The sequence below is a fragment of the Pseudomonas sp. Colony2 genome (assembly GCF_019382755.1).
Classification (GTDB): Bacteria; Pseudomonadota; Gammaproteobacteria; order Pseudomonadales; family Pseudomonadaceae; genus Aquipseudomonas.
In genome coordinates, this window is record NZ_CP080030.1 from 1,297,122 (window position 1) to 1,353,982 (window position 56,861).

Annotated in this window: 52 protein-coding genes (1 of these 52 only partly in view); 33 read left to right on the top strand and 19 right to left on the bottom strand. The window is 61.4% G+C overall.

The genetic code is table 11. The features are described from left to right. The 16 genes from JV201_RS05385 to JV201_RS05460 form a co-directional block, all read left to right on the top strand. The coding region (locus JV201_RS05385; RefSeq protein WP_257903292.1) for a methyl-accepting chemotaxis protein at positions 1-1,209 on the top strand (1,209 nt) is incomplete at its 5' end. Next, positions 1,209-1,721 (top strand): chemotaxis protein CheW, encoded by a 513-nt coding sequence (locus JV201_RS05390; protein ID WP_102368206.1) that lies wholly within the window; start codon positions 1,209-1,211, stop codon positions 1,719-1,721. The genes JV201_RS05385 and JV201_RS05390, both read left to right, overlap by 1 nt. Next, on the top strand, positions 1,721-2,983 hold the full coding sequence (locus JV201_RS05395) for a protein-glutamate O-methyltransferase CheR (protein WP_219406601.1): 1,263 nt from the start codon (positions 1,721-1,723) through the stop codon (positions 2,981-2,983). The genes JV201_RS05390 and JV201_RS05395 overlap by 1 nt, the downstream gene beginning before the upstream one ends. Then, entirely contained in the window at positions 2,980-3,666 is a 687-nt protein-coding gene (locus JV201_RS05400; protein WP_102368208.1) for a chemotaxis protein CheW, read from the top strand. Before JV201_RS05395 ends, JV201_RS05400 begins: the two co-directional genes overlap by 4 nt. Further along, positions 3,663-5,966: a hybrid sensor histidine kinase/response regulator gene (locus JV201_RS05405; RefSeq protein ID WP_102368209.1), complete on the top strand. Its 2,304-nt coding sequence runs from the start codon at positions 3,663-3,665 to the stop codon at positions 5,964-5,966. Before JV201_RS05400 ends, JV201_RS05405 begins: the two co-directional genes overlap by 4 nt. Next, the gene (locus JV201_RS05410; RefSeq protein ID WP_003219250.1) at positions 5,963-6,973 is read left to right on the top strand and encodes a chemotaxis response regulator protein-glutamate methylesterase; all 1,011 of its coding nucleotides are present in this window, start codon (positions 5,963-5,965) and stop codon (positions 6,971-6,973) included. The genes JV201_RS05405 and JV201_RS05410 overlap by 4 nt, the downstream gene beginning before the upstream one ends. Before the next feature lie 51 nt (positions 6,974-7,024). Beyond that, the gene (locus JV201_RS05415) at positions 7,025-8,026 is read left to right on the top strand and encodes a diguanylate cyclase (protein WP_219406602.1); all 1,002 of its coding nucleotides are present in this window, start codon (positions 7,025-7,027) and stop codon (positions 8,024-8,026) included. 247 nt (positions 8,027-8,273) lie between these two features. Continuing rightward, positions 8,274-9,369 (top strand): peptide chain release factor 2 gene (gene prfB, locus JV201_RS05420; protein WP_096236834.1). Its coding sequence is split into 2 segments (ribosomal slippage): positions 8,274-8,345 and positions 8,347-9,369, totalling 1,095 coding nucleotides; the frame shifts between segments, so codons are not numbered across the junction. Positions 9,370-9,447: 78 nt separating this feature from the next. Beyond that, entirely contained in the window at positions 9,448-10,950 is a 1,503-nt protein-coding gene (lysS, locus tag JV201_RS05425) for a lysine--tRNA ligase (RefSeq protein ID WP_219406603.1), read from the top strand. Positions 10,951-11,102: 152 nt separating this feature from the next. Continuing rightward, on the top strand, positions 11,103-11,819 hold the full coding sequence (locus JV201_RS05430; protein WP_134325823.1) for a TetR/AcrR family transcriptional regulator: 717 nt from the start codon (positions 11,103-11,105) through the stop codon (positions 11,817-11,819). A 16-nt stretch (positions 11,820-11,835) separates the two neighbouring features. Continuing rightward, positions 11,836-12,384, top strand: coding sequence for a hypothetical protein (locus tag JV201_RS05435; protein WP_008431109.1), 549 nt, complete (start codon positions 11,836-11,838; stop codon positions 12,382-12,384). A 21-nt stretch (positions 12,385-12,405) separates the two neighbouring features. Then, positions 12,406-13,683, top strand: a complete 1,278-nt coding sequence (locus JV201_RS05440) for a flavohemoglobin expression-modulating QEGLA motif protein (protein ID WP_003219237.1) — start codon at positions 12,406-12,408, stop codon at positions 13,681-13,683. A gap of 172 nt (positions 13,684-13,855) precedes the next feature. Further along, positions 13,856-14,761 (top strand): alpha/beta hydrolase, encoded by a 906-nt coding sequence (locus JV201_RS05445; protein WP_102368211.1) that lies wholly within the window; start codon positions 13,856-13,858, stop codon positions 14,759-14,761. Then, complete coding sequence (locus JV201_RS05450) at positions 14,758-15,084, top strand: hypothetical protein (protein ID WP_003219233.1); 327 nt, start codon at positions 14,758-14,760, stop codon at positions 15,082-15,084. The genes JV201_RS05445 and JV201_RS05450 overlap by 4 nt, the downstream gene beginning before the upstream one ends. Positions 15,085-15,196: 112 nt before the next feature. Continuing rightward, positions 15,197-15,442, top strand: coding sequence for a hypothetical protein (locus tag JV201_RS05455; RefSeq protein ID WP_219406604.1), 246 nt, complete (start codon positions 15,197-15,199; stop codon positions 15,440-15,442). Between the two features lie 209 nt (positions 15,443-15,651). Next, the gene (locus JV201_RS05460) at positions 15,652-15,885 is read left to right on the top strand and encodes a hypothetical protein (protein ID WP_003219229.1); all 234 of its coding nucleotides are present in this window, start codon (positions 15,652-15,654) and stop codon (positions 15,883-15,885) included. A 28-nt stretch (positions 15,886-15,913) separates the two neighbouring features. On the opposite strand, the gene JV201_RS05465 is transcribed toward JV201_RS05460, so the two are convergent. The 3 genes from JV201_RS05465 to JV201_RS05475 form a co-directional block, all read right to left on the bottom strand. Beyond that, on the bottom strand, positions 15,914-16,699 hold the full coding sequence (locus tag JV201_RS05465; protein WP_003219227.1) for an OmpA family protein: 786 nt from the start codon (positions 16,697-16,699) through the stop codon (positions 15,914-15,916). A gap of 55 nt (positions 16,700-16,754) precedes the next feature. After that, a complete protein-coding gene (locus JV201_RS05470; protein ID WP_003219226.1) occupies positions 16,755-17,183 on the bottom strand; it encodes a DUF4398 domain-containing protein in 429 nt (142 codons plus the stop codon). A 284-nt stretch (positions 17,184-17,467) separates the two neighbouring features. Further along, positions 17,468-17,812 carry a hypothetical protein gene (locus JV201_RS05475; RefSeq protein ID WP_003219222.1) on the bottom strand — a complete coding sequence of 115 codons (345 nt, stop codon included), beginning with the start codon at positions 17,810-17,812 and terminating at the stop codon, positions 17,468-17,470. A gap of 187 nt (positions 17,813-17,999) precedes the next feature. Here JV201_RS05475 and ppc point away from each other — a divergent pair, with 187 nt between their 5' ends. The 7 genes from ppc (at position 18,000) to JV201_RS05510 (ending at position 25,226) form a co-directional block, all read left to right on the top strand. Next, positions 18,000-20,645: a phosphoenolpyruvate carboxylase gene (gene ppc / locus JV201_RS05480; RefSeq protein WP_219406605.1), complete on the top strand. Its 2,646-nt coding sequence runs from the start codon at positions 18,000-18,002 to the stop codon at positions 20,643-20,645. Positions 20,646-20,913: 268 nt separating this feature from the next. Beyond that, positions 20,914-21,561, top strand: a complete 648-nt coding sequence (adk, locus tag JV201_RS05485; RefSeq protein WP_003219217.1) for an adenylate kinase — start codon at positions 20,914-20,916, stop codon at positions 21,559-21,561. Between the two features lie 89 nt (positions 21,562-21,650). Beyond that, on the top strand, positions 21,651-22,337 hold the full coding sequence (tsaB, locus tag JV201_RS05490; protein WP_003219215.1) for a tRNA (adenosine(37)-N6)-threonylcarbamoyltransferase complex dimerization subunit type 1 TsaB: 687 nt from the start codon (positions 21,651-21,653) through the stop codon (positions 22,335-22,337). A gap of 160 nt (positions 22,338-22,497) precedes the next feature. Next, on the top strand, positions 22,498-22,809 hold the full coding sequence (locus JV201_RS05495; protein ID WP_003219213.1) for a hypothetical protein: 312 nt from the start codon (positions 22,498-22,500) through the stop codon (positions 22,807-22,809). Beyond that, the gene (locus JV201_RS05500) at positions 22,809-23,669 is read left to right on the top strand and encodes a DUF72 domain-containing protein (RefSeq protein ID WP_219406606.1); all 861 of its coding nucleotides are present in this window, start codon (positions 22,809-22,811) and stop codon (positions 23,667-23,669) included. Before JV201_RS05495 ends, JV201_RS05500 begins: the two co-directional genes overlap by 1 nt. Before the next feature lie 27 nt (positions 23,670-23,696). Next, positions 23,697-24,524 carry an oxaloacetate decarboxylase gene (locus JV201_RS05505; protein ID WP_178911505.1) on the top strand — a complete coding sequence of 276 codons (828 nt, stop codon included), beginning with the start codon at positions 23,697-23,699 and terminating at the stop codon, positions 24,522-24,524. A 3-nt stretch (positions 24,525-24,527) separates the two neighbouring features. Then, the gene (locus tag JV201_RS05510; RefSeq protein ID WP_219406607.1) at positions 24,528-25,226 is read left to right on the top strand and encodes an extensin family protein; all 699 of its coding nucleotides are present in this window, start codon (positions 24,528-24,530) and stop codon (positions 25,224-25,226) included. A gap of 3 nt (positions 25,227-25,229) precedes the next feature. On the opposite strand, the gene JV201_RS05515 is transcribed toward JV201_RS05510, so the two are convergent. Next, on the bottom strand, positions 25,230-25,850 hold the full coding sequence (locus tag JV201_RS05515; RefSeq protein ID WP_032898688.1) for a hypothetical protein: 621 nt from the start codon (positions 25,848-25,850) through the stop codon (positions 25,230-25,232). A 96-nt stretch (positions 25,851-25,946) separates the two neighbouring features. Here JV201_RS05515 and JV201_RS05520 point away from each other — a divergent pair, with 96 nt between their 5' ends. Beyond that, positions 25,947-26,729 (top strand): class I SAM-dependent methyltransferase, encoded by a 783-nt coding sequence (locus JV201_RS05520; RefSeq protein ID WP_003219204.1) that lies wholly within the window; start codon positions 25,947-25,949, stop codon positions 26,727-26,729. Positions 26,730-27,548: 819 nt separating this feature from the next. Here JV201_RS05520 and JV201_RS05525 read toward each other — a convergent pair. Beyond that, positions 27,549-28,187: a TetR/AcrR family transcriptional regulator gene (locus JV201_RS05525; protein WP_003219360.1), complete on the bottom strand. Its 639-nt coding sequence runs from the start codon at positions 28,185-28,187 to the stop codon at positions 27,549-27,551. 92 nt (positions 28,188-28,279) lie between these two features. Here JV201_RS05525 and JV201_RS05530 point away from each other — a divergent pair, with 92 nt between their 5' ends. From JV201_RS05530 to JV201_RS05540, 3 genes are all read left to right on the top strand, one after another. After that, positions 28,280-29,380, top strand: coding sequence for an efflux RND transporter periplasmic adaptor subunit (locus JV201_RS05530; protein WP_219406608.1), 1,101 nt, complete (start codon positions 28,280-28,282; stop codon positions 29,378-29,380). Between the two features lie 6 nt (positions 29,381-29,386). Further along, on the top strand, positions 29,387-32,452 hold the full coding sequence (locus JV201_RS05535; protein ID WP_219406609.1) for an efflux RND transporter permease subunit: 3,066 nt from the start codon (positions 29,387-29,389) through the stop codon (positions 32,450-32,452). A gap of 542 nt (positions 32,453-32,994) precedes the next feature. Then, positions 32,995-33,186 (top strand): hypothetical protein, encoded by a 192-nt coding sequence (locus tag JV201_RS05540; RefSeq protein WP_219406610.1) that lies wholly within the window; start codon positions 32,995-32,997, stop codon positions 33,184-33,186. A gap of 48 nt (positions 33,187-33,234) precedes the next feature. Here JV201_RS05540 and JV201_RS05545 read toward each other — a convergent pair whose 3' ends face one another. The 3 genes from JV201_RS05545 to plsB are packed head-to-tail and all read right to left on the bottom strand — an operon-like array spanning position 33,235 to position 36,910. Then, entirely contained in the window at positions 33,235-33,924 is a 690-nt protein-coding gene (locus JV201_RS05545) for a DUF4197 domain-containing protein (RefSeq protein ID WP_003219356.1), read from the bottom strand. Positions 33,925-33,952: 28 nt separating this feature from the next. Further along, the gene (locus tag JV201_RS05550) at positions 33,953-34,354 is read right to left on the bottom strand and encodes a YbaY family lipoprotein (protein WP_003219355.1); all 402 of its coding nucleotides are present in this window, start codon (positions 34,352-34,354) and stop codon (positions 33,953-33,955) included. 51 nt (positions 34,355-34,405) lie between these two features. Then, the gene (gene plsB, locus JV201_RS05555; protein ID WP_102368222.1) at positions 34,406-36,910 is read right to left on the bottom strand and encodes a glycerol-3-phosphate 1-O-acyltransferase PlsB; all 2,505 of its coding nucleotides are present in this window, start codon (positions 36,908-36,910) and stop codon (positions 34,406-34,408) included. A gap of 196 nt (positions 36,911-37,106) precedes the next feature. Here plsB and JV201_RS05560 point away from each other — a divergent pair, with 196 nt between their 5' ends. Then, positions 37,107-37,316 carry a cold-shock protein gene (locus tag JV201_RS05560; protein ID WP_003219353.1) on the top strand — a complete coding sequence of 70 codons (210 nt, stop codon included), beginning with the start codon at positions 37,107-37,109 and terminating at the stop codon, positions 37,314-37,316. A gap of 129 nt (positions 37,317-37,445) precedes the next feature. Here JV201_RS05560 and JV201_RS05565 read toward each other — a convergent pair whose 3' ends face one another. The 4 genes from JV201_RS05565 to JV201_RS05580 all read right to left on the bottom strand — a co-directional run bounded on the left by JV201_RS05565 (position 37,446) and on the right by JV201_RS05580 (position 42,690). Beyond that, on the bottom strand, positions 37,446-37,823 hold the full coding sequence (locus tag JV201_RS05565) for a hypothetical protein (RefSeq protein WP_008430491.1): 378 nt from the start codon (positions 37,821-37,823) through the stop codon (positions 37,446-37,448). A 77-nt stretch (positions 37,824-37,900) separates the two neighbouring features. Then, positions 37,901-38,710 carry a putative RNA methyltransferase gene (locus JV201_RS05570; protein ID WP_177049946.1) on the bottom strand — a complete coding sequence of 270 codons (810 nt, stop codon included), beginning with the start codon at positions 38,708-38,710 and terminating at the stop codon, positions 37,901-37,903. Beyond that, positions 38,710-39,861, bottom strand: a complete 1,152-nt coding sequence (dapE, locus tag JV201_RS05575; protein ID WP_219406611.1) for a succinyl-diaminopimelate desuccinylase — start codon at positions 39,859-39,861, stop codon at positions 38,710-38,712. The genes JV201_RS05570 and dapE overlap by 1 nt, the downstream gene beginning before the upstream one ends. A gap of 237 nt (positions 39,862-40,098) precedes the next feature. Further along, positions 40,099-42,690 carry a glycosyltransferase gene (locus JV201_RS05580; RefSeq protein ID WP_003219347.1) on the bottom strand — a complete coding sequence of 864 codons (2,592 nt, stop codon included), beginning with the start codon at positions 42,688-42,690 and terminating at the stop codon, positions 40,099-40,101. A 219-nt stretch (positions 42,691-42,909) separates the two neighbouring features. On the opposite strand from JV201_RS05580, the gene tcdA reads away from it, so the two are divergent. After that, complete coding sequence (gene tcdA, locus JV201_RS05585) at positions 42,910-43,719, top strand: tRNA cyclic N6-threonylcarbamoyladenosine(37) synthase TcdA (protein ID WP_219406612.1); 810 nt, start codon at positions 42,910-42,912, stop codon at positions 43,717-43,719. Positions 43,720-43,836: 117 nt separating this feature from the next. On the opposite strand, the gene JV201_RS05590 is transcribed toward tcdA, so the two are convergent. From JV201_RS05590 to JV201_RS05605, 4 genes are all read right to left on the bottom strand, one after another. Further along, on the bottom strand, positions 43,837-44,250 hold the full coding sequence (locus JV201_RS05590) for a SufE family protein (protein WP_102605550.1): 414 nt from the start codon (positions 44,248-44,250) through the stop codon (positions 43,837-43,839). Further along, positions 44,247-45,452, bottom strand: a complete 1,206-nt coding sequence (locus JV201_RS05595) for an aminotransferase class V-fold PLP-dependent enzyme (protein ID WP_003219343.1) — start codon at positions 45,450-45,452, stop codon at positions 44,247-44,249. Before JV201_RS05595 ends, JV201_RS05590 begins: the two co-directional genes overlap by 4 nt. A gap of 69 nt (positions 45,453-45,521) precedes the next feature. After that, positions 45,522-46,556: a 2,3,4,5-tetrahydropyridine-2,6-dicarboxylate N-succinyltransferase gene (dapD, locus tag JV201_RS05600; protein WP_003219342.1), complete on the bottom strand. Its 1,035-nt coding sequence runs from the start codon at positions 46,554-46,556 to the stop codon at positions 45,522-45,524. Between the two features lie 33 nt (positions 46,557-46,589). Continuing rightward, positions 46,590-46,952: an ArsC family reductase gene (locus JV201_RS05605; RefSeq protein ID WP_003219341.1), complete on the bottom strand. Its 363-nt coding sequence runs from the start codon at positions 46,950-46,952 to the stop codon at positions 46,590-46,592. 213 nt (positions 46,953-47,165) lie between these two features. On the opposite strand from JV201_RS05605, the gene JV201_RS05610 reads away from it, so the two are divergent. Continuing rightward, on the top strand, positions 47,166-48,809 hold the full coding sequence (locus tag JV201_RS05610; RefSeq protein WP_003219338.1) for a Na+/H+ antiporter: 1,644 nt from the start codon (positions 47,166-47,168) through the stop codon (positions 48,807-48,809). 138 nt (positions 48,810-48,947) lie between these two features. Here the strand turns inward: JV201_RS05610 and dapC are convergent, their stop codons facing one another. The 3 genes from dapC to map form a co-directional block, all read right to left on the bottom strand. Beyond that, entirely contained in the window at positions 48,948-50,147 is a 1,200-nt protein-coding gene (dapC, locus tag JV201_RS05615) for a succinyldiaminopimelate transaminase (protein ID WP_177069008.1), read from the bottom strand. A 46-nt stretch (positions 50,148-50,193) separates the two neighbouring features. Then, complete coding sequence (locus tag JV201_RS05620; protein ID WP_003219334.1) at positions 50,194-52,896, bottom strand: [protein-PII] uridylyltransferase; 2,703 nt, start codon at positions 52,894-52,896, stop codon at positions 50,194-50,196. 61 nt (positions 52,897-52,957) lie between these two features. Beyond that, entirely contained in the window at positions 52,958-53,740 is a 783-nt protein-coding gene (gene map / locus JV201_RS05625; RefSeq protein ID WP_003219332.1) for a type I methionyl aminopeptidase, read from the bottom strand. 385 nt (positions 53,741-54,125) lie between these two features. Between map and rpsB the strand changes: the two genes are divergently transcribed. The 3 genes from rpsB to pyrH all read left to right on the top strand — a co-directional run. Continuing rightward, the gene (gene rpsB, locus JV201_RS05630) at positions 54,126-54,863 is read left to right on the top strand and encodes a 30S ribosomal protein S2 (protein WP_003219330.1); all 738 of its coding nucleotides are present in this window, start codon (positions 54,126-54,128) and stop codon (positions 54,861-54,863) included. Positions 54,864-55,055: 192 nt separating this feature from the next. Further along, entirely contained in the window at positions 55,056-55,919 is an 864-nt protein-coding gene (gene tsf, locus JV201_RS05635) for a translation elongation factor Ts (protein ID WP_008432237.1), read from the top strand. Positions 55,920-56,130: 211 nt separating this feature from the next. Continuing rightward, positions 56,131-56,861, top strand: the 5' portion of a protein-coding gene (pyrH, locus tag JV201_RS05640) for a UMP kinase (RefSeq protein WP_003219327.1). The gene runs 13 nt beyond the window's last position; only the first 731 of its 744 coding nucleotides appear in the window; it begins with the start codon at positions 56,131-56,133; the stop codon falls past the right edge of the window.

Here is a 56,861-nt window from a genome sequence, read left to right on the forward strand (position 1 = left end):
GACGTGGCCGCCGCCCGCAAACTGTTCGACGCCGAGCTGACCCCGACCTGGACCGCAGGCCGCATGAAGCTCAACGACATCATCACCGAAAACAAAAACGTCGCGGACCGCGCCACCAACGCTATCGACGACGCCGTGTCCGCTGCAAAAATCAGCATGGGCGTCTCGCTGATCCTCGCGATCCTCGCCGCCGGCCTCTGCGGCCTGCTGCTGATGCGCGCGATCATGGCGCCGATGAAACGCATCGTCGACATCCTCGAAACCATGCGCACCGGCGACTTGAGCAAACGCCTGAACCTCGAACGCAAGGACGAATTCGGCGCAGTAGAGACCGGCTTCAACGACATGATGACCGAGCTCACCGCCCTGGTGTCCCAGGCACAGCGCTCTTCGGTACAGGTCACTACCTCGGTCACCGAGATTGCCGCGACTTCCAAGCAACAACAGGCCACGGCCACTGAAACCGCCGCGACGACCACCGAGATCGGCGCTACTTCGCGGGAGATCGCTGCTACTTCCAAGGACTTGGTCCGTACCATGACCGAAGTCTCCACCGCCGCCGACCAGGCCTCGGTGGCCGCCGGCTCCGGCCAGCAAGGCCTGGCGCGCATGGAAGAAACCATGCACTCGGTGATGGGCGCAGCTGACCTGGTAAACGCCAAGCTGGCGATCCTCAATGAGAAGGCCGGCAACATCAACCAGGTGGTGGTGACCATCGTCAAGGTCGCCGACCAGACCAACCTGTTGTCCCTCAACGCTGCCATCGAGGCCGAGAAGGCCGGTGAGTACGGTCGCGGGTTTGCCGTGGTGGCCACCGAAGTGCGGCGCCTGGCCGACCAGACCGCCGTGGCCACCTACGACATCGAGCAGATGGTGCGCGAGATCCAGTCGGCGGTGTCGGCCGGGGTGATGGGCATGGACAAGTTCTCTGAAGAAGTGCGCCGTGGCATGTTCGAGGTGCAGCAGGTGGGCGAGCAGTTGTCGCAGATCATCCATCAGGTGCAGGCCCTGGCGCCACGGGTGTTGATGGTCAACGAAGGCATGCAGGCCCAGGCCACCGGCGCCGAGCAGATCAACCATGCGCTGGTGCAGTTGGGCGATGCCAGCAGCCAGACCGTGGAGTCCCTGCGTCAGGCCAGCTTTGCCATCGACGAGCTGAGCCAGGTCGCCGTCGGCCTGCGCAGCGGCGTGTCGCGTTTTAAAGTCTGATGAACGACCTCGCGGCTAAACGCGGTGCCGTTGCGGCAGTGAAGAAAGCACTGTTCCTGGTGTTTCACATCGGTAATGAACGGTATGCCCTCAAGGCCACGGAAGTGGCCGAGGTGCTGCCGCGCCTGCCGCTCAAGCCCATTGCCCATGCGCCTGCGTGGGTCGCCGGGATCTTTGCCCATCGCGGGGCGATGGTGCCGGTGATCGATCTCAGTGCCTTGACCTTCGGTACGCCGGCCCAGGCCCGCACCAGCACGCGCCTGGTGTTGGTCAATTATCAGCCGGATGCACTCACTCCGGCACGCTGGCTGGGGCTGATCCTCGAACAGGCCACCGATACCCTGCGCTGTGACCCGGCGGAGTTCCAGCCCTACGGCCTGGACAACCGCCAGGCACGTTACCTGGGCCCGGTGCGCGAAGACGAGCGTGGCTTGATGCAGTGGATCGGCGTGGCGGACCTGCTGACGGCTGACGTGCAGGCGCTGCTGTTTGCCGCGGGCGAGGAGGGTTGATGAGCAGTGATCAACGCTTCTTCGACTTCCTTAAGGAGCGCATTGGCCTGGACGTTGCCTCGGTGGGCGAAGCGATCATCGAGCGTGCCGTACGCCAGCGCAGCATGGCGCTCAGCGCGCAGACCGCCGATCAATACTGGCAGCAATTGCAGGCCTCCACCGACGAACAGCAAGCGCTGATCGAAGCGGTGATCGTCCCCGAAACCTGGTTTTTCCGTTACCCCGAATCCTTCGCCACCCTGGGCCGGCTGGCGGTCGCCCGCCTGGCCGAAATCAAGCAGATGCGCGCCCTGCGGATCCTCAGCCTGCCGTGTTCCACCGGCGAAGAACCCTATTCGATTGCCATGGCCTTGCTCGACGCCGGGCTGGCACCGCATCAGTTCAAGGTGCAGGGCATGGACGTCAGCCCGCTGTCGGTGGAGCGCGCCCGCCGTGGGGTGTACGGCAAGAATTCGTTTCGCGGCCAGGACCTCGAGTTCCGCGATCGCCACTTCACCGAGCAAACCGACGGCTACCGGATTGCCGACCGGGTACGCGAACAAGTGCGCCTGCAGGTGGGCAACCTGCTGGACCCCACGCTGCTGGCCAACGAGCCCACCTACGATTTTGTGTTCTGCCGCAACCTGCTGATCTACTTCGACCAGCCGACCCAGAAGCAGGTGTTTGAAGTGCTCAAGGGCCTGACCCACGTCGACGGCGTGCTGTTTATCGGGCCTGCCGAAGGCAGCCTGCTGGGGCGCCTGGGCATGCGTTCGATTGGCGTGCCGCAGTCGTTTGCCTTCAGCCGGCATGCGGAGCCCGCGCCTGAACCGGTATTTGTGCCGATGCCCGCGCCGATTCCTCAGCGCAGTGCCGCGCCTATCCCGACCAAGCCCCGGCCGTTCAGCACCGTCAGTGCCCAAGTGGTACCGATCAAGCCGCCGCCCCCGCAGTCGGACGCCGCCGATCTGCTCAGTCAGATTGCGACCCTGGCCAATGAAGGCAAGAGCCTGGAAGCCCGTGCTGCCTGCGAGCGTTATTTGCAGAGCCATCCGCCGGCGGCCCAGGTGTTTTATTGGCTGGGCCTGCTCAGCGATGTGGCCGGCAGCGCCCTGGAAGCCCAGGGTTATTACAGAAAAGCCTTGTACCTGGAACCCCAGCACCCGCAGGCCTTGATGCACCTGGCCGCGTTGCTCGAGTCCCAGGGCGATGTCGCCGGCGCCCGGCGTTTGCAGGCTCGTGCCGCGCGCAGCGAGCGAGCTGACAGTGAGCGTAAATCATGACCCTGGATCCCGAGCTGAACCTGACCCTGGCCGATACCCAGGCCATCGATGACTGCTGGAACCGCATCGGCATCCACGGTGACAAGTCCTGCCCGTTGCTGGCCGAGCACATTCACTGTCGCAATTGCTCGGTGTATTCCGCCGCCGCCACGCGCCTGCTCGACCGTTATGCCTTGCAGCAGGACGATCACCGCCCCGTCGCGACGCCGGAAGTCGAGGGTGATGTCCTCACCCGTTCGCTGCTGATGTTCCGCCTCGGCGAAGAATGGCTGGGCATCGCCACTCGCTGCCTGGTGGAAGTGGCGCCGTTGCAGCCGATCCATTCCTTGCCCCATCAGCGTTCCCGCGCCTTGCTGGGCGTGGCCAACGTGCGTGGCGCACTGGTGGCGTGCCTGTCCCTGGTGGAATTGCTGGGGCTGGACAGCACCGGCAGCGGCCCCAGTGGCGCACGAATCATGCCGCGCATGCTGATCATCGCGGCGCAGGACGGCCCGGTGGTGGTGCCGGTGGACGAAGTGGACGGTATCCATGCCATTGATGAACGGACCTTGAACGCGGCGTCTGCCTCCGGCACCCAGGCCAGCGCCCGCTATACCCAAGGGGTGTTGCAGTGGAAAGGCCGCAGCCTGCGCTGGCTGGACGAGGCGCAATTGTTGTCTGCCGTGACCCGGAGCCTCACATGACCCCCGACCAGATGCGCGATGCCTCGCTGCTGGAGCTGTTCAGCCTGGAAGCCGACGCCCAGACCCAGGTGCTCAGCGCCGGCCTGCTGGCCCTGGAGCGCAACCCGACCCAGGCCGACCAGCTCGAAGCCTGCATGCGCGCCGCCCATTCCCTGAAGGGCGCGGCGCGGATTGTCGGGGTGGACGCGGGGGTCAGCGTGGCCCACGTGATGGAGGATTGCCTGGTCAGCGCCCAGGAAAGCCGCTTGTACCTGCTGCCGGAACATATCGACGCACTGCTGCAAGGCACCGATTTGCTGATGCGCATTGCCACGCCGGGCAACACCGTGGGCCCGGCGGACATCGAGTCCTATGTGGCATTGATGGAGCGGTTGCTCGATCCGTCGCAGAAAGTTGCGCCGCCCGCTGCGCCAAAGCCTGCGCCGCCGCCCACACCCGCGCCAGAACCTGAATTGTCGATGGAAGCGCTGCTGACCCTGCCGCCGGAGCCCGAGCCCGCGCCGCCGGTCAGTGCCGAACTGCCACGCCAAAATAAGCGCATGACCGAAGGCGGAGAGCGGGTGTTGCGGGTGACCGCCGAACGCTTGAACAGCCTGTTGGACCTGTCCAGCAAGTCCCTGGTGGAAACCCAGCGGCTCAAGCCTTACCTCGCCAGCTTGCAACGCCTCAAGCGCATCCAGAGCAACAGCGCCCGCGCCCTGGAAAACCTCGACGGCCACCTCAAGACCGTCGACCTGAGCCTGGAAGCCCAGGAAGCGCTGGCTGATACCCGCCGCCTGTTGAGCGAAGCCCAGGCGCTGCTCGCGGAAAAAACCGCCGAAATCGACGAGTTCGGCTGGCAGGCCGGGCAACGCGCCCAAGTCTTGTACGACACGGCGCTGGCGTGCCGCATGCGGCCGTTTGCCGACGTGCTGGCCGGGCAGGTGCGCATGGTGCGTGACCTGGGCCGCAGCCTTGGTAAACAGGTACGCCTGGAAATCGAAGGCGAGAAAACCCAGGTCGACCGCGATGTGCTGGAAAAACTCGAAGCGCCGCTGACCCATTTACTGCGCAATGCTGTTGACCACGGCATTGAAATGCCCGAGCAACGCCTGCTGGCGGGCAAACCGGCTGAAGGCCTGATCCGCCTGCGGGCGTCTCACCAGGCCGGCTTGCTGGTGCTGGAATTGAGCGACGACGGTAACGGTGTCGACCTGGAGCGCCTGCGCGGCACCATCGTCGACCGGCATTTGTCGCCGGTGGAAACCGCCCTGCGCCTGAGCGAAGAGGAACTGCTCACGTTCCTGTTCCTGCCGGGGTTCAGCCTGCGGGACAAGGTCACCGAGGTCTCGGGGCGCGGGGTCGGCCTGGATGCGGTGCAGCATATGGTGCGCCAGTTGCGCGGCGCGGTGGTGCTGGAGCAGACGGCGGGGCAGGGCAGTCGCTTCCACCTGGAGGTGCCGTTGACCCTGTCGGTAGTGCGCAGCCTGGTGGTGGAAGTTGGCGAAGAGGCCTACGCCTTCCCGCTGGCCCACATCGAGCGCATGTGCGATCTTGCGCCCGACGACATCGTGCAACTGGAAGGCCGCCAGCATTTCTGGCACGAAGGCCGGCATGTCGGCCTGGTCGCCGCCAGCCAGTTGCTGCAGCGCCCGCCGGGGCAGGGCAGTCAGGAAACCCTGAAGGTCGTGGTGATCCGCGAGCGCGATGCGGTCTACGGGATTGCCGTGGAGCGTTTTATCGGCGAACGCACGCTGGTGGTATTACCCCTGGACGACCGGTTGGGCAAGGTCCAGGACATCTCCGCCGGAGCGTTGCTCGATGACGGTTCGGTGGTGCTGATCGTCGACGTCGAAGACATGCTGCGATCGGTGGACAAACTGCTGAATACCGGTCGTCTGGAGCGCATCGCCCGACGCACCCAGCAAACCCTCGAAGCACCGCGCAAGCGTATTCTGGTGGTGGATGACTCGCTGACCGTGCGCGAGCTGCAACGCAAATTGTTACTTAATCGCGGTTATGAAGTGGCCGTGGCAGTCGATGGCATGGATGGCTGGAACGCGCTGCGCTCCGAAGACTTCGACCTGCTGATCACGGACATTGATATGCCTCGCATGGACGGTATTGAATTGGTCACACTCTTGCGCCGTGATACTCGCCTGCAATCCCTGCCGGTGATGGTTGTTTCCTACAAGGATCGGGAAGAAGACCGTCGTCGTGGACTGGACGCCGGCGCCGACTATTATCTAGCCAAGGCCAGCTTCCATGACGACGCGCTGTTGGACGCGGTGGTGGAGCTGATCGGAGGAGCACGGGCATGAGGATTGCGATCGTCAATGACATGCCCATGGCCGTGGAGGCCTTGCGCCGGGCGTTGAGCCTAGAGCCGGCCCACGAAGTGGTGTGGGTTGCGGGCAACGGCCTGGAAGCAGTGCAGCGTTGCGCCGAGTTCACGCCCGACCTGATTCTGATGGACCTGATCATGCCGGTGATGGACGGTGTGGAGGCCACCCGGCAGATCATGGCCGAGACGCCTTGTGCGATCCTGATTGTCACCGTCGACCGCCAGGCCAACGTCAGCCGTGTATTCGAAGCCATGGGCCATGGCGCCCTGGACGTGGTTGACACCCCTGCACTGGGCGTGGGCAATCCGAAGGACGCCGCGGCACCGCTGTTGCGCAAGATCCTCAATATCGGCTGGCTGATTGGCCAGCGTGGCAGCCGCGTGCGGGCCGAGCCTGCGCCCCAGCGGGCCACGGGCAAACGCCAGAGCCTGGTGGCCATCGGTTCGTCCGCAGGCGGCCCGGCTGCCCTGGAATCCCTGCTCAAGGGCTTGCCCCGGGACTTCTCGCCGGCCATTGTGCTGGTGCAGCATGTGGACCAGGTGTTCGCCGCCGGCATGGCTGAATGGCTGAGCAGTGCCTCGGGCCTGCCGGTGCGCCTGGCCCGGGAAGGCGAGCCGCCCCAAAGCGGTGTCGTGTTGCTGGCGGGCACCAACCATCACATTCGCCTGCTGAAGAACGGCACGCTGGCCTATACCGCCGAACCTGTGAACGAGATTTATCGGCCGTCTATCGACGTGTTTTTCGAGAGCGTCGCCAGCTACTGGAATGGCGATGCCGTTGGCGTGCTGCTGACGGGGATGGGGCGTGATGGCGCCCAGGGACTTAAGTTGATGCGTCAGCAAGGCTACCTGACCATCGCGCAGGACCAGCAAAGCTGTGCTGTTTACGGCATGCCCAAAGCGGCAGCGGCGATTGACGCGGCTGTTGAAATTCGCCCATTGGACAGAATTGCGCCACGATTGCTGGAGGTATTCGCAAAATGACCGATATCACACGCTGTCCTGGCCTGCAGGTAGTAATTCAGGTGACCGTAAATGAATGATTTGCAGCTCGACGACTTCAAGACCGACGAAAACGCCGCCATGGTGCTGCTCGTCGACGACCAGGCGATGATCGGCGAGGCCGTACGCCGGGGCCTGGCCCATGAAGACAATATCGACTTCCACTTTTGCGCCGACCCGCACCAGGCCATTGCCCAGGCGATCCGTATCAAGCCGACGGTGATCCTGCAGGACCTGGTGATGCCGGGTCTCGATGGCCTGACCCTGGTGCGCGAATACCGCAATCACCCGGCGACGCAGAACATCCCGATCATCGTGCTTTCCACCAAGGAAGACCCGCTGATCAAGAGCGCGGCGTTTGCTGCCGGGGCCAACGATTACCTGGTCAAGCTGCCGGATAACATCGAACTGGTGGCGCGCATCCGCTATCACTCGCGCTCCTACATGACCCTGTTGCAACGGGACGCGGCCTACCGGGCGCTGCGGGTCAGCCAACAGCAGTTGCTGGACACCAACCTGGTGCTGCAACGGCTGATGAACTCCGACGGCCTGACCGGGCTGTCCAATCGCCGGCATTTCGACGAATACCTGGAACTGGAATGGCGCCGCGCCATGCGTGACCAGACCCAACTGTCGCTGCTGATGATCGACGTGGACTTCTTCAAGACCTACAACGACGGTTTCGGCCACCTGGAAGGCGACGAGGCGTTGCGCAAGGTGGCGGCGACCATTCGTGATGCCAGCAGCCGTCCTTCGGATTTGCCGGCGCGTTATGGCGGTGAAGAGTTTGCCCTGGTGCTGCCCAATACCTCGCCGGGCGGTGCGCGGCTGGTGGCCGAGAAGCTGCGCCAGGCGGTGGCGAGCCTGAAAATCCCGCACATTGCCCCGGCAGAAGGGGCGAGCCTGACCATCAGTATCGGCTTGGCGACCATGACCCCGGTGCAGGGCACCGATTGCCGGCAATTGATCTCGGCGGCGGACAAGGGCCTGTACCTGGCCAAGCACAATGGGCGCAATCAGGTGGGGATCGAGTAGGGAATACGGTCTGCGGGATGTCGCAGACCTAATGTGGGAGCGGGCTTGCTCGCGAATGCGGTGTGTCAGTCAATGCATCTGGCGACTGAACCACCGCATTCGCGAGCAAGCCCGCTCCCACATTTGATCTTCATCGCTGTCTGGATGGTGCATATCCCCGCCTTTTCGGCCAAGCGGACTGCCGTTATCAGCCGTTTGTCGTTATACTCGTCGGCTTTCAAAAGTTCGCCAACGAGTGCTGCCCGCCATGGAAATCAACCCGATCCTTAACACCATCAAGGACCTGTCCGAGCGCTCCGAAACTATTCGGGGGTATCTTTGACTACGATCAAAAGCATGAGCGTCTGACCGAAGTCAATCGCGAGCTTGAAGATCCGGCTGTCTGGAACAAACCTGAATATGCCCAGGAACTGGGCCGCGAGCGCGCTGCGCTGGCGCAGATCGTCGACACCCTCGACGAATTGAACACCGGTCTGGGCGATTGCCGCGACCTGCTGGACATGGCCGTCGAAGAAAACGACGAAGGCGCAGTGGGCGATGTCGTCGCCGAGCTGGCCCGTCTCGAGGAAAACCTCGCCAAACTCGAATTCCGCCGCATGTTCAGCCATGAAATGGACCCGAACAACGCCTACCTGGACATCCAGGCCGGTTCCGGCGGCACCGAAGCCCAGGACTGGGCCAACATCCTGTTGCGCATGTACCTGCGCTGGGCCGACAAACGCGGTTTCGACGCGACCATCATGGAACTGTCGGCCGGTGAGGTCGCCGGCATCAAGGGCGCGACCGTGCACATCAAGGGCGAATACGCCTTTGGCTGGCTGCGGACCGAGATCGGCGTACACCGCCTGGTGCGCAAGAGCCCGTTCGACTCCGGCAACCGTCGCCACACGTCGTTCTCCGCCGTTTTCGTCTCGCCAGAGATCGACGACAAGGTGGAAATCGAGATCAACCCGGCAGACCTGCGGATCGACACCTACCGTTCCTCCGGTGCCGGTGGCCAGCACGTAAACACCACCGACTCGGCCGTACGTATTACCCACGTACCGACCAATACCGTGGTGAGCTGCCAGAACGAACGTTCCCAGCACGCGAACAAGGACACCGCCATGAAAATGCTGCGGGCCAAGTTGTACGAGCAGGAAATGCAGAAACGCAACGCCGCGTCCCAGGCGCTGGAAGACACCAAGTCGGATATCGGCTGGGGTCACCAGATCCGCTCGTATGTGCTCGACGCGTCGCGGATCAAGGATCTGCGTACCAACATCGAACGCAGCGACTGCGACAAGGTGCTCGACGGTGATATCGACGAATACCTGGAAGCCAGCCTGAAATCTGGCCTGTAACTCCTTTGTAGGAGCCGGCTTGCCGGCGATCCCCGGCCGCAGGCCGGGGACAACGAACCTGATGGAAAATTTAAAGACATGAGCGACCAACAACTCGACCCGCAAGCCCTGCAACAGGAAGAAAACTCCCTGATCGCCCAGCGCAAGGAAAAGCTTGCTGCCGAGCGCGCCAAGGGCAATGCCTTCCCGAACGACTTCCGCCGCGAAAACTACTGCGATGCCTTGCAGAAACAGTACGCGGACAAGACCAAGGAAGAGCTGGCAGAGGCTGCAATCCCGGTCAAGGTTGCCGGTCGCATCATGCTCAACCGTGGCTCGTTCATGGTGATCCAGGACATGACCGGTCGCATCCAGGTCTACGTCAACCGTAAAACCCTGTCCGAAGAAACCCTGGCCTCGGTGAAAACCTGGGACATGGGCGACATCATTGCCGCCGAAGGCACCCTGGCCCGTTCCGGCAAGGGTGACCTGTACGTTGAAATGACCAGCGTGCGCCTGCTGACCAAATCCCTGCGCCCGCTGCCGGACAAGCACCACGGCCTGACCGACACCGAGCAGCGCTATCGCCAGCGCTACGTTGACCTGATCGTCAACGAAGAAGTGCGCCAGACCTTCCGCGTGCGTTCGCAGGTTATTGCGCACATCCGCAGCTTCCTGATGAAGCGCGACTTCCTCGAAGTTGAAACGCCGATGCTGCAAACCATCCCGGGTGGTGCCGCAGCCAAGCCATTCGAAACCCACCACAACGCGCTGGACATGGAAATGTTCCTGCGTATTGCGCCTGAGCTGTACCTCAAGCGGCTTGTTGTTGGCGGCTTCGAAAAAGTGTTCGAGATCAACCGCAACTTCCGTAACGAAGGCGTTTCGACCCGTCACAACCCTGAATTCACCATGTTGGAGTTCTACCAGGCCTACGCCGACTACGAAGACAACATGGACCTGACCGAGGAACTGTTCCGCGAACTGGCGCAACTGGTCCTGGGCACCACCGACGTGCCGTACGGCGACAAGGTGTTCCACTTCGGCGAGCCGTTCGTGCGCCTGTCGGTGTTCGATTCGATCCTCAAGTACAACCCTGAGCTGACCGCCGATGACCTGAACGACATCGACAAGGCCCGCGCCATCGCCAAGAAAGCCGGCGCCAAGGTGCTGGGCTTCGAAGGCCTGGGCAAATTGCAGGTGATGATTTTCGAAGAGCTGGTTGAGCACAAGCTGGAGCAGCCGCACTTCATTACCCAGTACCCGTTCGAAGTGTCGCCGCTGGCCCGTCGCAACGATGACAACCCGAACGTCACCGACCGTTTCGAGCTGTTCATCGGCGGCCGTGAAATCGCCAACGCCTACTCCGAGCTGAACGATGCCGAAGACCAGGCCGAGCGCTTCATGGCCCAGGTGGCCGACAAGGACGCTGGCGACGACGAGGCGATGCACTACGACGCCGACTTCGTACGCGCCCTGGAATACGGCATGCCGCCTACCGCCGGTGAAGGTATCGGCATCGACCGGTTGGTGATGTTGTTGACCAACTCGCCGTCGATCCGTGACGTGATCTTGTTCCCGCACATGCGGCCACAAGCGTAACCGTAGCGAAATCCGAAGCCGCCTTTTATAAGGCGGCTTTTTTATGTGGCGTTTATAAGCGTCAAGTAAACAGCGCCAGGTGATCGTTCCCACGCTCCGCGTGGGAACGCAGCCCGTGACGCTCCGCGTCACACTGTGGAGGAAGATCCGTCGTGAACCGCGTAATGGCTCAAAAGGGTGCCGCCGGCATTGCCGCTGCCGTGGCTGAAAGTGTTCAGTACCAGGGCCGCAAGGCCAGTCGCCGGGGCAGTGAGCAGCGCAGGCAGGACATTCTCGATGCAGCGATGCGCATCGTGGTACGCGAAGGCGTGCGTGCCGTGCGTCACCGTGCGGTGGCGGCGGAAGCCGGTGTGCCGTTGTCGGCCACCACCTATTACTTCAAGGACATCGACGACCTGCTCACCGACACCTTCGCCCAATATGTGGAGCGCAGCGCCGCGTTCATGGGCAAGTTGTGGGTGCGTAACGAAGGCCTGCTGCGCGAGATGGTGGCTTATGGCGACGGCAGCCCGCAGTCGCGCTCGCAACTGGCCGATGACATCGCGCGCCTGACCGCCGATTACGTGCAACGCCAATTGCTCAACCGCCGTGAGCACCTGATGGCCGAGCAGGCGTTTCGCCAGGAAGCGCTGCTGAACCCGCGCCTGGGCGAGCTGGTGCGCTCCCACCAGCAAATCCTGCTGCAGGGCACTTGCCAGTTTTTCCAGGTATTGGGTTCCCGCGAGCCGCAACAGGATGCCAAAGTGTTGACGGCGATTATCGGTCGGATGGAATATCAGGGCCTGCTGGGCGGCGCAGAGCCTCTGACCAGCGAAGAAATGCTTGAGATCCTCAAGCGTTACATGCATTTGGTGTTGGCTTCGGTCTGACACAGGGGATTGTCCAATGAAAGCCTGGCGCGTCGTCGTGATCGCCTTGTCGTTCCTGTTGCTCAGCGGTTGCCTGGTGACCTTCAAGGACCCGTTGCCCGCCAGCGAGGCGGCGCCTGATGGTCTGCTTGGCAAATGGGCCAGCAAAAACGCCTGGGGTGAGCCGCTCAACCTGCAAATCAGCCGCGTCGGTGAGCACCGCTACAAAGCCGTGAGCTACCCTAAGGCCAAGCCGGGCCAGCGGGATGAATACCTGTTCACGGTTTCCCGGCATGGCAGCCGCTGGTATCTGTCGGCGCCATTGCCGGCCAGGTTCGGCGGGCATTACATCCTCGCCGGGTTCGAATTGAATGATGAGCACGAGCTGGTGGTCTACAACCTCGACCTGGATCAGGTCCACCAGGCGGTCGGCCAGAAGGTCCTGAGTGGCAGCACCGTCGAAACCGTCGAGGGTGCCGGTGTGTTGATCGACAGTTCCATGGCCCGGGTATTTGCGTACCTGGATGATCCGGCCAATGCCGATGTGTTCGTCGAAGCCGTGCGCTACCAGCGTGCAGGCAAATAACGTTTAAAGAGGAAGTACCGGGTGGACGATTACCAGCAGACGATACGCGCCTTGTCCGATCGCATTGTGCTGGCGCAAACACCGATTCGCGTCCTCGACGCCGTGAAGTGGGACGAGAATATTCGCCAGGGATTCCTCAAGGCCAAGGGCAAGGAAATGCCGGCGGTGGACCGCGACTACTACCTGACCCGGCCGCTGTCGTTCGATTCCAGCGCGGTGAAGCTGGAGTTCCAGAACATCGAGCGCGACATCACCCGCCAGCTTGGCCAGTTCAACCCGGTCGGGCAGATCATGCGGCGCATGTGCAAGGAGTACCGCATGGTGGTGCGCATGCTCGAAGCGCGGGGCACCGAGGATTTCGGCCTGATCTCCCAGGAGCTGTATGGCGCCGCTTCCGATGCGTTCCATGCCGGTGACCCGACCCTGGCCGACCTCGGCCTGATGATGTCGGACTACCTGAACAATATCGATGGCCGTGGCGACCTCAAGGACGAAGCCAAGACCCTGACCGCCAAGGACGCCGTCAACCTGCTGCAGAGCCGCCTGAACAAGGTATTCGGCGAGGCCGAGGAAACCATCCGGGTGTTCGAGTCCGACGGTATCGTGGCGGACGCGGCGGCAGGTGCCGACTACATCAAGATCCGCGCCGACGCGATGTTCAACGACCGCGACGTGCGCGCCCTGGAGGTCCATGAAGGCCTGGTGCACGTGGGCACCACCCTCAATGGGCAGAACCAGCCGATCTGCACCTTCCTGTCCAAAGGTCCGCCCTCGTCGACCGTGACCCAGGAAGGCCTGGCGATCCTGATGGAAATCATCACCTTCGCCTCCTACCCCAGCCGCCTGCGCAAGCTGACCAACCGCACTCGCGCCATTCATATGGTGGAGCAGGGTGCCGACTTCCTGCAGGTGTTCGAGTTCTTCCGTGAGCAGGGCTTTGAGATGGCGGAAAGCTACGGCAACGCCAGCCGGGTTTTCCGTGGGTCGACGCCTACGGGTCTGCCGTTTACCAAGGATTTGTCCTACCTCAAGGGCTTTATCATGGTTTACAACTACATTCAGTTGGCCGTGCGCAAAGGCAAGCTGGAGCAAGTGCCGTTGTTGTTCTGCGGCAAGACCACCCTGGAAGACATGCGTACCCTGCGCCAACTGGTGGACGAAGGCCTGGTGGTGCCACCCAAATACCTGCCGGATCAGTTCCGCGACATGAATGCGTTGGCGGCGTGGATGTGTTTCTCCAACTTCCTCAACCATTTGAGCCTGGACCGGATCGAGGCGGATTACTCCAATATCCTTTAACGATATCTCTGAAGGAACTCAGTCAAAATGTGGGAGCGGGCTTGCTCGCGAATGCGGTGTATCAGCAACAGATGTGGTTACTGAATCACCGCATTCGCGAGCAAGCCCGCTCCACCTTTGATCTCCATAGGTCTTCAGGATCGTTCCCAACCCATTCACGAGGCTTCAACGGATGAGAATCCTCGGCATTCTTTGCCTGCTACTGACCCTTAACGGCTGCAGCTCCTTATTGTTCTATCCGGAGCGCGGCATGCCGTTCACCCCGGAAAAGGCTCGTCTGCAATACCGTGACGTCACATTGACCACCGCCGATGGCCTGAAGCTCCACGCCTGGTGGCTGCCGGCCAAGGCCGGCGTGCCGCTCAAGGGCACGGTGCTGCACCTGCACGGCAATGGCGGCAATCTCGCCTGGCACCTCGGCGGCAGCTGGTGGCTGCCGGAGCAGGGCTATCAAGTGCTGTTGGTGGACTATCGCGGCTACGGGCTGTCCGAAGGCGAACCTTCGCTGCCGGCGGTTTACCAGGACATCGACGCTGCCTTCAAGTGGATCGACAGCGCCCCCGAAACCCAGGGCCAGCCGTTGATCGTGCTCGGCCAAAGCCTGGGCGGCGCGTTAGTGGTGCACTACCTGGCGGAACATCCCGAACGTCAGCCGCAGCTCAAGGCGCTGGTACTGGACGGTGTGCCGGCCAGTTATCGTGACGTAGGACAATTCGCCCTCAGCACCTCCTGGCTAACATGGCCGTTCCAGGTGCCGTTGTCGTGGCTGGTGCCGGACGCCGACAGTGCGATCAACGCCATGCCCCGACTGACCGGCGTGCCGAAATTGTTATTCCATAGCCTGGATGACCCGATCGTGCCGCTCTCCAACGGCATTCGCCTGTATCAGGCTGCGCCGCCACCGCGGGTGCTGCAACTGACCCGCGGTGGCCACGTGCAAACCTTTGCCGACAAGACCTGGCAAACCGTGATGCTGCGCTACCTGGACGACCCCCAGCATTTCAACGGGCTGCGCCGCCTGGGTGAAATCCCCAATTACCCGGCGGCCCCGAATTCCAACGCAGAGAACCCGCAATGAGCGAAGAACGCAACATGATCCCCCTGATCCTCACCGGCATCGGCACCATCATCGGTACCGTTGGCTGCCTGTGGTACTACGGCTATTTGCACTTCGCCAAGCCCGAGGATGCGTTGCTGCTCAGCGACTTCACCATGCTCAAGACCGTGCCGGGCGAGGACTACAAAATCTCCCTGACCCCGGCCGCCCAGGTGGCGCAATGCGTTGATGGCGTGCTGGTGCTGTTTGATACCGAACAGAAAGGGCTGACCGGCGTACTGGTCAACAGCAAGAAGCAGGCAGTGCGTTGCATGGGGCAGGAAACGCCGCAATTGGAGCAGTAGCGCGAGCCAAGTGGGAAAGGTCTGGAACCATTTTAAGTGGATTACCACAGATTCCGTACTGGCCAGCAGCGCTGGATCGGTTATCTCGGATACTTAATTTGGAGTCACTTGAATGGACATTCCTCGCGTAAACAACTCGTCTTCCCCATTCACTGCCGGTGCGGGGGGAGGTGATTCGCGACTTCAGCAATTGGAACAAGAGATTCAGAAGTTGAAGAACCAGATCGCCCAAGGAGGCGGTGGTGCACAGGGCGCGCAGGGCGAAGAAAGCCTTGAGGAAAGGCTCAAGAGGCTCGAGGCGGAGCTGGCCCAACTCAAAGGGCAGGAGCAGGATAACTCGGCGCAAGTAAGCTACTGACCCGATGCTCTTGAAGCGCACTGGGACCTCTTGATTCCTGGCCTGCAAATAAAAGAATCCCGCCATTTGGCGGGATTTTTCATGCGGCCTCAAACGATCATTCAGCGACGGAGCGGGCGGCGTGGTGTGCGGGCAGGGCCCTCCAGTGCAGTCGTAGTTGATGATGGAAATATTTGGAACCGTATTGCGTAACGCACCACAGAAGCGATGTGATTTACACGAGTCGGGGCGAGAAGGTGGCGATAGATATTGCTGCAATAAGCAACATGGTGAACATGCTCAGGGGGCACGAGAAGCTGGAAATGCTCGACGCCGAGGATCATAAGCTCAAGCACTTGCTCGACAAGCTGTCGGAACATGGCTACGGCGGGAAGATAGAGCTACCAGCCGAGGATCCCAACCGACCTGTCCGGTACGACGACCCCAAAAAAAACCCACAGTAACGTGGGTTTTTTTTCCAGCATCAATCGATCAGTTGGCCATCGAAGAACGTGGCTTGACCGGCTGGTTGTCGTTGGAGATGGTCACTTCAACGCGGCGGTTCATGGCGCGGCCCGAAACGCTGCCGTTATCGGCAACCGGGTATTCCTTGCCATAGCCCTGGGTCACGATGCGCGAGATATCCACACCCTGGTTGGCCAGTGCGCGCTGTACGGAAGCGGCGCGGCGCTCGGACAGGCTCTGGTTGTACGAGTCGGAACCGGTGCTGTCGGTGTAGCCTTCGACGATCACTTTACGGTCCGGGTTATCGCGCAGGAACTGCGCCAGCTTGGTGATGTTCACCAGGCCGCTGGACTTGAGGTCTGACTTGTTGGTGGCGAACAGCACGTCACCAAAGGTCACCAGTGTGCCGCGATCAGTCTGCTTGGCGTTCAAGCTGTCTTGCAGTTGCTTGATCTGCGCGTCACGGGCCTGCAGCAGGGCGCGGGCACGTTCGTCACCGGCGTTTTTCAGCTTGGCTTCGGACTCACGCAGGACGATGGTGTCCTTGGCCACTTCAACGCGCTGGTTGGTCAGGTAGGCCAGTTGGTCGACCTTCTTCTGGTCTTCCTTGTCGCGGTAGGCCTTGTCAGCCTTGTCCAGCCAGTCGCTGGCATCTTTGGTTTCCAGCGCCGCTACCTTGGTGGCTTGCGGGTTGGCTTGCAGGGCCGAGAAGTTGGTCCGAGCATTTTCCAGGTTCTGGTTCGGCGGGGTGGAGCAAGCCGCCAGAGCAACGCTCATCGCCAGCAGGGCAGGGATCATCAATTGTTTACGCATAGTCGTGTCGTCCTTTCAATTCGGTTTCGGGTGCAATGCAATCAGGGGCGGCGGCTTATTGTTGCGGCTGGATCACAGCCGGGCGCATGCCTTCCTGACGCAGCTCCTGAACAGCTTTCTGGGAATCCTTCACAGCCTGTTCGGCCTTGGCAGCCTGGGCTTTACGCTCTGCTACGCGAGCGTCCCACTCGGACTGTTCGGCCAGGCGACGGGCTTCGTCGTAGTTCTTGTCGTGCATGGCGATTTCAGCTTGCTTCAGTTTGTCCTGGGCAGACTTCATCTCCACGGCTGCGAACTCGGTACCGCCGGCGCTGACAGCGCTGTTCACCGCAGATTGGGTCACAGCGTATTGCTCGGTCGGCGGGTTGCCGGCGCAGCCAGCCAGTACGAAGCTGGTGCCGATTGCCAGCGCGGCCAATTTAAGCCCGCGCAGGTGGTTAAACGAGGTTTTGGCAGTGCTGGTCTTCATCGTCTTCAACTCCATTAGGTAACTCCTGAAAAACATCAAATCCATCTCCGGCTTGCAGTGTCTGCGGGGCCCGGCGGTTAGCTCAGGACGCCTATTCAAACGGCTGTTCCAAGTGATGGCTTACTGGCTGTGACCGGAGGCTTTTTTGAATAGTTCAGCGAAGATGGCGATTTGCCTAAAAAAATATTTGACTGAACGGTCAGCGTTTAAAAGTTGGAACTTTTGCATGGCGCAGCGGTATCCAGGGCCTGTGGGAGGCCCTGAATACGGGAGGTTAAGGGTTTTGAGGCGCAGGTTTACTAGTGTTTCTGCTTGTCGGACTGAGCTGACAAATCGTGTAGGTAACGCCGTGACAGGCTGAGAAAACGTGGGGTTGGGCCGACATCCTCATACAGCGGATCGCCTTCCTCATCGGTGGCAATCACCTGCTTGCCCTTGATGTAGGGAAAGCTCGCTTCCAGCTCTTCGAGGGCTGCGCCAATCAACTCGCCGAGCAGTTCTTCGGTATGGCGTTTGGGGTACATCTCGGAGATCGCCGCCAGCCTGGCGGCGGCTTCCACGTCCAGATGGATGGCGTATTCGGTTTTGGTCAGGCGACCCTTGGCGTTTTCTTCCCAATGCTGGGCCAGTTCTCGGATTTTCATGGCAACCTCAATGGAGCCCACGGTACGCGGGCGATGATGAGTGACCAGCCGGCCAGCGCGGATAACGCTGCGGCTTACTGTTGAGACTAGCTGCAACTCACAAGGTTTAAAGTTCCTTGTAAGACGTCGCCGTGGGCGGCACTCTTGAAGATCAAAGCGTCCCGGATTTTCTGCTGGAGATTGGCTGATGAGCGATATCGATGCACGTTTGCGTGAGGATGTTCACCTGCTGGGTGAACTGTTGGGCAACACGATTCGAGAACAGTACGGCGATGAATTCCTCGACAAGATCGAGCAGATCCGTAAAGGCGCCAAGGCCGACCGCCGTGGCGCAGCCTCGGAGCAGGTGGCCGGCGAAGAGCTGAGCGCCAGCCTCAATCAACTCAAGGAAGACGAACTGCTGCCGGTGGCGCGGGCCTTCAACCAGTTTCTCAACCTGGCCAATATCGCCGAACAGTATCAGTTGATCCACCGCCGTGATGAATCAACCCCGGCGCCGTTCGAGTCGCGGGTGCTGCCGGAACTGCTGGCGCGCCTGCAGAGTGAAGGCCACAGCAGCGAATCCCTGGCGCGCCAGTTGGGCCGGTTGGAAATCGAACTGGTGCTCACCGCTCACCCCACCGAAGTCGCCCGCCGCACCCTGATCCAGAAATACGACGCCATCGCCGCACAACTGGCCCTGCAGGATCACCGCGACCTCACCACCGCCGAGCGCGAGCAGATCCGCAATCGCCTGCAACGCCTGATCGCCGAAGCCTGGCACACCGAAGAAATCCGCCGCACCCGGCCCACGCCGGTAGACGAAGCCAAGTGGGGCTTTGCGGTGATCGAGCATTCGTTGTGGCACGCCATCCCGAATTATTTGCGCAAGGCCGATCACGCCTTGCACGCGGCTACCGGCCTGCGCCTGCCTCTGGAGGCCGCGCCGATTCGCTTCGCTTCCTGGATGGGCGGCGACCGCGACGGCAACCCCAACGTCACCGCCCCGGTCACCCGCGAAGTGCTGTTGCTGGCGCGCTGGATGGCCGCTGACCTGTACTTGCGCGACATCGACCACCTCGCCTCCGAACTGTCTATGCAACAGGCCAGCCCGGCATTGCAGTCCAAGGTGGGTGACAGCGTCGAACCTTACCGGGCGTTGCTCAAGCAATTGCGTGAGCGGCTGCGCGCCACACGCCAATGGGCCCACACCTCGTTGACCAGCACCACGCCGGCGCCTGCCGACGTGCTGCAAAACAACCGCGACCTGCTCGAGCCTTTGCAACTGTGCTACGAGTCGCTGCATAGCTGCGGCATGGGCGTGATTGCCGACGGCCCGCTGCTGGATTGCTTGCGTCGGGCGGTCACGTTCGGGCTGTTCCTGGTGCGCCTCGACGTACGCCAGGACTCCACCCGCCACTGCGCGGCCATGACCGAAATCACCGACTACCTGGGCCTTGGCCGGTACGAGGATTGGGACGAAGAGGCGCGCATCAGCTTCCTGATGAAGGAACTGGCCAACCGTCGCCCCTTGTTGCCGGGTTACTTCAAACCCTCGGCAGACACCGCCGAAGTGCTGAACACCTGCAAGGAAATCGCCGCCGCACCTGCTGCATCCCTGGGTTCCTACGTCATCTCCATGGCCGGCGCCGCGTCGGATGTATTGGCCGTGCAACTGCTGCTCAAGGAGTCCGGCGTACAACGGCCGATGCGGGTAGTGCCGTTGTTCGAGACCCTGGCTGACCTGGACAACGCAGGCCCGGTGATCGAAAAACTGCTGCTGTTGCCGGGTTATCGCGCCCGTCTGCAAGGCCCGCAGGAAGTGATGATCGGCTACTCGGATTCGGCCAAGGACGCGGGCACTACCGCCGCCGCCTGGGCGCAATACCGGGCCCAGGAACGGCTGGTGGAAATCTGCCGCGAACAACAAGTCGAACTGCTGCTGTTCCACGGTCGTGGCGGCACCGTAGGCCGCGGCGGCGGCCCGGCTCACGCGGCGATTCTGTCGCAGCCTCCTGGGTCGGTGGCGGGGCGTTTCCGTACCACTGAGCAGGGCGAGATGATCCGCTTCAAGTTCGGCCTGCCGGACATCGCCGAGCAGAACCTCAACCTGTACCTGGCGGCGGTGCTGGAGGCAACCTTGCTGCCACCGCCACCACCGGAGCCGGCCTGGCGCCACTTGATGGACGAATTGGCCGCCGACGGTGTCAGTGCTTACCGCGCCGTGGTGCGGGAAAATCCGCAGTTCGTCGAGTATTTCCGCCAGTCGACCCCGGAGCAGGAACTGGGTCGCTTGCCCCTGGGCAGTCGTCCGGCCAAGCGCCGGGCTGGTGGCATTGAAAGCCTGCGGGCGATCCCGTGGATCTTCGGCTGGACCCAGACCCGCCTGATGCTGCCCGCCTGGCTCGGCTGGGAAGCGGCGTTGAACAATGCCCTGGAGCGTGGCGAAGGCGAGTTGCTGGGGCAGATGCGCGAGCAGTGGCCGTTCTTTCGTACCCGCATCGATATGCTGGAAATGGTGCTGGCCAAGGCCGACGCCGACATCGCCCGGCTGTATGACGAGCGATTGGTGCAGCCCGATCTGCTGCCATTGGGCGCGCACTTACGCGACCTATTGTCGCAGGCGTGCAGTGTGGTGCTTGGCCTGACTGGCCAGTCTCAGCTGCTGGCCCACAGCCCCGATACGCTTGAGTTCATCCGCCTGCGCAACACCTACCTGGACCCGTTGCACCTGCTGCAGGCCGAATTGCTGGCCCGATCGCGGCAACAGGAAGCGGCACAGGACAGCCCTCTGGAACAGGCGCTGCTGGTGTCTGTGGCCGGTATTGCCGCTGGTTTGCGCAACACCGGCTGACATTTATGGCGTGTTCTCAATAGCTTGCAGATACCCCGCGCCGGTCGCCGTAAAATTGGCGACCGGCGTTTTGCTGTCAGGGTTGTACCTGCCTATAAAGCCAGCGCGGCGCGGGTTTCTCCTACTTTCGGCGGCTTGTGTGGTTTGGGCCTGCTGTGTATCTTGATCAGCCTTTGGCCGTTTGTGCGGCCTGGACCCAAAATTTCCGAGATTGGCCCCATGCGGCGAATCCGAGCGTCATCTTTATAAAAAATTGAGGAGCACATCGATGCGCGTCATTCTGCTGGGAGCTCCCGGGGCCGGTAAAGGTACTCAGGCAAAGTTCATCACTGAAAAATTCGGCATTCCACAAATCTCCACCGGCGACATGCTGCGTGCGGCCGTCAAGGCCGGCACCGAGCTGGGCCTGATCGCCAAGAGCGTGATGGACAGCGGCGGCCTGGTCTCCGATGACCTGATCATCAACCTGGTCAAGGAACGCATCAGCCAGGACGACTGCAAGAACGGTTTCCTGTTCGATGGCTTCCCGCGCACCATTCCCCAGGCTGAAGCCCTGGTGAAGGCAGGCGTCGAGCTGGACAACGTGGTGGAAATCGCCGTTGAAGACGAAGAGATCGTGCAGCGTATTGCCGGTCGTCGTGTTCACGAGGCCTCGGGCCGCGTCTACCACATCGTCTACAACCCGCCGAAAGTCGCGGGCAAGGACGATGTCACCGGCGAAGACCTGGTGCAGCGTAAGGACGACACCGAAGAGACCGTGCGTCATCGCCTGTCGGTCTACCATTCCCAGACCAAGCCGCTGGTGGACTTCTACCAGAAACTCTCGGCCGCCCAGGGCAAGCCGAAGTACAGCCACATCGAAGGTGTGGGTTCGGTTGAAGCCATCACTGGCAAAGTACTGCAAGCGCTGATCTGATCGTTCATCCGCTTGATTGACAACGGCCCGCTTGCGGGCCGTTGTTGTTTATACTGACGCACTTTTTTTCAACGTGGATGCATACACCGATGAGCACCTTGCTGGCCCTGGACACCGCGACTGAAGCTTGCTCCGTTGCCCTGCTGCACGATGGCAAGGTTACGAGCCACTACGAGGTGATCCCGCGCCTGCACGCGCAGAAGCTGTTGCCGATGATCAAGCAATTGCTGCTGGACGCGGGCACCACCTTGTCGGCGGTGGACGCCATCGCATTCGGGCGCGGCCCGGGTGCGTTCACCGGTGTGCGCATCGCTATTGGTGTGGTCCAGGGCCTGGCATTTGCGCTGGAGCGTCCGGTGTTGCCGGTGTCCAACCTGGCGGTGCTGGCGCAGCGCGCGTTTCGCGAACACGGCGCCAACCAGGTCGCGGCGGCCATCGATGCGCGCATGGATGAAGTGTATTGGGGCTGCTACCGCGAAACCGCTGGCGAGATGCGCCTGGTGGGGGCTGAAGCTGTGCTGTCGCCTGAAACGGCGGCCTTGCCGGCTGATGCCAGCGGCGACTGGTTCGGTGCCGGCACCGGCTGGGGCTACGGCGAGCGCATTGGCGTGACGCTTGCCGGCCAGGATGCGGGGATGCTGCCCCACGCAGAAGACCTGCTGGCCCTGGCACGCTTTGCCTGGGAGCGAGGCGAGGCGATTCCGGCGGACCAGGCGGCGCCCGTGTACCTGCGGGATAAAGTGGCGCAGACCAAGGCTGAACGCGGGATTATTTGACGTCAAAAGTGCGGGCAATTTCAGACAAAAATAGCCAATCGTCAGAATTTGCCCGCGCTTTTAAACCTTTTACCAATTATGTGTTCTAGTTATCACCAGAGCATTTGCGCGCCATGGAAAGCGCCACTAAAATGCCATCACCGATACCGAGTTCGCATGTATGCGCATAGACGGCTTTTCATCACAGTCCTACCCCCTCAAGCGCAAGCCTCGCAAGGCGAACGTGACGGTAGACGACTCCGTCGAAGACTCGCCCGATTTTGTTGAAATCCAGTCTGACAACACTGCTGTTTCAACCCGTTCCCAGGGTTCCGGCGGTGCACGCACCAGCGGCGTTCCTGCCCGCCAGCAAGACATGATCTTCCCGCGCTCCATGAGCAAAAACGTCGCCAATGCCCTGGCCAGCTACCTGACCACTGCCGGCTTTGTCGAATGGGATATGGAAGTGCTGGGCCTCGATATCCATATCTGATGCTGTTGCCTTACTACCTCGGTTGTCCGTCCTGGAGTGAAAACGCCTGGCGCGAATACCTGTATCCCGCCGACGCCCGCTCCAGCGATTACCTTGCCCTGTATTCCCAGGTCTTCAACGCCGTCGAGGGCAACACCACGTTCTACGCCCGTCCTTCCGTCGCTACCGTGCAGCGCTGGGCTGAAATCATGCCCGAGCATTTTCGCTTCACGGCCAAGTTTCCGGGGGATATTAGCCACAGCGGCAACCTGATCGAGCAGTTGCCGGCGGCGGAAAGTTTCCTGGGGTTGATGAGCCCGTTGGGCGAGCGCGTTTCGCCGTTGTGGCTGCAGCTGCCGGCCAGTTTTACCCCGCAGCGCCTGGGTGAGTTGGCCGGGTTTATCGACGGGCTGGAGCGACCGTTGGCGGTGGAGGTGCGTCACTCGGAATTTTTCGCCAAGGGCGACGCCGAGCGCAGTCTCAACCGCTTGCTGCGCGACCGCGGTGTCGAGCGCATCTGCCTGGACCCGCGTGCGTTGTTCAGTTGCACCTCCACCTCGGCAGCCGTGCTGCACGCCCAATCGAAAAAGCCCAAGGTGCCGCCTCGCCCGGCGGCGCTGACGCAGTTTCCGCAAGTGCGCTTTATCGGCCATCCGGAGTTGGAAGCCAATGATCCGTTCCTGGTGCCCTGGATTGAAAAGGTCGCCGGCTGGATCGAAGAGGGGCGTACGCCCTACGTGTTTCTTCACACTTCCGACAACTGCCTGGCCGCCCAACTTGCCTTGCGCTTTCATGAGAAATTGATGCTGCGTTTGCCCGGCTTGCCGGCCTTACCGCAGATTCATCGAGAACCCGAAGCGGAGCAACTGGGGTTACTCTAAGGCTCCTTTTCCCGACAGGAGTCAGTCATGGATGCCCAAACCCTTCGCGCCGAAACCTTCAAGGCCCTGCATGAGCGTGACCGCGCGTTCGTGATGCCCAATCCATGGGATGCCGGCTCCGCAAAAATGCTCGCCAGCCTGGGGTTTGAAGCCCTGGCCACCACCAGCGCCGGCTTTGCCTTCAGCCTCGGCCGCCCGGATGCCGAAGGTGCGTTGTCCCTGGAAGACACCTTGGGCAATGCCGGGGCGATCGTCCAGGCGACCTCGCTGCCCGTCGCCGCCGACCTGGAAAACTGCTTCAGTGACACCCCTGAAGGCTGCGCCAAGACTATCCTGCGGGCGGCAGCGACTGGGATTGTCGGTGGCTCCATCGAAGACGCCACCGGAATTGCCGTCGACCCGATCTATCCCTTTGATCTTTCCGTGGAGCGCGTCGAAGCCGCAGTCGCCGCTGCCCGCAGTTTGCCATTCCCCTTCACCCTGACCGCCCGCGCGGAAAACCTCCTGCATGGCCGGCTGGATTTGCCCGACACCATTCGCCGCCTGCAGGCCTACGCCGAAGCTGGCGCCGACGTGCTCTATGCACCGGCCCTGCGCAGTGCCGAGGAAGTATTGGCGGTGGTGAAGGCGGTTGCACCCAAGCCCGTGAATATCTTGATGTCAGGCGCCCTGAAACTCAGCGTGGCGCAGTTGAGCGAGATGGGCGTCAAGCGCATCAGCGTCGGCTCGGCCATGGCCCTGGCGGCTTATGGCGAGTTCTTCAGGGCGGCCCAGGAGGTTCATGAGTTGGGCACGTTTACCTTCACTGAGCGCTCGATGCCGTTCAACCAGGCCAATCAACTGTTCAAGGGCTGAGGCGTGCGTTTCTTCAAGGTGCTGGGCGTGCTGCTGGTGTTGGCAGGTGGTGTGTTGGTTGGCGTGTGGCGGGGCTGGGTGCCGCTGCCCGATGAGTGGAACCCGTGGGCGCCGCTGGACGTGCGGGCAAGCCCGAACCTGCTGACCCGATTCAAGCTTGGGCGTTTGCAGGATGATCCTGCCCTATGTGACCAAGTGCTGAAGACCTCCGGGCTGCGGGTCGCCCATCAGGCGGACAGCCCTGCCGACGCGGCTTGCCCGCTGCGCAATACATTGCGGGTCCAAGGCGCTGATGTCGGCTTGAGCAGCAGCTTTCTCGCCAGTTGCCCGCTGGCCGTGGCGTTCGCCCTGTTCGAGCGCCATAGCCTGCAACCAGCGGCCCAGGCGGTGTTTGGCCAGGCAGTGACGCGGGTCGATCACCTGGGCAGCTTTGCCTGTCGCAATATCTACAACCGCGCCAACGGGCGACTCAGCCAGCATGCGTCGGCCAATGCGTTGGATATCGCCGGGTTTCGCCTGGCGGACGGGCGCACCATCAGTGTGCTCAAGGATTGGCCGGGTGACGGCGAGCGTGCGCGCTTCCTGCAGCAAGTGCGCGACGGCGCCTGCAAGGATTTCAATGTGGTGTTGAGCCCGGATTACAACGCCGCCCACCGTAATCACTTTCATCTGGACATGGGTCGGTGGTGGGTGTGTCGCTGAGGGTCAGGCGGCCAGGCGCAGGTTGTGCAGGATCAGCGGACGCGCCCAGCGGCTGTCGAAATCCAGGGCTTTCTGTTGCTCAACCAGCTCTTCTGCCGGGAACGGTGGCGGTGGTGGTGGCAGCAGGTCCAGTTCGAATTCGGCGATAGGCAAATGCAGCGGGCGTGGTTGCGGCGCGGGACCCGGTTCGGGCAGCGGTTGGCCGGCGGTCAGGACGATCGGGCGCACCCAGGCGCTTTCGAAGTTTTGCTGCTTTTGCTGGGCGACCACTTCTTCCGCCGGGTACGGTGGCGGGGCCGGTGGCAGCAGTTCCAGTTCGAATTCGGCGATGGGCAGGAACAGCGGCTCGGGCGGGGCGATCTCGGTGTCTGTCACATCACAGGCGCGCTGGGTGACGATCTGCGACAGCAGGTCACTGCCTTCGCTGGGTTCTACCGCCGGGTCCACAGGTTTCGCCACCGACTTGGCGAGCGCGCCCGGCGTGTCGCCGAGCTGTTCGGCCAACGCCTGGGCGAAGAAGTCCTGCCACACATGACTGACGCCGGCCAGCGCTTGGGTATTGCGCAGGCCGAAGTGGTTGTGGGTCGGCAGTACACCGGTGAATAGCGAAGGAATGTCTGACATTTCTCTCGATCGTCGCTCAGCTCTGGCAAAATGCCGGATCCTTTTTTTTATCGGCCGCTTTTTGCCGATCCTTAATATTTTTGAGCGTAGTCACCGATGAGCGAACAACCAGCGGCCAGCCGCATTCGGGTCGAGGCCTTGGCCGAAGGTTTTCAGGCGCGTGCGCAGCACTGGGCCGAGCAGCTGGGGTTGCCTTTGCAACTGGATGAGGCGGACTTTGCCTTGCAGGTGGGGGAGCAGGGGCTGCAGTTGCAACAGCTGGGGCCTGAGGCGCCGGGGCCGGTGCGGGTGGATTTTGTGGAGGGTGGGGCGGCGCACCGGCGTCTGTATGGCGGCGGCAGCGGGCAAATGATTGCCAAGGCGGTGGGTGTGGCGCAGGGCGTGCGGCCCAGGGTGCTGGATGCTACCGCCGGGTTGGGAAAGGATGCATTTGTGTTGGCCAGCCTGGGTTGCGAGATGAGCCTGATTGAACGCCAGCCGTTGATTGGGGCGTTGCTGGAAGATGGCTTGGCGCGAGGTGCAGAAGATTTTGAGGTGGCGCCGATTGTGGCGCGGATGAGGTTGCTCAAGGGCAACTCCATTGAGGTGATGCGCGATTGGGAGGGGGAGCCGCCTCAGGTGATTTATCTGGATCCGATGTTTCCGCATCGGGAGAAGACGGCGTTGGTGAAGAAGGAGATGAGGTTGTTTCGGCCGCTGGTGGGGGATGATCCGGATGCGCCGGCGTTGTTGGCGGCGGCGTTGGCTTTGGCCAGTCATCGGGTGGTGGTCAAGCGGCCGCGTAAGGCGCCTTGTATTGAGGGGGTTAAGCCGAGTCATGCGTTGGATGGGAAGTCCAGTCGGTATGACATTTATCCTAAGAAGGCGCTGAAGTCCTGAGGGTTGAGTACATATCCGTTATTTAGGTAACGGCCACTTAGGGTTCCGCTCTTACAGCGGGTCACTTTTGGCAAACGCCCCAAAAGTAACCAAAAGGTCTTTGCCCCACCACTCGGTGCCTCGCTTAGGCTCGGCATGCCCGCACTCCGGCACGGTTCCGCGGGCCGCCGCGACGGGCCATCCATGGCCCGGCGCGGCTAAATCGGCATCCCTGCCGATTTACCCGCTCCACCGTGCCTACTTGCGGCCATCGTGGTTGACGGGGCCCGCAGATCAAAAGCAGAGCACAGCGGCCTCCCGGCCGGCTTGAGTGTTAAAAGCAAAATCAAAAGCTAAAGCGGGCACGGTCCAAATGTGGGAGCGGGCTTGCTCGCGAAGGTCGTTAACGATGACGTGGGTATCCTGATTCAACGCGGCGTCCTCTGGTTTTTCGCGAGCAAGCCCGCTCCCACAGAAAAGCAGAGCTGTTTTCGCTCTGGTATTTGCTTTTGCTTGTAACACTCAAGCCGGCCGGKAGGCCGCTGTGCTGTTGATCTGCTTTTGATCTTGATCTTAGGCGYCCCGTTAAACCACGCTGGCCGAACGCAGGCTTTGGAGCGTGGGTAACCCGGCAGGACGCCAGGTTAGCCGTCCTGGGCCAAGGATGGCCCATGACGGCGGCCCACGGTCCAAAGCCGGAGTGAGGGCACACCGAGCCTAGGCGAGGTGCCGAGTGGTGGGGCAAGAGCGTTTTGCTTACTTTTGCGCTGTTCAAAAGTGAGCCGCTGTAAGAGCGGAACCATAAGCGGCCCTGACCCAAAAAACGGATATGTACTCAGTTCAAAAAGCCCGATAAGCCCGCATGAACAACCCAACCACTTCCTGCACATGCTCCTCGGCCGCCTCTGCGCTCAGTTGCCCCCCGCACCCATACAACAAACAAAAATTCGCCGTCCCCTTGAGCAAACAGAAAAAATGCTCCGCCGCGGTGAACGGCTTGGCAATACGCAATGCGCCACTCTGGTCGATCTTACCGAGCAGCCGCTCCATCCCCTGCAACATACGCATCGGCCCGGCCTCGAAAAAGATCTGCGACAACTTCGGATCCTGACTCCCGGAAGTCATCATCAACCGATGCAGGTTCACCGACTCCTCGCTATTGATCAGCACATGAAACCCGCGGGCGATATTGAGCAGCACCTTCTCCACCGGCATACCCTCGGGCAGCTCGAAATACATCACCGGTAACTGCTCTTCGCACTTGGCAACCACCGCCGCCGAGAACAGCGTCTCCTTGTCGGTGAAATGGCTGTACACCGTCAGCTTCGACACCCCGGCCTCCACTGCCACGGCATCCATGCTGGTACTGGCATACCCATTACTCAAAAACAGGATCTTCGCCGCATCAAGAATCGCCTGGCGTTTTGCCATGTCCTTGGGACGCCCGGGGCTATTGGTGTTCACAGGATTGTCGGACATTTTCACTTTATTACTGGACTGGTGAGTTTGGTATTAATAACATACTGGCCAGTATAATTATTCCTAGCACCATTAGCGAAAGGTCCTTCAGCATGCGCAGCTATTTCCTGCCACTCGCGTTGCCTGCCAGCTTGTTATTCCTGTTGGCTGCCTGTGGCCATGAAGAAGCGGCGCAAACCACCGTCCGCCCGGCCATGGTGGTTCAGCCAGAGCCTTCGGCGCAGGCTTCCGACAGCTACCCGGGCGAGGTGCGTGCACGCTATGAACCCGACCTGGCCTTTCGCACTGGCGGCAAAGTCAGCCGACGACTGGTGGAGGAGGGCGAGCGCGTCAAGGCCAACCAGCCCCTGGCCGAACTCGACCCTCAGGACGTACGCCTGCAACTGGAAGCCACCCGCGCCCAGGTCGCCGCTGCCGACGCCAACCTGAGCCTGGTACGCGCCGAGCGTGACCGCTACAAGACCCTGATGGACCGTCAGATGGTCAGCCGCTCCCAGTACGACAACTCCGAAAACCTCTACCGCTCCGGTGAAGCACGCCTCAAGCAGATCAAGGCCGAATTCGACGTGGCCAATAACCAGGCCGGTTACGCCGTGTTGCGCGCACCCCAGGATGGCGTGGTCGCCAAGCGTGCAGTGGAAGTCGGCCAGGTGGTGTCGGCCGGCCAGACCGTATTCACCCTGGCCACCGATGGCGAGCGGGAGGTGTTGATCAGCCTGCCGGAGCAAAGCTTCGGGCGTTTCAAGATTGGCCAGCCGGTGTCCGTGGAACTGTGGAGCCAGCCCGACCAGCGCTTCAACGGCCGCATCCGCGAACTGTCGCCGGCTGCCGATCCAAAGTCGCGAACCTTCGCCGCCCGCGTCGCGTTTACCGGCGGCAAAGTGCCTGCGGAACTGGGGCAGAGCGCTCGCGTCTTCATCCAGGCTGACGGGGTGATTCCCCTGGCGGTACCGCTGTCTGCCCTGAGTGCGGAGAACGGCGCGTCCTACGTCTGGGTGGTGCAGCCCGACAATACCCTCAAGCGCACACCGGTGCGGATCGGCGCCTTTGGCGAGAAAACCGTGCCGGTGCTGGAAGGCTTGAACCCCACTGATTGGGTGATCGCCGCCGGTGTGCATGTACTCCATGAGGGCCAGCAAGTGCGCCCGGTGGATCGCGCCAATCGAGTGGTAAGTCTGGCGGCCAAGGAGTAGTCCCCGATGGGTTTCAATCTTTCCGAATGGGCGTTGCGTAATCGCCAGATCGTACTGTTCCTGATGATCCTGCTGGCAGTGGTCGGCACCTTGTCCTACACCAAGCTGGGACAAAGCGAAGACCCGCCGTTTACCTTCAAGGCCATGGTGATCAAGACCAACTGGCCAGGCGCTACGGCCCAGGAAGTGTCGCGCCAGGTCACCGAGCGTATTGAAAAGAAATTGATGGAGACCGGCGACTACGAGCGCATCGTCTCCTTCTCGCGGCCCGGTGAATCCCAGGTCACCTTCATGGCCCGGGACTCGATGCACTCCGCAGAGATCCCGGACCTCTGGTACCAGGTGCGCAAGAAAATCAGCGATATTCGCCAGACCCTGCCACCGGATATCCAGGGCCCGTTTTTCAACGATGAATTCGGCACCACCTTCGGCAATATCTACGCCCTGACCGGCGATGGCTTTGACTACGCCGTGCTCAAGGACTACGCCGACCGCATCCAGATTCAGCTGCAACGGGTGCCGGATGTCGGCAAGGTCGAACTGCTGGGCTTGCAGGACGAGAAGATCTGGATCGAGATGTCCAACCTCAAGCTCGCCACCCTCGGCCTGCCGCTGGCGGCCGTGCAGCAGGCGTTGCAGGAACAGAACGCGGTGTCCACCGCCGGCTTCTTTGAAACCCCGAGCGAGCGCGTGCAGTTAAGGGTGTCCGGCAACTTCAAGACCGTTAAGGAGATTCGCGACTTCCCGATCCGCGTCGGTGATCGTACGTTCCGTATCGGTGACGTGGCCGAGATTCATCGTGGCTTCAACGATCCACCGGCACCGCGCATGCGCTACATGGGCGCCGACGCCATCGGGCTGGCCGTGGCCATGCGTGATGGTGGCGACATCCTGGTGCTGGGCAAGGCCCTGGAAGGCGAATTCGCACGCCTGCAGAAGAACCTTCCTGCCGGTATGGAACTGCGCAAGGTGTCGGACCAGCCGGCAGCGGTAAAAACCAGTGTCGGCGAATTCGTCCAGGTGCTCGCCGAGGCCCTGGCGATTGTGTTGCTGGTGAGCTTTTTCTCTCTGGGCGTGCGCACCGGCATGGTGGTCGCCCTGGCGATTCCGCTGGTGTTGGCCATGACGTTTGCCACCATGTATTACCTCGGCATCGGCCTGCACAAAATCTCCCTCGGCGCGCTGGTGCTGGCGCTGGGCTTGCTGGTGGACGATGCGATCATCGCCGTGGAAATGATGGCGATCAAAATGGAGCAGGGGTACGACCGGCTCAAGGCCGCCAGTTTCGCCTGGACCAGCACAGCCTTCCCGATGCTCACCGGCACCCTGATCACGGCCGCGGGTTTCCTGCCGATTGCCACGGCGCAATCGAGCACCGGTGAATACACCCGCTCGATCTTCCAGGTGGTGACCATTGCGCTGCTGGCCTCGTGGGTCGCCGCAGTGATGTTCGTGCCGTACCTGGGGGAAAAACTCCTGCCGGACCTGGCGAAGATTCATGCGGCCAAGCATGGCACCGACGGGCCGGATCCCTACGGCACACCCTTCTATCAGCGCGTAAGACGCCTGGTGGAATGGTGCGTGCGTCGGCGCAAGACGGTGATCGTCCTGACCTTGCTGCTGTTTATCGGCTCGGTGGCGCTGTTCCGCTTTGTGCCCCAGCAGTTCTTCCCGGCTTCCGGGCGACTGGAACTGATGGTCGACCTGAAACTGGCTGAAGGCGCGTCCCTGAGCAATACGGCTGACCAGGTCAAACGCCTTGAAGCCTTGCTCAAGGAACATGCAGGTATTGAAAATTATGTGGCCTATGTCGGTACCGGTTCGCCACGTTTCTACCTGCCGCTGGACCAGCAACTGCCGGCCGCCAGCTTTGCCCAGTTTGTGGTGTTGGCCAAGACCATCGAGGAGCGCGAAAGCTTGCGCACCTGGCTGATCGAAACCCTCAACGAACAATTCCCGGACCTGCGTTCGCGGGTTACGCGGCTTGAAAACGGCCCTCCGGTTGGCTACCCCGTGCAGTTCCGGGTAACGGGCGAGCACATCGAAGAAGTCCGGGCCCTGGCGCGGAAAGTGGCGGCCAAGGTTCGCGAAAATACCCACGTGGTCAACGTGCACCTGGATTGGGAAGAGCCGAGCAAGATCGTCTACCTCAACGTTGACCAGGACCGCGCCCGTGCCCTCGGCGTGAGCACCGCCAACCTGTCGAAATTCCTCCAGAGTTCCCTCACGGGCTCCAGCGTCAGCCAGTACCGCGAAGACAACGAGTTGATCGAAATCCTGCTGCGCGGCACGGTGCATGAGCGCACCGAGCTGTCGCTGCTGCCAAGCCTGGCGGTGCCGACCGACAACGGCAAGAGCGTTGCGCTGTCGCAGATCGCGACCCTGGAATACGGCTTTGAGGAAGGCATCATCTGGCACCGTAATCGCCTGCCGACCGTGACCGTTCGCGCCGATATTTACGGCAAGGAACAACCGGCCACCCTGGTGCAGCAGATCCTGCCGACCCTCGAAGGCGTGCGCGCTGAACTGCCGGACGGCTACCTGCTGGAAGTTGGCGGCACGGTCGAGGATTCCGCCCGTGGGCAGAACTCGGTCAAGGCCGGTGTGCCGCTGTTTATCGTGGTGGTGCTGACCTTGCTGATGCTGCAATTGCGCAGCTTTTCCCGCACCGCGATGGTGTTTCTCACGGCGCCCTTGGGCCTGATCGGGGTGACACTGTTCCTGCTGGTATTCCGCCAGCCCTTTGGGTTCGTGGCGATGCTGGGGACCATCGCGCTGTCGGGGATGATCATGCGTAACTCGGTGATCCTGGTGGACCAGATCGAGCAGGACATCAAGGCCGGCCTGGCTCCCTGGCAGGCGATTATCGAGGCGACCGTGCGGCGCTTCCGGCCGATTGTGCTGACGGCGCTGGCGGCCGTACTGGCGATGATCCCGCTGTCCCGCAGCGTGTTCTTCGGGCCGATGGCCGTGGCGATCATGGGCGGCTTGATTGTTGCGACGGCATTGACCCTGTTGTTCCTGCCCGCGCTGTATGCGGCGTGGTTTCGGGTGCGCAAGGAGGCGGTGTAAGGCTGCGAGTGGCAGGGGTGTCCTGTAAGGAAATGCCTCTGCTCATTCACACATAGACGCAAACTACGACCCTGGGCGACGGAACGTTTGCCCGTGGTGCTCCACTCAGAATTGTCTGATTGACAGACGTCGTTGTCGGGGCCGCAAGCCTGCGGTCCCGATGAACAACAATGAGTTCATGGAGTGTCATATGTTTATTTTGTCTGCCCTGGCAGCTTTCAAAGGTGCTTTCCTGGGGTCACTGCTGGGCAATCTGTTGCCTGGTTCCAATAAAGAAGCTGATACGGCGCGACCGCACAAGCCCGGCCATGGACGGCCCGGTTTCAACCACGGCCATCACTCCCGACCAACGGGGCCTGTCTTGCCTGCGCGGCCCAAGCCGTATCACCAGGCGCCGGTGCATGAGGCCCACCAACCCTACCAGAGGTCATCGGCACTCTTTCCGATCCATCGATAGCCGCTGACTCGAGGCAGCCCGGGAACCACTCGGGCTGCCTTGCCACTCAGAGGGGGCTTTTGACCATAGATATCGAGGAGTGTGTATGATTTTTCCAATACTGGTTTCACCACTGCACCTGTTGGCGGCTGTATTTGGAATAGGGCCGAATTTCGGTCGGCCCAATGGCAATGGCCAGCCCGAGATCAACATTAATATCAAAACCGAAAACAACACCACCAACAGCAGCAACAGCAATGCCGTGGGTAGTGATTTGCCTTGCAAGTGCCGCTATTAAAAAAAACGCCCTGAATAGTTCAGGGCGTTTTTAGTTGCCGGGTATGGTCTACAGCGCCCCGAACACCTTCTTGGCCAAGCTGGTGGCAGCCGCCGCCGGGTTCTTGCGAATGGTTTCTTCCTGCTGGGCGATCATCTTGAACAGCCCGTCCAGCGCCTGTTCGGTCACGTAGCTTTCGACATTGGCGCTCTTGGCATCAATGGCGCCAAAGGTGGCGGCCTTGCCGGCGAGCGCGTTGTACTGCTGGGCCACGCCGACCTTGTCGGTAGCGGCCTTGACGATCGGCAGGAACTTGGCCCGGATCTCGTCACGGCTGCTTTTGTTCAGGTACTGGGTGGCCGAGTCCTGGCCGCCGGTGAGGATGCCCTTGGCATCGGTCACGCTCATGTTTTTCACCGCGTTTACCAGGATCGGCTGGGCCTGGGTGACAGCAGACTCGGCCGCCTTGTTCATGCTGGTTTCAAGTTGCGTGACCTGGTCACCCATGCCGAACATTTTCAACTTGTCAGCGACTTTGCCCAACTTGCCCGGCAGGCCGATCTTCACTTCGGGGTTGTTGCTGAAACCACCGGGCACACCCAGTTGTTTCACGGCAATCTGTGCGCCTTGGGTCAGTGCATCCTTGAGGCCGCCGGTGGCGTCGCCCTGGGACAGGCTGCCGAGGGACAAGGCCATGGCGTTGGCACCGAGCAGCAAGCCGGCGCACAGGGCAGTGAGGCGAAGGGAGTTACGGAGCATGGGCGCTTCCTTATGTTCGATATTTTAATCAGTGTGCAACCGCATCCACGCGCAGGCGCAGCGGTTGTGGGTCCTGGCCGTTCAACTGCACGGAGTGCCGTTCGGTGGTGATAAACAGTAGCTTGCCCTCCAGTTCGATGCGAGCGCTTACCGAGTAACTGTGGCCAGGCTTGACCTGGGTCGGGTCGTAGCTCAGGTGAAAGGGCAGCGGCACCTGGCCTTTCACCGGGCCTTTCTGCTCGGCCAGGGTCACGGCCGGGGCATCCATCAAGGACACATCCTGCAGGGTCACACTCAAGGTGGCGGCGGGCGGCAGGGCGATGCGTTGCAGGTAGAACACTTCGCCATCGAGGCTGGCTTTGGGCGCGGGGCTCATGGTCTGGCAGGCTCCCAGCAGGGCGGTCAGGCCCAGGAGGATGATTTTTTTCATGGTGCAGCTCCTTGTCAACGGCGCCAGAAACACCCTGGCGCCTCGGTCACTCTAGTGTGTTTCTTCGGGTACCACAGGCTGGTCTGGCGCCTCTTCGCTGCGATGCAGTGCGACCTGGCGAATCGACAGGCGAATCTCCGCGGGCAATACGCGTTTGGCTGCACCTTCGGCCAGCTCACCCAGCAGCGGGTGATAGCTCAGTTTGCCGGCCTCGTCGCGACGCAGCACATCTTGCTCCAGCAGGGTCTGGATAAAATGTCGGAAAAGGCTCTTGTCGAAGAACTCCGGGGCATTCAGGCCGTGCAGGATCGACAGGCGCTGGGCCATGACCGTGCACAGGTCTTCCAGCTCTTCGGCGCTGATGCTGTTCTGGCCGCTGTTGAGCAGCAGCGAGATCGCCATGTAGAAGCGTTGCAGGGTCTGGGCGATGCTCTTGGACAGCAGGGTCAACAGCACAAACTGCCGTGAGCTCGGCGCCGGGCGCAGGTACACGTCGTTTTCAAAACGCAGCAGGCCTTGTTCGACGAAGGCTTCGAGCCACTGGTCGACCACCGCGTCCAGCTCGTCCAGGGACCAGCGGATAAACAGCTCCGATTGCAGGTACGGGTAGAGCGCACGGGTATAGCGTAGGATCTGTTCGCGGCTCATCCGCGAGCTGCTCTGGAAGAAACTTGCCAGCAGCGCCGGCAGGGCGAAGATGTGTAGCACGTTGTTGCGGTAGTAGGTCATCAGGACGGCGTTCTGCTCGTCCAGGTAGAGGATCTTGCCCAGTGCATCGCTCTGTTCCGACAGCAGGTGCATGTCCTTGACGTGCTTGATCAGCGCCAGGCCGTCGCCTTCCGGCAGGGTGGTGTGGGGCGAGTAGGGCACCTTGCGCAGCAGTGCCAGGTACAGATCCAGCTGGCGCGCCATCGCCTGTTCGTCCAGGGCCAGGCGGGTGGTGGACAGCAGCGCGAGGGCCACCAGGTTCACCGGATTGATCGCCGCCGCTTCGTTCAAGTGTTGCGCCACCCGTTCGCCGAGGCGGTTGGTGGTTTCGTTGAGCCACGCCGGCTTGTAGTTCGGGCCCAGCTCCTGGGAGCGCCAGTCGGGCTGCTCGCTGTCGAGGAATTCAGCCAGCTTGATCGGTTCGCCGAAGTTCACGGCGACCTGGCCAAAGCGCTGCTTGAGGGCGCCGACCACTTTGAAAATATCGAAAATCGACTCTTTCTTCTTGCTCGCACCGCGCAGTTCGCCCAGGTAAGTGCGGCCTTCCAGCACCCGCTCATAGCCGATGTACACCGGCACGAACACGATGGGCATGCGCGAGGAACGCAGGAAGCTGCGCAGGGTGATCGCCAGCATCCCGGTCTTCGGTTGCAGCATGCGCCCGGTGCGCGAGCGTCCGCCTTCGACGAAGTATTCCACCGGGAAACCCTTGGTGAACAAGGTGTGCAGGTATTCGTTGAACACCGAGGTGTACAGCGGGTTGCCCTTGAAAGTACGGCGCATGAAAAACGCCCCGCCACGGCGCAACAGGCTGCCGATCACCGGCATGTTCAGGTTGATCCCGGCGGCGATGTGCGGCGGGGTCAAGCCATTCTTGAACAGGAGATAGGAGAGCAGCAGGTAGTCGATATGGCTGCGATGGCACGGTACATAGATCACCTCGTAGCCCTGGGCGACCTTTTGCACACCTTCGATGTTGTTGACCTTGATGCCGTCGTAGATCTTGTTCCAGAACCAGCTCAGCACCACTTCGAGGAAACGGATGGCGGTGTAGGTGTAGTCCGAGGCGATCTCGTTGCCATAGCGCAGAGCCTGGGCCTTGGCTTTCTCGGGGGTGATTTTCTCGCGTTCGGCCTCGTCGAGGATCGCCTGGCGTACCAGTGGCATGTTCACCAGGCCCTTCACCAGGTTGCGCCGGTGGGACAGGTCGGGGCCGATCACTGCGGTTTTCAGGTTGCGAAAGTGCACCCGCAGGATGCGCTGGGCCATGCGCACGGTGCGTTCGTGGCCTTTATTGTGCTCGATCAACTCACGCAGGTTGATGGGCGCGGAGAATTGCACCCGGGTCTTGCGGCCCAGGATCAGGATGCTCAGCAGCCGGCGCAGGCGGCCGGTGACGGCCCAGCTGTCGGCGAACAGCAGTTTCCAGGGGCTGGACTCGCTGTCGGGCGACTGGCCCCAGAACACGCTGACTGGAATGATCTGTGCATTCTCTTCGGCGTGTTCGGTGAGCACATCCACCAGGCGGGTCAGGGTGGGTGGGGCCCCACGCTTGTCCTGGCGCCCCAGCCAGTCGGGGTCGGGCGTCAGGTAGAAGAAGGCCGCCGGCTCCATCAGCGGGCCGACCGACACCGGCAGCACCGGGCGCGGCAGGCCGGCCTTGGTACATTCGGTATCAACCACCGCCAATTCGGTGAGGGATGGAGATTGCAGGACGTAAAACACCGGACGACTGCGGTCGAGGTTCAAGGTAAGGGACGACTGGTTGATCGTCTCTGAGCGAACCCAGAGGTACAACAGCCGGCGCAAGGTGCCAAATACCAGACGGCGAAAGGGAGAACGGGTCATACGGCTTCTGCTTTGAGTGGGGAAAAAAACCGGGCAGGTGCTCGGGGCGCTAGTGTGCAGTATTAGCCGAAAATCGGCAAAAAAGCGGCGAAGTAATCTTGAGTTGAAGCTTTTTGAGCCTGTCTTATACTCGGCAGTTCAACTGCGACGACTCAACAATAAACGTACTTATAAAAAGCATGTGGGAGCAAAACAGATGGCAACGCGCGAAACCGGCAATGTGAAGTGGTTCAACGACGCCAAGGGCTATGGCTTTATCCAGCGGGAAGATGGCAAGGATGTGTTTGTGCACTACCGCGCCATTCGCGGTGAAGGGCATCGTTCATTGGCTGAAGGCCAGCAGGTGGAGTACGCCGTGGTGACGGGCGAGAAGGGCTTGCAGGCTGAGGATGTGGTGGGCCTGTAACCTTGGCGTGATCGTTGATCGTTCCCACGCTCTGCGTGGGAATGCTTCTTTGGACGCTCCGCGTCTGCTTTTAATCGTGACGCGGAGCGTCACAGGTTGCATTCCCACGCAGAGCGTGGGAACGATCCCTCAGGTTGTTTTCCAGGTGATCTGCTCTTCACCGTCTGCGCTGATACGAATCCAGGTATCCGCGCTTTCTTCACCTTCTTCCTCTACCCAGCTGCCCGGCGCGCAACGCACTTCGACGTTCAGCGCGGCAAAGGCTGCGCGGGCGCAGGCGATGTCGTCTTCCCACGGGGTCTGGTCGCTTTCCAGGTACAGGCTGTTCCATTTGCCTACGGCTTTCGGCAGCCAGGTGACCGGTACGCTGCCGGCTTTGCACTTGTAGGTCTGGCCGCGCTGGACCCAGTCGGTGCACGGGCCCAGGGCGGCGCCCAACCAGGCGGCGATGGCCTTGTGGTCGACGTCGGCGTCCTTGAGGTAAATCTCGATATCAGGTTGGCGCATGGATGTTCCTCGTTGCGGGATTTTGAAAATCCATTCGCGGATTCGGTGTGGGCCCCGAGGCCCACAAAAATAATGGGTTATTGAAGCACGAAATAGTCGTAGCGCATCGACACAGTGACCAGCAGCGGTTCGGCGGCTTCGATCACCCGGGCCCGGCGTTCGGCACTCGCGCGCCAGCCGTGGGGCGTCATCGCCAGCAGGTTGGCGCGATCCTTGGGATCGGCCAGGCTGAGCTTGAACTCCAGGGTTTCGCTGTGTTGCAGGCTCATGCCCTGCGGCACCAGCGCCAGGTGCTTGTCGTCGGTGTACTCGCGCACTTCGTCGTACAAACGCTCACGCAGTTCCATCAGGTGGCCGCTGGTGGGGCCGACTTTCATCAAGCCACCGCCCGGGCTGAGCAGGCGCTTGGCCTCCAGCCAGTCCAGCGGGCTGAACACGCTGGCCAGGAACTGGCAACTGGCATCGGCCAACGGCACCCGGGCCATGCTGGCGATCAACCAGGTCACCGTGGGGTTGCGCTTGCAGGCACGCTTGACCGCTTCCCTGGAAATATCCAGGGCGTAGCCGTCGGCGCGCAGCAGGGTGTCGGCGATTTGCGCGGTGTAGTAACCCTCGCCACAGCCGATATCCAGCCAGCGCTGGGGTTTGCGTTCCGCAGCCAGTTCGGCCAGGCGCCTGGCCACCGGGGCGTAGTGCCCGGCGTTGAGGAAGTCGCGGCGCGCTTCCACCATTGCCAGGTTGTCGCCCGGGTCCCGACTGTTCTTGTGCTGCACCGGCAACAGGTTCAGGTAACCCTGGCGCGCCCGGTCGAAACGGTGCCCGGCCGGGCAGGCTACACCGTTGTCCACTTCCTGTAGCGGTGCGCTGCAAATGGGGCAAGCGAGCATCAGGCGAGCAACTTGATCAGGGTCTGGTAGTAGATTTCGGTCAGCACATCGAGGTCGCTGGCGAGGATGCGCTCGTTGACCTGATGGATCGTCGCGTTGACCGGGCCCAGTTCCACCACCTGAGTGCCGAGGGTCGCGATGAAGCGCCCATCGGAGGTGCCGCCGCTGGTGGACGCCTGGGTCTCGCGACCGGTGACGGCCTTGATGCTGGCGGAGACCGCATCGAGCAACGCGCCCGGTTCGGTGAGGAACGGCAGGCCCGACAGCGCCCACTCCACATGCCAGTCCAGGCCATGCTTGTCGAGAATCGCCGCGACCCGCTGCCGCAGGCCTTCGACGGTGGACTCGGTGGAGAAGCGGAAGTTGAACACCGCTGTCAGGTCGCCCGGGATCACGTTGGTGGCGCCGGTGCCGGAGTTGAGGTTGGAAATCTGGAAGCTGGTAGGCGGGAAGAAGGTGTTGCCATCGTCCCAGTGCTCGGCGGCCAGTTCGGCCAGGGCCGGAGCCGCCAGGTGGATCGGGTTCTTCGCCAGGTGCGGGTAGGCCACATGGCCTTGCACGCCGCGCACGGTCAGGGTGGCGCCGAGGGAGCCGCGACGGCCGTTCTTGACCACGTCGCCCACCAGGGTGGTGCTCGACGGTTCGCCGACGATGCACCAGTCCAGGCGCTCCTTGCGGGCTGCCAGGCGTTCGATCACCGCCTTGGTGCCGTGGTGCGCCGGGCCTTCTTCGTCACTGGTGATCAGGAATGCTACCGAACCCTTGTGGTCCGGGTAGTCCGTCACGAAGCGCTCGGAGGCGACCAGCATCGCTGCCAGGCTGCCTTTCATGTCGGCCGCGCCACGGCCGCAGAGCATGCCGTTTTCGTCGATCAGCGCGTCAAACGGGTCGTTCTGCCAGGCCTTGACCGGGCCGGTCGGCACCACGTCGGTGTGGCCGGCGAAGCACAATACCGGGCCTTCGTGTTTGCCGTGGGTGGCCCAGAAGTTATCCACATCCTCGATGCGCATCGGCTCAAGCGCAAAACCGGCGTCGCCCAGGCGCTGCATCATCAGCTTCTGGCAATCGGCGTCGACCGGCGTCACCGACGGGCGGCGGATCAGGTCGATAGCGAGTTGGAGGGTCGGCGAAAGGTCGGCGTGGGCCGTCATGTAAAAACTCCAGAAGCATGTCAGGGCGCAAGGCTTATGTGGGAGGGGGGCTTGTGTGGGAGCGGGCTTGCTCGCGAATACGGAGTGTCAGTCAACAATGTATGAACTGACCCGGCGCATTCGCGAGCAAGCCCGCTCCCACACAAAGCAATGGCCTGGGCCAAGTCTCACAAAATGGCCGTTATCTTATAGCAAAACGGCGGCCAGAGGCCGCCGTTTAGTGCATTGCGCAGGATTTTAAGCAGCGGCCACAGGCTCTTGCTTCGGTGCCGGTTTCGGCAGCGACGACAGGAACGCCATGATCAGCGCCGCCACATACGGCAGCGACTGCACCAGCAACATCACCACCCAGAAGCGCATGTCATTGCTCGGCAGGCCCTGCACCAGGTAAATCCCCAGTGCCGCACCCCACAACAGCAGCATGATGAACATCTCTTCCCGGGCTTCGGAGATCGCCACCCAGAAACCGTGGTTATCGGCGTTCTTCGGTGTACGGAAGAACGGAATGCTGGTGGTGAAGAACCCGTACAGCACCGCCTTGGCGATGGTGTGCGACAACGCCAGCCCGGCCAGTGCCGCGCAGAACGCATCTTTCAGGTTCACACCCACCGCACGACGGTAGAGGAAGATGATCTTGCCGACCTTGAACACGAACAACGCCAGTGGCGGGATCGCGAAAATCAGCAGCGGCGGGTCAACCCGCGTCGGCACGATAATCATCGCCGCCGACCACAACAAGGCGCCCACGGTGAAGAAGATGTTCATGCCGTCGGCCACCCACGGCAACCACCCCGCGAGGAAGTGGTAGCGCTGGCCACGGGTCAGCTCGGTGTCCTTGCCGCGCAAGAGGCTCGCAGTGTGGCGCTTGATGATCTGGATCGCGCCGTAGGCCCAGCGGAAACGCTGTTTCTTGAAGTCGATAAAGGTATCGGGCATCAGGCCCTTGCCGTAGCTGTCGTGGTAGTACGCCGCCGACAGGCCCTTCTCGAAGACCCGCAGGCCCAGCTCGGCATCCTCACAGATGCACCAGTCGGCCCAGCCCAGCTCTTCCAGCACCGAGCGACGGGTCATGGTCATGGTGCCGTGCTGGATGATCGCGTCACGGTCGTTGCGGGTGACCATGCCGATATGGAAGAAGCCTTTGTATTCCGCGTAGCAGAGCTTCTTGAAGGTGCTTTCGTTCTGGTCGCGATAATCCTGTGGCGACTGCACCACGGCGATTTTCGGGTCGGCGAAGTGCGGCACCATGTGCTTGAGCCAGTTTGGCGACACGCAGTAATCGGAGTCGATCACCGCGATCACTTCGGCATCCTTGGCGGTGTGCGGGATCAGGTAGTTCAGTGCGCCGCCCTTGAAACCGGCCAGGGGCGAGACGTGGAAGAACTTGAAGCGCGGGCCGAGGGTTTCGCAGTAGTCGCGCACCGGCTCCCACACGGCCGGGTCCTTGGTGTTGTTGTCGATGATGAGGACTTCGTAGTCCGGATAATCGAGGGCGGCCAGGGCGTCGAGGGTCTGTTTGACCATCTCCGGCGGCTCGTTGTAGCACGGCACGTGGATCGAGACTTTCGGGCGGTAGTCCGAATCCCCTTCAACCGGCAGGAATTCACGCCGGCGTTTGTGGGTCCAGACTGCTTCGGCCAGCTCATGGGCTTCGGTCAGCAACACGATAAATACGCCCAGGGCGCCGAGTGCCAGCAGGAAGCCCACCGTCAAGCTGAACCAAGTGCTGTATTGCTGACTGTAGTCATAACCGATCCACACCAATACCGACCCGCACAGGAACGCGATAAAGGTCAGGAACGTACGGCCGCGCTGGCGCAGGGCCGAGCCGTCGATCATCAGCAGGGTCAGGGACAGCAGCGCAAGCACCACCGAGCCGATCGCCAGCACTCGCCATTGCGGAATCGCGACCACCGGGCCATCAAAGTTGAATTTCTGCTGGCGTGCGGCGTTGAACACGCCCCAATAGGCGCCTACAGAGCCTTCGTCGCTGGCTTTCCATGGCTGGTCAAACGCTTCGATCACGAAGTAGTTGTAGCCCTGGCGGTTCAGCGTGTTAACCAGCGTGCGCAGGTAAATCGCCTGGTCGGCGGGGGAGGCGTCAGCACCGCCACGCATCCGTCCGTTGCTCGGCCAGCCAACCTCCGACAGCAACAGCGGCTTTTTCGGGAAGGTCTTCTTCAGGTCCCGTGCGCGATCGAGGACGAACTGGCCGGCCTTGTCCACCGGGATATGTTCCCAGTACGGCAGGATGTGCGCGGCGATCAGGTCGACGTGCTTGGCCAGTTGCGGGTTGTGTTCCCAGATGTGCCATTGCTCGGAGGTGGTTACGGGCACCTTGACGGCGGCCCGTACCCGATCCAGCAGCACGATCAGCGCTTCCGGAGTGATTTCCTCGCGGAACAGCGCCTCGTTGCCCACCACTACCCGCACTACGCTGCGGGAGCTGTTGGCGATTTCGATGGCGCGCTGGATCTCGCGCTCGTTGCGCTCGAGGTCCGGACTGATCCAGATCCCCAGGGTCACCCGCAGGCCGAATTCTTCCGCCAGCTTGGGGATATCCCCCAGGGTGCCGTCGACCGAGTAGGTACGGATGTTGTCCGTCAGCTTGCTCATGATCGCAAGGTCCTGACGCATTTGATCGTCGGTCGGATACTGGTCTTTCTGTGGGTACTGGCCTTGCTGGAACGGCGAGTACGAAAAACCGGAGATCTGCTCGGGCCAGTTAGGGGCATTGACCGGGCGGTTGATCAGCGCCCAGAAGCCGGTGAACAGCGCGGCGATTGCCAGCACCACCACCAGGTTGAGTCCAAATTTACGCGATGACATGGCTATTTCGGGTTCCAAAGGGTGTGGAACGAAAAGAGGTGTCGGCCTGCGCCGAACGGCGCGCATCCTACACTGGCCTTTCACCGACCGTACAGCAAGCCGGGAAAAACCGGACATTGGGCAGTGCAACTCGTCGTAAGTTCTCTTACTTGTAGCTTGTAGTTTAAAACTTGTCGCTGTGTAGCCCTATAATGCGCGCCGGTTTTTGGGGTAATGGTCATGAGTACAGAAGATCCACGGTTTGCCGGCGTCGCCCGCTTGTATGGCATTGAAGGCCTGGAGCGCCTGAAGGCGGCCCATGTGGCCATCGTCGGCGTGGGCGGGGTGGGTTCGTGGGCGGCGGAAGCCATCGCTCGCTGTGGCGTGGGCGAGATTTCGCTGTTTGACCTCGATGATGTATGCGTCAGCAACAGCAACCGCCAGCTGCATGCGCTGGACAGCACCGTGGGCAAGGCCAAGGTCGAGGTCATGGCCGAGCGCCTGAAAGGCATCAACCCGGATTGCACCGTGCACGCGGTGGCGGACTTCGTGACTCGCGAGACGATGGCCGAGTACATCACGCCCAATATCGATTGCGTGATCGACTGCATCGACAGTGTGAACGCCAAGGCCGCACTGATTGCCTGGTGCAAGCGGCGCAAGATCCAGATCATCACCACCGGCGGCGCGGGCGGGCAGATTGATCCGACGTTGATTCAGGTGTGTGACTTGAACCGTACGTTCAATGACCCGCTGGCGTCGAAGGTGCGCTCCACGTTGCGTCGCGATTATGGCTTCTCCCGCACTGTGACCCGCCATTACAGCGTGCCCTGCGTGTTCTCCACCGAACAGCTGCGTTACCCGAAGCCGGACGGCAGCATCTGTTTGCAGAAGAGTTTTGTCGGGGATGGCGTGAAGCTGGACTGCGCCGGCGGGTTTGGCGCGGTGATGATGGTGACTGCGACCTTCGGCATGGTGGCCGCGACCAAGGCGGTGGACAAGATAGTGGCCGGGGTGCGCCGGCCTGCTGACAGAGTTCAGGCCCCTTAGATCTCAGTCTGGAATGAAGATCAAAATGTGGGAGCGGGCTTGCTCGCGAAGGCGGAGTGTCAGTCACCAGACAGGTCGACTGATACACCGCTTTCGCGAGCAAGCCCGCTCCCACATTTAGTTTTGTGTGAGGCTCAGATGCCGCATGCGCTGCAACACCGCATTCAACCCATTGCTGCGCGACGGCGATAACTGCCGCGACAGGCCCAGTTGCTCAAACCAGCCGGGCAAGTCGACGGCTTGCAGTTCGGCGGCAGACACACCGTTGACCCGCGCCAGCAACAACGCCACCAGCCCGCGTATCAGCCGTGCATCGCTGCTGGCGGCAAACTGCCAATGCCCATCCTGCAAGCGCCCCACCAGCCACACCAGGCTTTCACAGCCCTGCACCAGGTTGACGTCTACCTTGTCTTCGTCCGGCAAGGCGGGCAGCCGCTCGCCCCATTGCATCAGCAGGCGGGCTCGTTGCTCCCAACTGCCGACCGCCTGGAACGCTTCCAGCGCGACAACGGCCTCAGTCGGCAAGCTCATCGCAACATATCCAGGGCTTGATCCAGCGCTTCAAAAAAGCGCTCCAGGTCATCGGAGTCGTTGTACAGCGCCAATGACACCCGAATCGCCCCCGACAATCCCATCTGCTTGAGCAGCGGCATCGCACAATGATGGCCGGCGCGCACCGCAATCCCTTGTTCGGTCAGCAAGTGGGCGAGGTCGGCGTTGTGCACGCCTTCCACCACGAAGCTGGCCAGGGCGACGTGCGGCGACCCCAGCAAGCGCACGCCATTGCGCGCTTGCAAGCCACGCAACAGGTAGTCGTGCAGGGCGGCTTCGTGAGCCGTCACCGCCTGCTGGTCCAGGGAACTCAGGTAATCCAGGGTTGCCCCCAGGCCGATCACGCTGGCGATCGGCGGAGTCCCGGCTTCGAAACCGAGGGGCGCCGGGCGGAAACTGGCGCTTTGATAATCAGCCTGCTGCACCATCTCGCCCCCAAACTGCCAGTGGCGCAGGTGATGCAGGGCTTCGGTGCGGCCATACAGCACGCCGACGCCGTCCGGCCCATAGAGTTTATGGCTGGAAAACACGTAGAAGTCGCAGCCCAGGGCCTGCATATCATGGCGACCATGCACGATGCCCTGGGCGCCATCGACCACCGTCAGTGCATCGTGGGCCTTGGCCAGCGCCAGCAATTGCGGCAACGGCTGCCAGGCGCCAAGTACGTTGGACAGTTGGCTCACCGCCAGCAGGCGGGTGCGCGGGCCGATCAGTTGGGCGGCGGCTTGCAGGTCGATCAAGCCGTCATCGTCAAGCGGCAGTACCACCAGCGCCAGCTCGCGACGCTTGGCCAGTTGCTGCCACGGCAGCAGGTTGGCGTGGTGCTCCAGGGCGCTGATGACAATCTCGTCGCCCGGGTTGAATAGGTGCTCAAGGCCATAAGCCAGGAGGTTCAGCGCCGATGTCGCGCCGTGGGTGAAGATGATTTGCCCCTCGTCACCGACGTTCAGCCACTGTGCCACCTTGCTGCGACTGTCCTCGAAAGCCTGGGTCGCATGGGCGCCCGGCAAGTGCTGGGCACGGTGCACATTGGCTGCGCCATTGGCGTAGTAATGGCTGATGGCGTCCAGCAGGGCTTGAGGTTTTTGCGTGGTGGCGGCGTTGTCCAGATAGGTCTGGTCTTGCCGTTGCAGGGTGGCGATGGCCGGAAAATCGGCGCGCCAGGGAGAGGGCACAAGCATGGTGATCAAGACTCGTATAAACGGCCCGCACCGGTCAGGCGCGGGCCGTTAGTGGCATCGAGTCGCTGCTTAGTTGTGAGCGTGCAGCGCTGCGTTCAGTTCGATGGCCGATTTGTGGGTTTTGCACTCCACGGCACCGGTCTCGGAGTTGCGGCGGAACAGCAGGTCCGGTTGGCCGGCCAGCTCGCGGGCCTTGACCACCTTGACCAGCTGGTTCTGCTCGTCCAGCAGCGCAACCTTGGTGCCGGCGGTCACGTACAGGCCCGACTCCACGGTGTTGCGGTCGCCCAACGGGATACCGATACCGGCGTTGGCGCCGATCAGGCAGCCTTCGCCGACCTTGATCACGATGTTGCCGCCACCCGACAGGGTGCCCATGGTGGAGCAACCGCCGCCCAGGTCCGAACCCTTGCCGACGAACACGCCAGCCGACACGCGGCCTTCGATCATGCCCGGGCCTTCGGTACCGGCGTTGAAGTTGACGAAACCTTCGTGCATCACGGTGGTGCCTTCGCCTACGTAGGCGCCCAGGCGGATCCGCGCGGCATCAGCGATACGCACGCCGCTCGGCACCACGTAGTCGGTCATCTTCGGGAACTTGTCCACCGAGAACACTTCCAGCAGGTCGCCACGCAGGCGCGCTTCCAGTTGACGCTCGGCCAGCTCATTGATGTCGATTGCGCCCTGGCTGGTCCAGGCCACGTTCGGCAACTGCGGGAACACACCGGCCAGGCTCAGGCCGTGAGGCTTGACCAGGCGATGGGACAGCAGGTGCAGCTTGAGGTAGGCCTCAGGCGTGGAGGTCAGTGCGGCGTCTTCGGCCAGCAGGGTGGCGACCAGCGGCGTGTGGCTTTCAGCCAGGCGGCTCAACAGGGCGGCTTGGGCAGCGTCGACGCCCTTGAGCGCGTCAGCCAGTTGCAGGGCCTGGGTGACGGTGAAAGTGATCGCCTGGTTGCCTTCGGTGTAACCGAGGATCGGCGCGATGGCCGCGATGATTTCAGCCGATGGATTGAGCAGCGGTTGTGCGTAAAACACTTCCAGCCAAGCACCTTGGCGGTTCTGAGTGCCGACGCCGAAGCCCAGGCTGAACAGGGAATTGGACATGCTGTTACCTCTACAAAAATGGAATGGGCTGGCCTACTTGAGGGCCGCCGAATAGCTATCTGGCTTGAAGCCAATCAGGGTTTTGTCACCGAGATCAAGCACCGGGCGCTTGATCATCGAGGGTTGCGCGAGCATCAATTCAATGGCTTTCGCTTGGTCGAGATCGGCTTTGCGTTCGTCTTCGAGTTTGCGAAAGGTGGTGCCCGCACGGTTCAAAACCACCTGCCAACCGTGCTCATTGCACCATTGGGTCAAGTGTTCGCGGTCGATACCGGCCGTCTTGTAGTCATGAAACTCATACTGGATAGCGTGCTCATCGAGCCAGGTGCGCGCCTTTTTCATGGTGTCGCAGGCTTTGATGCCGAAAAGGTGCAACGTTTTGCTTGAAGCGGTCAAGGAATTGCCCCCCTTTGGGCTCACGCAGATTAAAGGTCACGGATTATGCCATGGCCAGCGGCTTTCGGCGCCGCTCGTCACACTTACGTTTTGCTCGTGTGCGACTTTTGTGCAAAGGCCATCGCGCAGCATAGGCGGCTAATATGGCACTTCAACGGCGAGTTGTTGCCTGATGTGTGTTGTTGCAAGTTGATTGTCTGGGAATCCCGCGTTATGCAAACCGCCTACACCGTACTTATCCTGCTGATGCTGGTCAGCGTTTCGCGCCTTGTCGGGCGTGTGATCCCACTGCCGTTACCACTCGTGCAGATCGCCGCCGGTGCGTTGCTGGCCTGGCCGACCCTGGGGCTGCATGTCGCCCTGGACCCTGAGTTGTTTCTTTTCCTGTTTCTGCCGCCGCTGCTGTTCTCTGATGGCTGGCGCATGCCCAAGCGTGAATTGTGGCGCCTGCGCGGGCCGATCCTGACGCTGGCGGTGGGGTTGGTGCTGTTTACGGTGGTGGGTGCCGGTTACTTCATTCACTGGTTGTTGCCGAGTATTCCCCTGCCGGTGGCCTTCGCCCTCGCGGCCGTGTTATCGCCGACGGATGCCGTGGCGGTGTCAGCCATTTCCCAGAATCGGTTGCCGACGCCACTGATGCACATGCTCCAGGGCGAGGCGTTGATGAATGATGCCTCGGGCCTGGTGACCTTCAAGTTCGCCCTGGCGGCGGCGCTGACCGGCGTGTTCTCGCTGGCGGATGCGAGCCTCACCTTTGTGCTGGTGGCCGTGGGTGGGCTGGCGGTCGGTGTGGCGTTGAGCTGGCTGGTCGGCCGCCTGCGTGCCTGGATGATCGCCCGGGGCTGGGACGACCCGGCGACGCACGTGGTGTTCATGTTGTTGCTGCCATTCGCCGCCTACGTGCTGGCCGAACGCCTTGGCGCCTCGGGCATCCTGTCGGCGGTGGCTGCGGGCATGATGCAAAGCTGGCTCGACCTGCTGCCGCGCCAGACCAGCACCCGGTTGCTCAACCGCAGCGTCTGGTCGCTGCTGGAGTTTGCGTTCAACGGCTTGATCTTCCTGCTGCTGGGCCTGCAACTGCCTGACATCATCAAGGCGGTGGTCAGCCATGAGCCGACGCTGTGGCCGACCTTGTTGTATCGCTGCCTGGACGTGATCGCGATTTTCCTGGTGCTGGTGGTGTTGCGGTTTATCTGGGTGCAAAGCATCTGGCGACTGTCGGGTTTATTGCGCCGGATTCGTGGGAAAAGTGAGCTGACGCTGGTGCCCACCGCGCGGTCCTGCTGGTTGCTGACCGTCGGTGGCGTACGCGGTGCCGTGACCCTGGCGGGTGTGATGTCGGTACCGTTACTGCTTGCGCCGGGGCAGGATTTTCCCGAGCGCGACCTGCTGATCTTCATCGCCGCCGGTGTGATCCTGCTTTCGCTCGTCGCGGCCTGCATCGCTTTGCCGCTGCTGTTGCGCGGCATCGAGAAGAGCCCGGATGAGAAACGCCACAATGAAGTGCGCGAGGCCTGGAAGAAGACCGCCGTGGCTGCTATCCATGCCCTGGAAGCCGAAGAACCCGCTGAAGCTGCACCCCAGGATGCCGCCCAGGCAGCCTTGGCCACCGAGCTCAAGGCGCGGTTGATGTCGGAGTATCGTCATCAACTGGAAGTGTTCAACGATTCGGCCGAAGCCCAGGCGCTGGCGTTGCAGATGGATCAACTGGAGCGCAAGTTGCGGCTCAAGGCCCTGCGGGCGCAGCGTCTGGAACTGTATAGCCTGAGCCGTCACCATCAGATTGGTGATGATGTGCTACGGGAGGTGTTGGCGGATCTGGATATGAGCGAGGCGAATCTGGGTCATATCAAATAACACTGCGGTGCTTACTTGTGGCGAGGGAGCTTGCTCCCGCTGGGCTGCGTAGCGGCCCCAAAAAAGCGGGAGCGCTGCGCACTCCAGCGGGAGCAAGCTCCCTCGCCACAGCAAGCCCCCTCGCCACATTCAGCGCAGTTATTTATTGCGGGTAATAAAGTCGCGAATCCGTGTCGCCGCTTCCACGCACTCCGCCAGCGGCGCGACCAGCGCCAGGCGTACACGCCCGGCGCCCGGGTTGACCCCGTCCACTTCCCGCGACAGGTACGAGCCCGGTACCACGGTCACGTGTTCTTCCACGAACAAGTCCCGGCAGAACGCCGCATCGTCGCCCTTCACATTCGGCCACAGGTAGAAGCCGCCGTCCGGGTTTTGCACGTCCAGCACCGGCTTCAGGATCGCCAGCACCGCATCGAACTTCTCCCGGTACAGGTCACGGTTGGCCTGCACGTGGGCTTCGTCCTGCCAGGCAGCAATGCTCGCCAGTTGGGTTTGCACCGGCATCGCGCAACCGTGGTAGGTGCGGTACAGCAGGAAGCCCTTGAGGATTTCGGCATCGCCGGCCACAAAGCCCGAGCGCAGGCCCGGCAGGTTGGAGCGCTTGGACAGGCTGTGGAACACCACGCAACGCTTGAAGTCCTGGCGGCCCAGTTCCACGCAAGCGCTGAGCAGGCCTGGCGGCGGGGTTTGTTCGTCGAAGTACAGCTCGCTGTAGCACTCGTCGGCGGCGATCACGAAGTCGTATTCGTCAGCCAGGGCGATCAGCTTTTTCAGGGTGTCGACGGGAATCAGTGCACCGGTGGGGTTGCCTGGCGAGCACAGGAACAGGATCTGGCAGCGTTTCCAGATGTCCGGCGATACCGCGTCGAAATCCGGGTTGAAGCCGTTTTCATCCAGGCACGGCAGGTAATGCGGCTTGGCCCCGGCGAGGAACGCAGCCCCTTCGTAGATCTGGTAGAACGGGTTCGGGCTGACCACCAGCGCGTCGTCGCCGCGGTTGACCACGGTCTGGGTGAAGGCGAACAGCGCTTCACGGGTGCCGTTCACCGGCAGGATGTTGCGCGCCGGGTCAAGCCAGCCCTTGGGCACGCTGAAACGGCGTTCACACCAGGCGCCAATGGCTTCGCGCAGGGCGGGAATGCCCAGGGTGGTGGGGTACACCGCCATCTGGTCCAGGTTGTTGGCCAGCGCCTCGGCGACAAACTGCGGGGATTTGTGCTTCGGCTCACCGATGGACAGGGCGATGGGGCGTTTGTCCGGGTTCGGCGTGACGCTGCCCAGCAGGACGCGCAATTTCTCGAACGGGTAGGGCTGCAGCTGGTTCAGGGCGTTGTTCATCGATAAATCTCGTTCAATTCATTGGAAGCTGAAAATGGGCGGTCGGTCAGATGCTCAAGCGTGACATCTCGACGCCGGTCTCCTGATTGACGCTCAACTGCTGGACGATGGCTTCCTGCAAGCGTCGGCACAGTTCAGGGTCGGAAAGCGGCTGGTTGTCGGCATCGGTAATGAAGAACACGTCTTCCACCCGCTCGCCCAGGGTCGCAATCTTGGCGTTCTGCAACGACAGGTCGAACTCCAGGAATATCGTGCCGATCCGTGCCAGCAGGCCCGGTCGGTCCGGCGCGCTGAGTTCCAGCACCGTCACCGGGCGCTGGGCGTCGTTGTGGATGGTCACCTCGGGGGCAAAAGCAAAGTGCTTGAGCTGGCGCGGCACCCGACGCTGGATGATGGTCGGGTAGTCGTCAGGATTGCGCAGCGCGTCGGTCAGGCCTTTGCGGATCTTTTTCACCCGCTCCGGGTTGTCGCCGATGGACTCGCCTTCTGTGTCGAGCACGATGTAGGTGTCGAGGGTGAACTGGCTGCTGGAGGTGATGACCCGGGCGTCGTGAATGTTCAGGTTGAGCTGGTCCATCGCCGCCACGGTCACGGCGAAGAAGTCGTGCTGGTCGGGCGCGTAGATGAAGATCTGGGTGCCACCCTCGAACTCGCGCTGGGTGGTTTCCTTGATCAGCACCAGTGGGCCGCCATCGGCCGGCTGCTGCAGGATCGCGTCGCTGTGCCAGGCCACGTCGCCGGCGGTGTGGCGCAGGAAGTAGTCGTCTCCCAGTTGCGACCAGAGTTGCTCGACGTCGTCCGGGTCATTGCCGCCACGCACCAGAATATCCAGGGCCGCGCTTTGGGTGCGGCGGATCTGTTCTTCGCGGTCCACCGGGTTCTCCAGGCCGCGACGCAGCGCGCGCTTGGTCTCGGTGTAGAGCTGGCGCAACAGGCTGGCGCGCCAGGAGTTCCACAGCGTCGGGTTGGTGGCGTTGATGTCGGACACGGTGAGCACGTACAGGTAGTCGAGGCGGGTTTCGTCGCCGACGGCCTGGGCAAAATCGTGGATCACCTGCGGGTCGGACAAGTCCTTGCGCTGGGCGGTGGTGGACATCACCAGGTGGTTCTGCACCAGCCACACAATCAGGCGGCTGTCCCACAGCGGCAACTGGTGACGCTGGCAGAACGCTTCGGCGTCCACTGCGCCAATTTCCGAGTGATCACCATGCCGGCCCTTGCCGATGTCGTGGTACAGGCCGGCGAGGTAGATCAATTCCGGCTTGGGCAGACGCGCCATGAGCTTGCTGGCCAGCGGGAATTTCTCTGACACCTGGGTGTACTGCAACTTACGCAGGTGCTTGATCAGGTTCAGGGTGTGGGCGTCCACCGTGTAGATGTGGAACAGGTCGTGCTGCATCTGCCCGACGATAAAGCCGAACTCCGGCAGGTAGCGCCCCAGGATCCCGTAGCGGTTCATGCGCCGCAGGTTGCGGTGGATGCCGATCTTGCACTTGAACAGCTCGATAAACAGGCTGGTATTGCGGATGTCGTGGCGGAAATCGTCGTCGATCAGGTGACGGTTTTCACGCAGAAGGCGAATGGTGTCGGCGCGTACACCCTTGATTTCCGGCTGCTGGGCCATCAACACGAAGATTTCCAGCATGGCGAACGGCGTGCGTTTGAACACGTTGTCGTTGCGTGCCTCGATATAACCATCGTGGAGCTGGAAGCGCGCGTTGATCGGCTGCGGCGGTGCTTCGTCTTCCGGGGCCAGGATCACTTCTTCGAAGTGCTGGATGATCAGGTCGCTGAGCTGGGCAATGCTCATTACCACGCGGTAGTACTGCTGCATGAAACTTTCGATGCTGGTCTTCGCGTCTTCGCCTTCAAACCCCAACAGGGTGGCGATGGAGCGCTGGTGGTCGAACAGCAGGCGGTCTTCGGAGCGCCCGGCCAGCATGTGCAGCGCGTAGCGCACTTTCCAGAGGAATTCCTGGGAGGAGGCCAGCAGGGCGTTTTCGCTCTCCACCAGGAAGCCTTCCCCGGCCAGGGCGCGCAGGTTCAGGGTGCCGTACTGGCGACGGGCGACCCACAAAATCGTCTGGATGTCCCGCAGCCCGCCGGGGGAGCCTTTGACGTTGGGTTCCAGGTTGTATTCGGTGTCGTTGTACTTGTGGTGCCGGGCTTTCTGCTCGGCACGCTTGGCCAGGAAGAAGTCCTTGCTTGGCCACATGTGCGCGGTGCTGGTGACTTCCAGCATGCGCTGGCGCAGGCGCTCGGGGCCGGCGATGGTGCGGCTTTCCATCAGGTTGGTGATCACCGTCAGGTCGGCGCGGGCTTCCTGGGCACACTCGTCCACCGAGCGTACGCTTTGGCCGACTTCCAGGCCGATGTCCCACAACAGCGTCAGAAAACGCTCGATGGAGTCGCGAAAGATCTCGTGATCGGCGCTGTCCAGCAAGATCAGCAGGTCGATGTCGGAGTAGGGGTGCAGTTCGCCACGGCCGTAGCCGCCGACCGCCACCAGGGCGATATCGGCGTCTTCACTCCAGCTGAACTGTTCCCAGGCCTTTTGCAGGATGTTGTCGACGAACCAGGCGCGGTCCTCGATCAGCCGGCGGATATCGCGGCCGGTACGAAAGCGCCCGTCGAGCACCTCGCGGGCCTGACGAATGGCCTTCTTGAAGGCGGCGATGGGGCTGGCCTTCAGTGCCAGTTCCGCCTGGAACTGGCCACGGTCGAAGAGTTCGGGATCCACCTGGGGCATCGATCGGTTTTCCTTTCTATCTATGGGTCACAGCGTCGCTATTAGAAAACCGGTGCAAACATTACGCCGAAACGCGGGGAATCGTGTCGTCGGCACGCAGGGTGAAGATCTCGTAGCCGGTGTCGGTCACCAGCAGGGTGTGTTCCCACTGCGCCGAGAGCTTGCGGTCCTTGGTGATGGCGGTCCAGCCGTCGCCCAGCACCTTGGTGTCGGCCTTGCCCTGGTTGATCATCGGCTCGATGGTGAAGGTCATGCCTGCCTTGAGTTCCATGCCGGTGCCGGCGCGGCCGTAGTGCAGGATCTGTGGCTCTTCGTGGAACACCTTGCCGATGCCGTGGCCGCAGAACTCGCGCACCACCGAGAAGCCGTTCTTTTCAGCGTGCTTCTGGATGATTTCACCGATGTCACCCAGGCGGCAGCCAGGCTTGACGATCTCAATGGCCTTGTACATGCATTCCTGGGTGACTTGCGACAGGCGCTCGGCCCAGACCGGCACGGTGCCGACGTGGAACATGCGGCTGGTGTCGCCGTGGTAGCCGTCCTTGATGACGGTGACGTCGATGTTCAGGGTGTCGCCGTCCTTCAGCGGCTTGTCGCCGGGAATCCCGTGGCACACCACGTGGTTGATCGAGGTGCAGATCGACTTGGGGAAACCCTTGTAGTTCAGCGGCGCAGGGATGGCCTTTTGCACGTCGACGATATAGTCGTGGCAAATGCGGTCCAGCGCTTCGGTGGTGACGCCGGGCTTGACGTGTTCGGCAATCATTTCCAGGACGTCGGCAGCCAGTTTGCCGGCAACACGCATGCCAGCGATATCTTCGGCGGTTTTGAGGGTGACGGTCATACAGGCTCTCTCTAGCGCGACGCGCTGAAATCAATACGGTTTACGGGTGTGCGACAAAAGGTTGCAGAATTCGCACAAGCCCAAAAAACGCGATTCTAGCAGACGCAAGGGTGAAACCATGAGCGTCTGGCGATCGCTTCTGTCTATAAGGATGGGGGCATTCTGGCTCTATTCAAAGGCTTAGGCAAAAGCGACTGACGGCAAATGTGATTGCGGGTTTCGTTTTTGCAAGCTCTGTGGTATAAAATGCGCCGCTTTCCGGGGATACCCCGCAAAGCTTAAATCCACACACGTGTCGACACGATGACCTGGGTGCCGGAGGCGAATGCCGCTGGTTGGTCATTGGGATACGTGGAGGCCAAACCCGACTTATTAAGGAACTATCATGTCCCAAGTCAACATGCGCGATATGCTGAAGGCCGGTGTGCACTTCGGTCACCAGACCCGTTACTGGAACCCGAAAATGGGTAAATACATTTTCGGCGCGCGTAACAAGATCCACATCATCAACCTTGAAAAAACCCTGCCAATGTTCAACGAAGCTCTGACTTTCGTAGAGCGCCTGGCCCAGGGCAAAAACAAGATTCTGTTCGTCGGCACCAAGCGTTCCGCTGGCAAGATCGTTGCTGAAGAAGCAGCACGTTGCGGTTCGCCGTACGTCGATCACCGCTGGTTGGGCGGCATGCTGACCAACTTCAAAACCATCCGTGCTTCCATCAAGCGTCTGCGTGACCTTGAAGTGCAAGCCGAAGACGGTACTTTCGCCAAGCTGACCAAGAAAGAGGCGCTGATGCGCACTCGCGACCTGGAAAAGCTCGATCGTTCCCTGGGTGGTATCAAGGACATGGGCGGTCTGCCTGACGCACTGTTCGTTATCGACGTTGATCACGAGCGCATCGCGATCACCGAAGCCAACAAGCTGGGCATCCCGGTTATCGGCGTAGTCGATACCAACAGCAGCCCGGAAGGCGTTGACTACATCATCCCAGGCAACGATGACGCAATCCGCGCTATCCAGCTGTACATGGGTTCGATGGCTGACGCTGTAATCCGTGGTCGCAACCACGTTGCTGGCGGTACCGAGCAGTTCGTTGAAGAAGCTCCGGTAGCTGCAGCTGAGTAACTGACGCCTTGGCGTTGACTCAGTAAGCAAAAAGGGGGCTTGGCCCCCTTTTTGCCACCTCGAAAACCATTTGTCGGCAGCGCAGCTACAACATTTGTAACGTGCAGCGGCCTACAAGGGTGGTTCGGGAAGAATTGATCGCCCGTTCAATCGGGTGGAATGGTTGAAAACCTATCCAAGAGGATTTTGAAAATGGCAGAGATTACTGCAGCGTTGGTTAAAGAACTGCGTGAGCGTACCGGCGAAGGCATGATGGATTGCAAAAAGGCCTTGACCAAGGCCGGCGGCGACATCGAAAAAGCCATTGATGACATGCGTGCTTCGGGCGCCATCAAGGCTGCCAAGAAAGCAGGCAACGTCGCTGCTGAAGGCGCCATCGCAATCAAGGAAGACGGCAAATCGGCCGTTATCCTGGAAGTTAACTCGCAGACCGACTTCCTGGCCCTGCAAGACGACTTCAAGAACTTCGTCGCTGCCAGCGTTGAAAAAGCATTCGCTGACAAGCTGACCGACGCCGCTCCGCTGATCGAAGCTCAAGAAGCTGATCGTCTGGTTCTGGTGGGTAAAGTGGGCGAGAACGTTAACATTCGTCGCCTGACCCGCGTTGAAGGTGACGTTGTGGGTGCTTACCTGCACGGCAACAAGATCGGTGTTGTGGTTGCCCTGAAAGGCGGCAACGTTGAACTGGCCAAAGACATCGCTATGCACGTAGCGGCCAGCAACCCTGAATTCCTGCTGCCATCGGAAGTTTCTGCTGAAGCCATCGAACGCGAGAAAGCTGTGTTCCTGCAGCTGAACGAAGAGAAAATCAAAGGCAAGCCTGAAAACATCGTTGAAAACATGGTCAAGGGCCGTATCAGCAAGTTCCTGGCTGAGGCTTCCCTGGTTGAGCAGGCGTTCGTCAAGAACCCTGAAATCAAGGTTGGCGAACTGGCCAAGAAAGCCGGTGCTGAAATCGTTTCCTTCACCTACTACAAGGTAGGCGACGGCATCGAGAAGCCGGTCGACAACTTCGCTGAAGAAGTTGCTGCCCAGCTGGCTGCCACCAAGAAGTAAGACAGTTTTTAACTGTCGCCCAAAAGAGGCTGCCCGCTTACGCGCGCAGCCTCTTTTCAAATGGGGTGATCGATTTTTATTGGTTTCCCTTTGGAACTGGCTTACAAAGCCGTGTTCCGATGGCGCTGTGACAGCGTCAAGCTAGAGTGAACGCAGGCCGTAAACGGCTTGCCAAGAATTTTCAAAAAATACGCCGCAGGAGAGATTCGCAATGGCTCAGCAGGGCAGTGGTCATCAGGCTCGCTATAAACGCATTCTACTCAAGCTTAGCGGCGAGGCCCTGATGGGCTCGGAAGAGTTTGGGATCGATCCCAAAGTACTCGATCGCATGGCGCTGGAAGTCGGCCAACTGGTCGGTATCGGTGTCCAGGTCGGTCTGGTGATCGGCGGCGGCAACCTGTTCCGTGGCGCGGCACTCAGCGCTGCCGGCATGGATCGGGTGACAGGCGACCACATGGGCATGCTGGCCACTGTGATGAACGCCCTGGCCATGCGTGATGCGCTGGAGCGCGCCAATATCACCGCGATCGTGATGTCGGCTATTTCCATGGTTGGCGTAACGGATCACTATGATCGTCGCAAGGCCATGCGTCACCTGGATGCCAAGGAAGTCGTGATTTTTGCGGCCGGTACCGGCAACCCATTCTTTACCACCGATTCGGCAGCTTGCCTGCGTGGTATCGAGATCAACGCGGACGTGGTGCTCAAGGCCACCAAGGTTGACGGTGTCTACACTGCAGACCCATTCAAAGACCCGCATGCCGAGAAGTTCGATCATCTGACTTATGATGAAGTACTGGATCGCAAGCTGGGCGTGATGGACCTGACGGCAATTTGCTTGTGCCGCGACCACAAGATGCCGCTGCGCGTATTTAACATGAACAAGCCCGGCGCCCTGCTGAACATCGTACACGGCGGCGCGGAAGGGACTCTGATCGAGGA

Excerpts from the sequence above, each read along its gene's own strand:
- JV201_RS05560 (WP_003219353.1), top strand. The coding sequence starts at position 37,107 with ATGGCAACGCGCGAAACCGGCAATGTGAAGTGGTTCAACGACGCCAAG.
- JV201_RS05620 (WP_003219334.1), bottom strand. The coding sequence starts at position 52,896 with ATGCCCCAGGTGGATCCCGAACTCTTCGACCGTGGCCAGTTCCAGGCG.
- JV201_RS05435 (WP_008431109.1), top strand. The coding sequence starts at position 11,836 with ATGAAAGCCTGGCGCGTCGTCGTGATCGCCTTGTCGTTCCTGTTGCTC.
- dapC (WP_177069008.1), bottom strand. The coding sequence starts at position 50,147 with ATGAACAACGCCCTGAACCAGCTGCAGCCCTACCCGTTCGAGAAATTG.
- plsB (WP_102368222.1), bottom strand. The coding sequence starts at position 36,910 with ATGACCCGTTCTCCCTTTCGCCGTCTGGTATTTGGCACCTTGCGCCGG.
- JV201_RS05390 (WP_102368206.1), top strand. The coding sequence starts at position 1,209 with ATGAACGACCTCGCGGCTAAACGCGGTGCCGTTGCGGCAGTGAAGAAA.
- JV201_RS05515 (WP_032898688.1), bottom strand. The coding sequence starts at position 25,850 with ATGTCAGACATTCCTTCGCTATTCACCGGTGTACTGCCGACCCACAAC.
- JV201_RS05410 (WP_003219250.1), top strand. The coding sequence starts at position 5,963 with ATGAGGATTGCGATCGTCAATGACATGCCCATGGCCGTGGAGGCCTTG.
- JV201_RS05565 (WP_008430491.1), bottom strand. The coding sequence starts at position 37,823 with ATGCGCCAACCTGATATCGAGATTTACCTCAAGGACGCCGACGTCGAC.
- JV201_RS05505 (WP_178911505.1), top strand. The coding sequence starts at position 23,697 with ATGGATGCCCAAACCCTTCGCGCCGAAACCTTCAAGGCCCTGCATGAG.
- JV201_RS05500 (WP_219406606.1), top strand. The coding sequence starts at position 22,809 with ATGCTGTTGCCTTACTACCTCGGTTGTCCGTCCTGGAGTGAAAACGCC.
- JV201_RS05570 (WP_177049946.1), bottom strand. The coding sequence starts at position 38,710 with ATGCTCGCTTGCCCCATTTGCAGCGCACCGCTACAGGAAGTGGACAAC.
- JV201_RS05545 (WP_003219356.1), bottom strand. The coding sequence starts at position 33,924 with ATGCTCCGTAACTCCCTTCGCCTCACTGCCCTGTGCGCCGGCTTGCTG.
- JV201_RS05415 (WP_219406602.1), top strand. The coding sequence starts at position 7,025 with ATGAATGATTTGCAGCTCGACGACTTCAAGACCGACGAAAACGCCGCC.
- tsf (WP_008432237.1), top strand. The coding sequence starts at position 55,056 with ATGGCAGAGATTACTGCAGCGTTGGTTAAAGAACTGCGTGAGCGTACC.
- JV201_RS05610 (WP_003219338.1), top strand. The coding sequence starts at position 47,166 with ATGCAAACCGCCTACACCGTACTTATCCTGCTGATGCTGGTCAGCGTT.
- lysS (WP_219406603.1), top strand. The coding sequence starts at position 9,448 with ATGAGCGACCAACAACTCGACCCGCAAGCCCTGCAACAGGAAGAAAAC.
- JV201_RS05475 (WP_003219222.1), bottom strand. The coding sequence starts at position 17,812 with ATGAAAATCCGAGAACTGGCCCAGCATTGGGAAGAAAACGCCAAGGGT.
- JV201_RS05450 (WP_003219233.1), top strand. The coding sequence starts at position 14,758 with ATGAGCGAAGAACGCAACATGATCCCCCTGATCCTCACCGGCATCGGC.
- JV201_RS05445 (WP_102368211.1), top strand. The coding sequence starts at position 13,856 with ATGAGAATCCTCGGCATTCTTTGCCTGCTACTGACCCTTAACGGCTGC.
- tsaB (WP_003219215.1), top strand. The coding sequence starts at position 21,651 with ATGAGCACCTTGCTGGCCCTGGACACCGCGACTGAAGCTTGCTCCGTT.
- JV201_RS05525 (WP_003219360.1), bottom strand. The coding sequence starts at position 28,187 with ATGTCCGACAATCCTGTGAACACCAATAGCCCCGGGCGTCCCAAGGAC.
- JV201_RS05535 (WP_219406609.1), top strand. The coding sequence starts at position 29,387 with ATGGGTTTCAATCTTTCCGAATGGGCGTTGCGTAATCGCCAGATCGTA.
- rpsB (WP_003219330.1), top strand. The coding sequence starts at position 54,126 with ATGTCCCAAGTCAACATGCGCGATATGCTGAAGGCCGGTGTGCACTTC.
- tcdA (WP_219406612.1), top strand. The coding sequence starts at position 42,910 with ATGAGTACAGAAGATCCACGGTTTGCCGGCGTCGCCCGCTTGTATGGC.
- JV201_RS05495 (WP_003219213.1), top strand. The coding sequence starts at position 22,498 with ATGCGCATAGACGGCTTTTCATCACAGTCCTACCCCCTCAAGCGCAAG.
- JV201_RS05470 (WP_003219226.1), bottom strand. The coding sequence starts at position 17,183 with ATGGAGTTGAAGACGATGAAGACCAGCACTGCCAAAACCTCGTTTAAC.
- JV201_RS05395 (WP_219406601.1), top strand. The coding sequence starts at position 1,721 with ATGAGCAGTGATCAACGCTTCTTCGACTTCCTTAAGGAGCGCATTGGC.
- JV201_RS05540 (WP_219406610.1), top strand. The coding sequence starts at position 32,995 with ATGATTTTTCCAATACTGGTTTCACCACTGCACCTGTTGGCGGCTGTA.
- JV201_RS05455 (WP_219406604.1), top strand. The coding sequence starts at position 15,197 with ATGGACATTCCTCGCGTAAACAACTCGTCTTCCCCATTCACTGCCGGT.
- JV201_RS05590 (WP_102605550.1), bottom strand. The coding sequence starts at position 44,250 with ATGAGCTTGCCGACTGAGGCCGTTGTCGCGCTGGAAGCGTTCCAGGCG.
- JV201_RS05580 (WP_003219347.1), bottom strand. The coding sequence starts at position 42,690 with ATGTCATCGCGTAAATTTGGACTCAACCTGGTGGTGGTGCTGGCAATC.
- map (WP_003219332.1), bottom strand. The coding sequence starts at position 53,740 with ATGACCGTCACCCTCAAAACCGCCGAAGATATCGCTGGCATGCGTGTT.
- JV201_RS05405 (WP_102368209.1), top strand. The coding sequence starts at position 3,663 with ATGACCCCCGACCAGATGCGCGATGCCTCGCTGCTGGAGCTGTTCAGC.
- JV201_RS05400 (WP_102368208.1), top strand. The coding sequence starts at position 2,980 with ATGACCCTGGATCCCGAGCTGAACCTGACCCTGGCCGATACCCAGGCC.
- dapE (WP_219406611.1), bottom strand. The coding sequence starts at position 39,861 with ATGACGGCCCACGCCGACCTTTCGCCGACCCTCCAACTCGCTATCGAC.
- JV201_RS05520 (WP_003219204.1), top strand. The coding sequence starts at position 25,947 with ATGAGCGAACAACCAGCGGCCAGCCGCATTCGGGTCGAGGCCTTGGCC.
- JV201_RS05595 (WP_003219343.1), bottom strand. The coding sequence starts at position 45,452 with ATGCTTGTGCCCTCTCCCTGGCGCGCCGATTTTCCGGCCATCGCCACC.
- ppc (WP_219406605.1), top strand. The coding sequence starts at position 18,000 with ATGAGCGATATCGATGCACGTTTGCGTGAGGATGTTCACCTGCTGGGT.
- JV201_RS05530 (WP_219406608.1), top strand. The coding sequence starts at position 28,280 with ATGCGCAGCTATTTCCTGCCACTCGCGTTGCCTGCCAGCTTGTTATTC.
- JV201_RS05465 (WP_003219227.1), bottom strand. The coding sequence starts at position 16,699 with ATGCGTAAACAATTGATGATCCCTGCCCTGCTGGCGATGAGCGTTGCT.
- adk (WP_003219217.1), top strand. The coding sequence starts at position 20,914 with ATGCGCGTCATTCTGCTGGGAGCTCCCGGGGCCGGTAAAGGTACTCAG.
- dapD (WP_003219342.1), bottom strand. The coding sequence starts at position 46,556 with ATGTCCAATTCCCTGTTCAGCCTGGGCTTCGGCGTCGGCACTCAGAAC.
- JV201_RS05550 (WP_003219355.1), bottom strand. The coding sequence starts at position 34,354 with ATGAAAAAAATCATCCTCCTGGGCCTGACCGCCCTGCTGGGAGCCTGC.